Below are 56595 nucleotides of genomic sequence, written 5' to 3'. Positions count from 1 at the left end.
CCGGCCTGTTGAGCCACGGAGCCCATCTGCTCATTTTAACAATGGGGGGCTTGAAAAAGGGGGCGGCGCCTCTGCTTAGCGAACAAGCACCTTATGTCGATCCGCTTCCTCAGGCGTTGATTTTAACAGCCATCGTTATCAGCTTTGGTGTCACTGCGTTTTTCCTGGTACTTGCCTACCGGGCGTACCAGGAATTAGGAACCGACAATACGGACCGTTTGAGAGGAAAAGAAGGAAATGAGTAATCTGCTAATTTTGCCTATATTGATCCCGTTGCTAACGGGAATTTCCCTTATATTTTTCAGAAAGAACATAGCAGCAAACCGGGGAATTTCATTGGCCGGATCACTGTTTACCGTTGCGGCTTCTGTGGTGCTCGTTGACAAGGTGTTTCACGAGGGCATCCAGACGTTGAATGTAAGCAATTGGGAAGCGCCTTTCGGGATTACACTCGTATCCGACACCCTATCCGCGCTTTTAGTGCTTTCGACAAGCATCATTGCTTTTGCCTGCGTGCTCTATTCATTTTGGTCGATAGGTGAGGAGCTGGAAAGATTTTATTACTACCCCGTTCTTCAATTCCTGATTGTGGGGGTAAACGGGGCTTTTACAACCGGCGATATTTTTAACCTGTTCGTATTCTTTGAAGTTATGCTGATGTCTTCCTATGTGCTGCTCGTCCTGGGAGGCACAAAAATCCAGCTGCGTGAATCAATTAAATACATCCTTGTAAATGTCATTTCATCGGCACTGTTTGTCATTACGGTAGCATATTTGTATTCAGTTGTCGGGACCCTTAATATGGCACATATATCGGTAAGGATCAGCCAAATCGGACAGCCTGGAATCATAACAGTCATTGCTGTTTTATTTTTAATTGTCTTTGGCATCAAGGGAGCGATTTTTCCGTTATATTTCTGGCTGCCCGGGTCATATTATGCCCCTTCTGCGCCGGTAATGGCCCTGTTTGGCGCATTGCTTACAAAAGTCGGGGTCTATTCAATTATGCGGACTTACACTTTATTTTTCTATCACGATACCGGGTATACATTCGGATTGCTCCAGATTCTCGCGGTCCTTACGATTGTTGCCGGAATCATTGGAGCAGTAGCTTATTGGGACATCAAAAACATTATTATCTACAATGTCATCATTGCTATCGGAGTCATCGCCTTTGGAGTATCAGTTTCCACCGAAGAATCGTTATCAGGTTCGATTTTTTATTTAATACATGACATGATTATAAAAGCAGCCTTATTTATGCTGATAGGAATCATGATTAAAATAACAGGCACAAGCAATCTCCGTAAAATCAGCGGATTGCTCAGGAATTACCCCGGCCTGGGCTGGACGTTTTTCATTGCGGCGCTCGCGCTTGCCGGAATTCCTCCATTAAGCGGTTTCCCCGGCAAACTCCTGATTGTCCGTTCCGGATTCGCCAGCGGGGACTACTGGGGGGCGGGGATAGTTTTGATGTCCAGTTTGTTTGTCCTGTTCTCGGTAATGAAAATTTTCATTAATGGGTTCTGGGGTCCGGTGCGGGCATACGAGCACAAAGAAGCACCTGTTAAATGGCTGCTCATTTCCCCAGTGCTTTTGGTTACTTTGGCTGTAATGTACGGTTTGGGAACGGAAGCGGTTTATCCGTTCATTTCCAAGGCAGCCGAAACGTTGACCAATCCGGAAATTTATATCAATGCAGTTTTAAAGGAGTAGTGGGCCATGGCTTTCCAAATATTATTAAACTTCATTCTTGCGTTTATATGGATGTTTCTCCAAGGCTCCTACGACCCGGCTGCGTTTTTCGTCGGATATTTGCTGGGCCTGCTCATCATTTATACATTCAGGCGCTTTTTTAAATCAAGGTTTTATGTTCACCGCGTTACCGCTGTGCTGAATTTATTGTATATCTTTATGAGGGAACTGGTCTTATCGAATATCGCGGTCCTGAAACTCATTTTGAAGCCGCAACTCGATATCAAGCCCGGCATTTTTGCGCTCCCGACAGACCTTACCGAAGATTGGGAAATAACGATACTCGCAAATTTAATTACATTGACTCCTGGTACACTTGTAGTGGATGTTTCAGCTGATAATAAAATTCTCTATGTTCATGCCATGGACATCGACGATGCGGAGCAATCCATTAAAAGCATCAAGGATTCATTTGAGGTGGCAATTATGGAGGTGAGCAGGTGATGTTTGAAACGATTATTACGATTTCGCTTTTCTTCATATCCCTCTCGATGCTTGGGTTGATCTACCGAGTCATAAAAGGGCCATCTGTTCCTGACAGGGTAGTCGCCCTTGATTCAATCGGCATTAATCTCATCTCCATCATCGCACTTGTATCGATCCTGCTCAAAACAAGCGCGTTTTTGGATATCATTCTTTTGCTCGGAATCCTCGCTTTCATAGGAACGGTGGCCTTTTCAAAATATCTGGAAAAGGGGGTTATCATAGAAAATGATCGAGATAGTTAGAGTAATTGTTGGATGCTGTGTTGTAACTGGAGCTTTGTTAAGCCTTGTAACAGCGTTTGGGTTAATCAGGCTTCCTGATGTCTATACCCGGAACCATGCAGCTTCCAAAAGTGCCACAATGGGAGTCATGCTTGTGCTGCTCGGTGCTTTTCTTTATTTTTATACAGAGGAAGGGTACGCCGACGCAAGACTTATTCTTGCGATTTCCTTTATCTTCCTGACGTCTCCTGTTGCCGGCCATCTGATAAGCAGGGCCGCCTACAATTCAGGAGTAAAGCTGTGGGGCCATAGCGTACAGGATGACTTAAGAGAACATCGGCTTGTTCAAAACAGTAAAGAACACTTGCCTGCTTGCGAACCCCGCGAGGCGGACACAAAGTCGCAGCCTTAGTTTTCCTGACCGCTTTTTGTTTTGCAAGGTTGTACCAATGCAGTTTACATATCTTTGAAATTCATTTTTTCCATAACCTCCTGGCAGATGCAGGCGTATAGTTAAGCTGTGACTGAGGTTTTTCCATGAAAGTGGGCCGGGATTATCTCCGTTTAGCTTCACAGAAAACCTGGCTGTCAAAAAAAGCAGCTGCAACAGCTGCTTTTAGCTTTTCCTTTTGATGACGGCCATCGTGCACCTTGATACACAGATAAGCTTACCCTCTTCATCGGAAATCTTTATATCCCAAACCATGGTTGTTCTGCCCTGGTGCAGCACTGTGCCAACTGCGGTAACGACACCATCCTTCTTGGCACGGATGTGGTTCGCATTGATTTCAAGGCCGACGACGGCCTCGGTGTCTTTGTCGACCAATTCAAAAGCACCGACGCTTGCCACCGTTTCAGCCAGCGCAACAGAAGCACCGCCGTGGAGCAATCCAAAAGGCTGCCTCGTTCTGTTGTCAACCGGCATCGTAGCGGTTACCTTTCCTTTTTGCAGCTCCGTAATTTCAATCCCGAGCGCACCTATCAATGTATTATTTACATCCATTTGATATCCTCCCCTATTGAATATAGATATTGTTCTTACTGCAGGCTGCGCCATATCATCAACCGTCGAACACTTTCACCTTTTCCCGTTTCTTTCGGATTATTTTAATGGCAATGAAACCTGCAATTCCAGTAAGTATAGCCATTAAAAACAATTCCTTGCCGTATTTTTCTATTGCTCCTATATTGTCTCCGAATAAATATCCCAATGTAAAGACAATGGCCAGCCATACTAAAGCGCCTGAATAAGCAAACACGGCAAAGGTTTTGAAAGAGAGCCTGCTGAAACCGTACAAAAGCGGCAGAAAATTTCTCACTCCAGGGATAAAGTAGCTTAATGACAGTGAAAAGGCGTGGTGTTTTTCCATCAGCTTCAATGAAGACTCAATCGTATGGGCAAATCGTTTCCGCCTCTGTAAAACTTTTAACAGGCGCCTGCCCAGCAGCCGGCCGAGTATGTACGACGTAGTCACGGCGGCGGTGATTCCCGCGTAAGTAACGAAGAAAGCGATAAACGGATTCATGGCTTTCATGGACGAGGCAAGGCCCACTGTCATAATGATCATTTCATTTGGAATCGGAACGCCAAAAATCCCGAACCACAGCCATAAAAACAGTCCGATATAACCGTTGTCTTCAATGACATTTAAAATGATATCCAAGTCCACCGCCATTCCTCCCTTCGTTATCATTTGGAAGGCGTATTTAATAAGTATATTTCTGTATGAGTTCTATGTTTCCTTCCCTTTGCCCTCTTTTTTTAGATTTTAATCATTGAAAATACTTCGGTAGCCCTACACGAGTCGAAACTTAAGATATAGTGCCTCATGAGCTCCGCATCAAGGCCAAATTAAATTTCGCCAGCATAAAAAAACAGCCCGAGCGAGCTGTTTTTTGTGTATATTTTCTATTAATACGGGTATCCGTAGCCATAACCATAAGGCCCAAAACCGCCATATGGCGGATAGTATGGATACTGATAGAATGGGCGCGGATAAAACAAAGCACTGCCCACCAAGCCCCCGAGCAATCCTCCAATAAACGGCGCGCCCCAGAAGAACCGGCTGCCCCCATAATATGGCCTTCTCAAATTATTCATTCGGGTTTCCTCCTTTCCCTGCCTACACTACTAATATGCGGAAACCCATGATTATGAGTGGGGTTTTCACCCAGCCAAGCCACACCGGACATAGAAAATTCCCCCGTGGCACACCCTTACAAACGTTCTTCCAGATCGGGTTATGCCAACGCTTATGAAGACTCGTACGGCCTCAACCGCATGCCTTTCAAATGTGCTGCCATACCGGATTGAGCCTGGATTGAGCGAAGCTAATGCATATTTGTACGGCAAATAACCACTTGCCGTACAAACTTTCCATCACATCTGGCCTAAGCCAATGCCTGGTTTAAATCAGCGATAAGGTTTGCCCCGTTTTCATGGCCGACCGCCAGGCGGATCAACCCCGGGCTGATATGTTCCTTCTGAAGTTTTTTCACATTGTTCCCATAGTTCGGAGACCAGACAAGGCTTTCAGCTGAGCCCCATGAAACGCCGATCTGAAAAACCTCCAGTTTACTGATCACCTGCTTGATTCCCTCATACGCCGCATTTTTTAATTCGAAGCTCATCAATCCTGAATATCCTCTCAGCTGTGCTTTGCCCAGCTCATAATCAGGATGTGACGGCAGGCCCGGGTAATGGACGGCGCTGACAGAGGGATGTGACTGAAGGAATTGGGCAACTTTCATTGCGTTCTCTTGATGGACTCTCATTCTTGCCGGCAAGGTCTTGATGCCTGCAATCAATTTCGAAGCCTCAGATGGCGGCATAATTCCGCCGTGAAGCAAATATTCCTCCGCAAACAACTTTTCCATTATTGATTTACTGGTAATGACTACCCCTCCCATCAAATCACTATGGCCGCCCAGGTATTTGGAGGCGGAATGGACTACAATATCAATGCCCATTGTTAGCGGTTTTTGATATAGAGGGGTTGCCCATGTATTGTCTACGATTGTCCTGATACCATGTTGTCCGGCTATTTTGGAAATCCCCTTCAAATTGAGCAGTCTCAGATTCAGGTAGGATGGAGTTTCTGCAAAGATAGCCGTTGTTTTGGCCGTTATCGCTTTTTCAATCTCTTCCAGGTTAGTGGAATAGATGATTGAATATTCAACCCCAAATTTCTGCAAATAGGATAGCAGCTTAAGTGTTGTAGGATAAATATGCCCCACGCATAAAACATGGTCCCCGGTAGTGGTACTGTTCATGAGCGCTGCACTTATCGCTGCCATCCCTGATGCAAAACAAGTACATTGATCCCCCTGTTCCAATGCTGCCAATTTCTTTTCCGCGGCGGCCACGGTCGGGTTTTTTCCCCGGCGGTAAACATAATTGTGCTGCTGGTCCGCCTCAGCCCGCGCCAAACCCTCGAAGTCGGGATACACAAACAATGTATTATTATATACAGGCGGAAACAAGGCTCCACCAAAACGATGAGGTTCATCAGCGTAATGAATGCATATGTCTTCATCTCTGGAAAAAGAATCGTAGCACACCTCGGGCCCTCCATATAAAATATTGCCTACGGAGGCACAATGATAGTGCTTTAAAACTCTGTAAGCCATATAGCTATTATTCACTGTTAGAAGGGGGCCTTATCCTAATAATTTGCCGGTTCAAACCTTTCTACCAGCAATGCAAGGGTACGCACCATTACCCCGGTAGCACCTGAAGGGCCAAGGTCGGACTCTTTTTTGGACGTGGCGGTGCCGGCGATATCGAGATGCACCCATGGAGTGCCTTCCGCAAATTCTCCAATAAAAGCTCCTGCCATGATGGCATGGCCTTCGCGGCCAGGTGAATTATTTAAATCAGCAATCTTGCTGCTGCGCACCCGCTCCTTGTCTTTTTCGAACAGCGGCAGGCGCCAAATCGGTTCCCCAGCTTCATTGGAGGCTTCCAGCACCTGTTCAAACAGTGCTTCATCATTGGTCATTGCACCTGTTGTTTCCGTACCGAGTGCGACAATGACACCACCAGTCAGTGTAGCTACGTCAACAAGATAGTCAGCTCCGTGATGCTTTGCATATGTGACAGCATCAGCCAGAACAAGCCGGCCTTCGGCATCCGTATTCAGCACTTCTATCGTTTTGCCGCTCATGGATGTAATCACATCATCCGGCTTAAAGGCAGAGCCGCTGATCATGTTATCAGTTGAAGGAATGACCGCGACGACGTTTTGCTCAGGCTTCAGCTCACCGATGATTTCCATCGCACCAAGGACGGCTGCTGCACCACCCATATCGGTTTTCATGCCGACAATGCCGTCCTTCGTTTTGATGGAATAGCCGCCTGTATCGAAGGTTATGCCCTTGCCTACAAGACCGATGACGTCAGTCCACTCCTCTTTGCCCTGATATTTTAATACGATCATTCTCGGCGGCTCGGCTGATCCCTGGTTCACCGCAAGGAACGCACCCATTCCAAGCTTCTGGATGTCTTCCTTCTCGAGGATTTCTGCTTCAAACCCGTACTTGTCAGCCAAATTTGTCGCGTATTCAGCCATATCGGAGGCTTTTAACATATTTCCCGGAAGATTGACGAGAGTCCGGGCCGAATTCGTCCCAGTGCCATATGCATATCCGACTGCAAGGGCCGTTTGAATATCATTTTGTTCTGGCTGGCTGCTGTACACTGTGACATCATCCAGTGTTGTTTCTGGTTCATTTGATTTTTGTTTATAGCCTTCGAATTCATATGTAGAAAGCGCCAACGCTTCACTTAGCGCATGGGCAGCATCCAGGGAACTCACGTTGCCTCCTGTAAATGTATCAAGATGAACAGCGACTTCCGGCAATTTATCCTGGCTGACCGTTTTGAACAGCCGCCCGAACGCTTCTCTTAACAGCTCAAAGGAAAAATCTTTCTCTTTCCCAAGCCCGACAAAATATAGCCTTTTTGCCCCTGTATTTCCGAACGTGTATATTTTTGAGATTGTTTTTGGTTTTGTCGCGATATCACCGCTCTTAACCATATGAGCGAGATGTCCTTCAAATATGCTGTCTGCTTCCCCAAGAACACCTTTAAAGCCTGCAGTCCTGTTAAAAATTCCGATTACAAGACACTCATGTTTGTTGTTGAAATTAAAAGCTTCGTTTACATTAAACAAATGATCCACCTCCGAAAATATAAATACATTATAGCCTTAATCCGAATTTAGTTCGAATCCCTAATCATCTTCCAGATACAAAAATAATTCGGGCAGAGGGGGCAACGTTTGAACACTGCCGAACGGGACCCGGTCCACATCCTCTGGAATAATGAGGAGGCATTGCTCTATAAATGGATAGACTTTTTCAACGTCCAGCCCCCAATGCTTCGGACGGTAGTCCTGCAGGTATTCGTGGGCGGCCCTCATCATTGAGCGAGCCCCTTTCACATTCCCGTATCCGTAGTGATACAGGGAAACGGTCATTTGCAACAGCCCTTTTAAAAAATAGTTGCTTTTGTCGGTCATCCACATCTCCTCGAGCAGGTCATGGCATGTGTAATAGTCACCTTCGTTGAATTTTATATAGAACTCGTAGTATTCTATTGGAAAATCCTGCACTGCGATTCACCCCTGTAAAACTAAACCGGATATCTTTAATCTTAGCAAAGTACGATAATTCCTGTAACGATTCTAGTTTCCCAGGGTATTACTTATGGAATGGATCTCCATTTTATGCAAACAAATTGATAAGAGCTGAGGCACAAAGCCGATTGAAGTTTTTTGGGGACTTTTAGCGGCATTCTTCTAGTATTAGCCCTTTACTATTTAAATACAGAAAATAGGTGTGACGATGAGAGTTATATCATTATGCCCAAGCAATACAGAGGTTCTTACCTATCTCGGGGTGGCCGAGTGGCTTGTCGGAGTGGACGATTATTCAGACTGGCCTGATTCCATCAACGGCCTCCCCAGGCTCGGGCCAGACCTGTCAATTGATATGGACCGTGTCGAAAAATTGAAGCCTGACCTTGTCCTCGCATCTTTAAGTGTTCCAGGCATGGAAAAGAATGTAGATGCTTTAGTTGGGCGGGGGATACCCCATATTGTGTTAAATCCCCAGTCATTGGAAGACATTGCAGAGGATCTGGTTTTAACAGCACGAGCGCTGAATATCCAGGAGAAAGGTTTGGAGGCAGAGAAGCTTTTTCGATCGAGGCTTGCTTCAATAAAACAAAAAAGCCTTGCAGCGGGAAAACCGCCTTCCCTTTACTGGGAATGGTGGCCAAAGCCTATTTTTACACCGGGACAGATCAACTGGCTGACAGAAATATCAGAAGCCGCTGGAGCCAGAAACATTTTTGACGATGTCGAACTGGCCAGTGTGCAGACAGACTGGGATGATGTGGTGAGCCGCAAGCCTGATATGATATGCCTTGCCTGGGTGGGTGTGAGGCAGGATAAAATCAATATAGAGTTGGTAAAAAAAAGGCCTGCCTTTGAAAAGCTTGGCCTGGATGATGGACGGATAGTGGTCCTCGAGGAAGAGCTCTACTGCCGGCCGTCACCCCGGCTGCTCGATGGGCTGGAAAAGCTGTCGCGCCTGGTCCGGAGCCGCTTTCACATGTAGCATTTTATACAACGTAAAAGGCAAATCCAAGTTGGGATTTGCCTTTTAATTTATGAAGCTAAGATTTTTTTTGGCCTATGTACTGCTGGCGGAACACCCGCATGGATTTGTTTTCGTTCAGGGCTTGCAGCCTTTGTTCAGTCAGAGTGCCGTCACCCTCCTCGATTACATAAACCTCAAGGGTTTTCTTGCCCCACTGCTCGTACACATCCTTAACAGTATCGTAATAAAGGTCAACTTTATTCCCTTTGATGGCCCCGCCTTTATCCGCTACGACTCCAAACCCATAGTCCGGAATCCACAAAACCGTTCCGATCGGGAATATGTTTAGATCGGCAGCTACCGTTGAATATAAGTCTCTTTTTACTTTTACTCCTGAGTATGTAATCCCGTATTCCGGGTGGCCTGGTGATTTACCAGTTGATTCAACACCAGCTGTATAGCCTGTTGCAACGATTGTTTTCTTCGGATACTTCGAGAAATTGATCGTTTCTTCCAGTTTTGGCGGTGGACCTGCCACCTCTTCACTCGAAGATATCTCGGTTTTAAACACGGGCATTTTTTTCAAAATCTTAAACGCGAGTCCAATAGATTTCTTGTTATGTTCAAAAATTGAGTCAACGCTGTTTTCAGCCTGTTCCCCGGCCGCAGAAGAAGCGATTGTTTTTGCTTCTACGCCAGAAATGGTCTGATAGGTGGTCAAAAGTGCGGTGACAAAAAGAACCGCCATGATTGAGCGCCTCACCATTACAGATAAAAATTTCATGTAATTTTCACTCCTCCCAAAGCTATTCATTTCCCTTGTTAAGAAAAAATATTCATAAAGGAGCGGAAAATAAGGCATAAGGCCCATTCGACACTGGGAGGAAGACATCACTCTGGCAGTCCAAGAGTGTCACCATTCTATGAAAGTTTGCAGAAATGAACGTGGAGAAAATGCAAAGAGCGGGTTCTCTCTTTAAGAACCCGCTCTTCTTTCAATTGTGGCAAAAAAATAAAACCTTCGGCATGAAGGTTTAAAACATTTGATATCCTTTTTTCCGTAGAAGTTTAATAACAAGTCCGGCAACAATTGCACCCGCCATTCCGCTGCCGAGTATAAGGATATCAGCGACGGCAAGCCTGGAGAAACCGTGGCTGAGCTCGGAAAAAGCATGGCTGCTGTTTGTAAAATATTCCGTAAGCCTGACCTTGTCAACGATAAAAATCGTCACAAGCGGATAAATGACAGCCATAATCCATGACATCCTCAACAGCATGTTCAACAAAAAGCCGATACCAAAGAATAAGACAAAAAATAAGAGCATTGAAATAATTAACTCAGCAATAGAAAGCATGAAAATTCCCCCTGTATCACATCAATTCCTAGTGTACTGAATGTACATGGGGGAGTCAATTAGCAGAAATGCGGCACCCATGGGTTAAAAAATAAAAAACTCCGCCATCCGCGAAGTTTTTAGTGATTTTTCTGCTTGCCTGAGCCGCCGCAGCATGAACAAGTTTCCGAACCGCCCAATAATAATTGAAAATAACCTTTTCCTGAGCAATATGGACATTCTTTCGTTTCAATCGTCTTTGTTGTCATCATATACCCTCTCCCTAAAAGAATTGAATGTTCTGATAATATAGCAGAAAGGCTTATCGAAAGGAAAGTCCGAAATTCTGCGAAAAAAGGCCTATGTAAACGGATACACAGTACAAATTCTCCGTTAATCTTTATCATTCTTTAAATTTCAGAAAATTATAAAAATAGTTTATATATGGTGTATTGAAATTGGTCCCCGGGATTGATCCCATTGATCTCCGGCTTTACAGGCGAATCGGTTAATTGGAGCAAATACTGCAGCATGACTGAGGCTTTTTTCTCTTTAACTAAAGTATTTGGATGCATGAATTTTGCCTCGAAAAGTTCATTTTCCTGTACAGTGATAATCTGTTTTTCCAAAGGCTCCAGCTGAAATAAAATCATATTATCGCTAATTTCACCCTTGATCACTCCTGTTCTCAAACCGATCATGCCTTTAACGATGCTTTGTACTCCTGTTTCCTCAAACACTTCCCTGACTGCTGCCTGATCCGCCGTTTCCCCTGGATCTACAAAACCTGCCGGCAGTGACCAGTAGCCTTTTAGCCCGCCATATTTTTTCTTCACGACCAGCCATTGGCCATCAGGGGACATAACTAGCCCGGCAACGCCCACCCACACATTTTCGCGCTTTTTCATATAGACCCACCTATATTCTTTTTCTGTTCATTTTATCAGAATTGCAGAATAAGAGTCGAAAACAGCCTATTCGATTCTATATGAAAAGGCTGCCGGGTCATCCCGACAGCCGGTTCAGGCATGAGAGAGCTTGTTTATTAAAAGAAGTTGAATTTTCCTTTTTTAAGGACAAGAGATGGGCCGCCAATCAAGAACAGCGCACGGTTATCAATCATTTTTTTCATGAATGATGCTTTAGTGCCGGTCATTTTCTTGCCAAACGCGACACCGATAGCATCGTCCTCACCGAGGGAACAAACCGTTCCTTTAATATCAGGAGTGAATGTTTCAAGCTCTTGTTTACCACGGATAAGGGCTGCGACATTTCTTGCACAAACTTCTCCCTGCTGCATCGCAATTTGGGCTGTTGGAGGATATGGACGGTTAATTTCTTCATTAATAATTAATGAGCTGTCGCCAATGATAAAAATATCCTCATGTCCTGGAGCCCTGAGGTCAGGCTGGACTTTTACACGGCCCCTCATTGCTTCAAAGCCAGATTTTTCTATGATGGAACTTCCGCGTACCCCGGCTGCCCACACCACTGTGCCTGACTTGATTTCTTCAACAGTATCTTCGCCTTTTGCAACAATAATTCCATCTGGTGTACATTCCTTGATCGCGGTGCCGATCCGAAATTCGACGCCTTTCTTTTCCAACTGGGAAACCGCATAGCTGACAAGCTCAGGATCGAATCCAGGCAATACCATTGGAGCAGCTTCGACACAAACGATTTTCACCTTATGGAAATCGATATCATATTCACGGCATAGCTCCGGAACACGGTTAGTCAGTTCGCCAAGGAATTCAATACCTGTAAAACCTGCACCACCAACTACAATGGTGAGCCTGTCTTCCTTTTTGTCGGCTTCCGTGTTATACGTTGCGAATTGGTATTCAATATGCTCGCGCAGCTGCCTTGCAGAGTTAATGTTGGCAATCGCGAACGCATACTCTTTCAAGCCTTTTATCCCGAAAGTTTCCGGTTCAGCACCGAGGGCAACTACAAGGAAATCATAAGTCAGGTCGCCATTTTCGAGGATGACCCTTTTCTCGTCTGTTTTGATTTCTTCCACAGTTCCCTGCACGAATTCGATTTTGTGGCGGTCAATGACATCACGGATATCATACCTTACACGGTCATGGTGAAGCGTACCTGCCGATGCTTCATGCAGCCATGTAGTTTCATAGTGGTAATCGTGTTTATTGACAAGCGTAATATCAGCTTCGTTCACTCCAACTAATTTTTGAAGTCTTGTTGCTGTGACTAAACCGCCGTACCCGGCTCCTAATATAACGATCTTCGGCTTTCTCAAAACGATCACTTCCACCTTTTCAGAAATATTTTGTTGTCTTTGGCTGTTTTTATATTGGCCTCATAATAAATGATATTTTAGACGAAAAGAAAAGTTTGTGATGTTATTCACTAAAAAAGTCAAAAAAATGTGCCGAAATTGTCACAAAATCTTAACAATATTCCTATCTAACATGATATTCTTTTTCCGATTCTTTTTCAAGCCAAATAATTTTGATAGAAAAGTTTATGAATTTTCCGGTAATTTACCTTGTTTACCCTAAAAAAATTCCGGATCCCTTCAATGAAACAGAAAATCCTTTTCCACCATTAATCTTCCCAGTATAATTGTGAGTTATTTCGATGTTTTATGGTATTATAAAAATTGGAGTAATTTTTACTACATGGTTAGGGGGATACCGGGTTGAAGGAAGATCAAAAGGTTTATGACATTACAATCATTGGCGGGGGACCAACTGGATTGTTTACTGCTTTTTATGGCGGCATGAGACAGGCGTCTGTCAAGATAATAGAAAGCCTTCCGCAATTAGGCGGACAGTTATCAGCACTTTACCCTGAAAAATACATATATGATGTGGCCGGCTTCCCGAAGGTCCGGGCTCAGGAGCTGGTTAACAATCTCAAGGAGCAAATGGCTAAATTTGATCCGACAGTCGTCCTTGAACAATCCGTCGAAAAATTGGAGAAGCAGGAAGACGGTTCATTCAAACTGACGACTGACAAAGAGGTCCATTTTTCAAAAACGATCATCATCACTGCCGGCAACGGAGCGTTCCAGCCGCGCCGAATCGAGCTTGAAAATGGTTCACAATATGAAGGGAAAAATCTTCATTATTTTATAGATGATTTAAACCAGTTCGCTGGCAAGAAGGTTGTCGTTTTTGGCGGCGGGGATTCAGCAGTAGACTGGACACTGATGCTCGAACCGATCGCTGAAAAAGTAACCATCGTCCACAGGCGCGATAAATTCCGGGCACATGAACATAGTGTGGAAAATCTGTTTAGCTCGAAGGCTCAAGTGAAAACACCATTTGTCCCGGCTGAACTGATCGGCGACGGAAACGCGATCAGCCAGGTAGTCCTAAAAGCGGCCAATGGTGATGAGACAGAAACCCTTGATGTTGATGCAGTCATCGTCAACTACGGATTCGTGTCGTCCCTTGGCCCGATAAAGGAATGGGGACTCGAGATTCAGAAAAATTCCATCGTTGTCAACTCGAAAATGGAAACAAACATCCCAGGGATCTATGCTGCCGGAGACATTTGCACTTATGATGGCAAGGTAAAATTGATTGCATGCGGATTCGGTGAAGCGCCAACTGCTGTGAACAACGCCAAAGCATACATGGATCCAAAAGCGAAGATCCAGCCTCTTCACAGCTCGTCGATGTTCAGCTAAATATGAGCAAGCAAAAAGCAAGGTCATTGACCTTGCTTTTTAGCATTCTTCCGGTTTGCCGGCGTTGACCGCCGTGCGGAAAGATGAACCGCAGCCGCAGGAAGCGATTGCGTTCGGGTTGTCTATGGTGAAGCCCCCGCCCATCATAGATTGTTTAAAGTCTATTTTGGTTCCTTTTAGAATAAGGGCACTTTCCTTATCAACAAGGACCTTGATGCCATGCTGTTCGAATTGGCTGTCGCCTTCTTCCTGCTCCTGGGCGAACCCCATACCATAAGACAGGCCGCTGCAGCCGCCGCCTTTCACTGCCACCCGCAGGAAAGATCCTTCCTCATCGTTTTGCTTCATCATATCTTTAACCTGCAGAGCTGCCGCTTCTGTCAGGATAACTGTATCTTCCATTACCATTACCTCCCACATATCAATTCGATACTACCTATAGTATATACAGAGTTTTTCCAATGCTCAACCAATCGAGCTTAATTTAATGTATTCACTCCGCACTCCCCCCGGCGTTGAGGCTTGCATATCTGCGAGTGTGGCAGCCAATGCCCCTGATTCATTTTAGTGAACGTAAACACATCTCCTCATCAATTTTCTCTTACCAGAAAATTAGGCATTAAGATATAATGGATGTAAGTGAGCAACAGGACTTTTAGGAGATGACCATCATGGCTGAAATCGAATTGCTTTACGATAAAAAGTATAGCTGCATCATGTGTGGGAAGTACTTCACCACGAAAAAAATCCGTTCTCGGTTTGTGAAGGTGACCGGTTATGATACTGATTTTTGCCCGTCATATTCCAACCCCGCGGCAGACCCAAATCTTTATTACATAAATGTATGCCCTGGCTGCGGTTATTCGTTCACCGATGATTTTAGCGGGTACTTCCCGCCCGGGACAAAGGATTCAATTAATGATAAGGTGTGCGGCCATTGGGTCCCGCAGGATTTCAATTCAGAGCGCAGCATTGCGGACGCAATCAAGACATATAAGCTTGGCGTATACTGCGCTACCCTGAAAAATGAAAAGCATATCGTTACCGCTGGACTATATATGAGGCTTGCCTGGCTTTACCGTTCAAAAAAAGACACAACCCAGGAACAGCGTTTTCTAAAGCTAGCCCTGAAGGAGTATGTAGACTCCTATAGTGCCGATGATTTTAAAGGGACGCAAGTATCTGAAGTACGGCTGTACTATTTAATCGGTGAGTTGCATATCAGGACTTTCAACATGTCGGAAGCCCAGCGTTATTTTTCTAAAGTCATTGAAAAACAAAAGCAGTCGCTTGAACCAAAAATCATCCAAATGGCAAAGGACCGCTGGCAGGAAGTGAGAGACCAGCAGGCATTGGGTAGCCAGTTGTAAGCGATCATGCCGGCTGTCGGGAATAAAGAAAAGAGCGGGATCAAATTACAGACATTCTGTAACTTGGCCCCGCTCCCATTGTATTTAAAACATAGGATTTTCATCCAGATATTTATAGATTTCCTCAACCAGTTTTTCGGGTGTATCAGCAGAAACCGGCTCTCCGTTTACGAGAGCATATAAGGAACGGGCACATTTGCCACAGTAACCGAGACATCCGTATTCAATAATGTCCAGATTCGGATCCTTTTCAAGCCGCTCCAGAGCACTTTGCGAGCCGCTTGCAAGATTGCTTATACAGAATTCAATAATCGGCTTGAACATTTCCTTCACCTCTCTACTAATTGTTTATCGTACCTTTTTTTACCGGCAGCGTCAATGTTCGCTGCCAGCCTTCACCGTCCTATATAATTGTTGTTATTTTGTCACAATTTCGATATAATTTTTATGATAATTAGATTGGTTTATAGCATAATTTATTATTTTTAAATAATTTTTATATATGAGTGGAAACGGTTAACTTCCATAGCACCATGTGAACCGAGCATATGAGCAGATATAAAGAGGGGAATTTGCATGAAAAATCTCGTTATTCTTGGCGGCGGTTATGGCGGAATGAGAATCCTCCAGCGCCTTCTGCCAAATGAATTGCCTGAAGATGTAAAGATTACGCTGATAGACCGTGTTCCATATCATTGCTTAAAAACAGAATATTATGCCCTGGCTGCAGGCACGGTTTCCGACAAGGATGTCCGGGCTTCCTTTCCCGAGCATCCCCGGCTTCAAGTAAAGTACGCTGAAGTGAAGGGCATCAGCCTGGAAGATAACAAAGTCCTTCTTTCCAATGACGAAACAGTGGATTTCGACGACCTAGTAATCGGCCTTGGCTGTGAGGATAAATACCACAATGTACCTGGTGCTGAAGAATTCACTCACAGCATCCAGACAATTGAAAAATCACGCAGTACCTATCAGGCGCTGATCAGCCTTGCACCGGGTTCTACGGTGGCAATTGTCGGCGCAGGCTTAAGTGGTGTTGAACTAGCGAGCGAGTTGAGTGAAAGCCGGAAAGATTTAAACATCAAATTATTCGACCGGGGAAACCATATATTGTCAGATTTCTCAGAGCGGCTCAGTACTTATGTGGAAAATTGGTTTGATACCCATGAGGTCGAAATTGTGAACAATGCAAATATCACCCGTGTTGAAGAAAATCTGCTGTACAACCATGGTGAGCCGATTCCATGTGATGCAATCGTGTGGACGGCAGGTATCCAGGCCAATAAGATCGTCCGTGACCTTGATGTCGAAAAAGACAAAATGGGCCGGGTCGCCTTGACTCCCCAGCACCATATCCCTCGCCATGAGAATGTTTTTGTCGTCGGGGATTGTGCGAGCCTTCCCCATGCCCCCAGCGCCCAGCTGGCCGAGGGCCAGGCTGAACAAATCGTGGAAGTACTATTAAAGCGCTGGAACGGTGAAGAACTGCCCGAATCCTTCCCGCCGATCAAATTGAAAGGCGTGCTCGGTTCCCTGGGCAAAAAACAAGGCTTCGGGTTCGTCGCCGACAGGGCCATCACCGGTCGGGTCGCAAGGCTGTTGAAATCGGGGATATTGTGGATGTATAAGTATCATAGGGGATAAAATGCACCAATTAATATTAAAAACAAAAAGCATTCCAGATAAGATTGGAATGCTTTTTGTTAGCAAACTGAGTTAAGCGAAAATCCGGGTGATTTAAGCGAAAAATCAAACCAATTAAGCAATTAGTGACGTGAATTAAGCGAAAACAATGGTGAATTAAGCGAAAAGTGGTTTAAATTAAGCGATGTGATTTTTTCCCTGACCCCGCAACTAAATCTCGCGGTAATTCCGCTTGGTAAGCATACTTCTCCAAATTTCAAGGTTATACAGCTCGGTAGCATGTTTCTCCAATTCTCAAGGTTATACAGCTCGCTAGCATGTTTCTCCAAATCTCAAGCTTATACAGTTCGGTAGCATGTTTCTCAAGGTTATACAGCTCGCTAGCCATGTTTCTCCAATTCTCAAGGTTATACAGCTTGGTAGCCATACTTCTCCATTTCTGCAAAAATGGTTTTTAAGCGCGGGTTCCCTTCCCCCACTACTCTGTCTTCCAGCAGGACCACAGGATAGAACATGTCTTCTTCTATGACTCTCCTGGCAAAGCTTTGTCTATGTTCATCATTTGGAGGATTATAGATATCAACATAGGAAATTTTAAATGGCTGGCCTGCAAACTTCCGGCTGATCGCGGCTTCCAGCCAGTCGTATGTTTCTTTTGAAGAGGGAAGATTGACACAGCTTGGACAGAGCTGATCTGCCCCATAAACGATAATTTCAACCTCTTTTCTCCCCATGCACGCTACCCCCAATGGCATTTTCTTTATATTGTACTATAAGGAATGGGGCCTGCATAAGAAAAACTGTTGTTTAGTGGTTTTTCGGATTGAACAATAGATTTTTCGATGCGATGTGATTATAATAAATATTATGAAAGGAGTCGATTAACATGACAGAACTGGAAATGCAAGAACAAGTTCAGGAAGTATTAGATAAATTGCGCCCCTTCCTTCTTCGTGATGGCGGAGACTGCGAATTGGTTGATGTAGAAGACGGCGTTGTAAAACTTCGTTTGCTTGGCGCTTGCGGAAGCTGCCCGAGCTCGACGATTACATTAAAAGCCGGAATCGAACGTGCCCTTTTAGAAGAAGTTCCCGGTATTGTCGAGGTAGAACAAGTATTTTAATCTACTATTGAATAATAAAAGCGGTTTTGCCATTTCGGCAGAACCGCTTTTTTTTGTTTATGCTTCCTGGTTCTCTTTGTACATGACGTCCTGGCTGTCCTTTAATATTGCACCGGAACTTACATGGCTCCCCTTCCGGTCAATGGCCAGGTTCAATACTTGCGTATCCGGAAAGTTTTTTTGAAGTGATGCTGCGAGATATTCACCTTTCCCTACCTCGGCAAGGCAGATGATTGAGGGACCGGCGCCGCTCAACGCTGTACCGAACGCCCCAAAAGCAACGGCTTGTTTTTCAATGCTGTCTATATAAGGGACAAGGCTTCTGCGGTACGGCTGATGGAAAAGGTCGTGGCTCATCATTCTTCCTGCGAGCGCCCAGTTGCCACTCAACACTGCAGCAAGAAACTGGTTTGCAACAGCACTGCCCTGGACAGCTCTTTGAAATTCCAGCAGCCGTGGCAGCACCTCCCGAGAGGTTTCTGTCAGCAGCTCAGAAGCTGGGATCACCACGGCCGCTTCCAGCTCAAGATGGTTGAACGCAGTAATTTCTACATCTCCATTTATCTCACAGCCTACAATAAGCCCTCCGAACAGGGCGGCCCCTACATTGTCTGGGTGTCCCTCTATTCGTGATGAAATTGATAGTTTCTCATTCTTGTCCAATCCAAGCTGGCAGAAATGGTCGGCAAGCTCCACTCCCGCTACAATCGCAGCCGCACTTGAGCCGAGGCCCCGTGCGAGCGGAATCTCACTGTCCACCACAAGCCTCAGCGGCGGCATTTCCTTTTTATAAATGGCAGCTGTCCTGATCGCAATCTGGCAAATAAAGTGGCGTTCATCTTGAGGGAATTTTTGCAGTTCTTTGGCAAGGGCATGGACTTCCCAACTGCTGCTTGTCTCTGCTTCCACCGTCAGGTACAGCTTCAGGGCCAGCCCGACAGAATCAAAGCCAGGCCCCAGGTTGGCCGAGCTAGCCGGCACCTTCACACGCAGGCTGCGGACGGTCATTGATGGACAACCCCGCGGATATGGCCAATCACAGCACTTTCGTCATTCGGCAGCAGCACCGGTTTAGCTTCACTGCAGTCAATCGCTGTGGCGGGATCCTTCAGCCCGTTACCTGTTAACACTGCTGCCACTTTCGTACCTGGCGGAATTTCACCTGCTTTAATGAGTTTGTATATCCCGGCAAGACTGGCACAGGATGCAGGCTCGGCAAATATCCCTTCCGTTTTTGCCAGCTTCCTGTATGCCGCCAGGATTTCCTCATCAGAAACCTCCCCGATTTTGCCGCCTGATTCATCTGCTGCCCTCACAGCGAGATCCCAGCTGGCAGGATTGCCAATCCGGATGGCTGTTGCGATCGTTTCAGGATTCTCGAACACCCGGTTGTGGACGATGGCGGCTGCGCCTTCCGCTTCAAAGCCAATCATCCTCGGAAGCCCGGTTCCCCTTTTTTCGTTATATTCTTTAAACCCTTTCCAATAAGCACTGATATTTCCGGCATTCCCAACCGGGATCGCCAGGATGTCAGGGGCAGAGCCAAGCTGGTCGCAAATTTCGAATGCAGCTGTTTTTTGCCCTTCAAGCCGGTACGGGTTCACGGAATTGACAAGCGTGACCGGCTCTGTTTCGCTGATGGCCCTGACCATTTTCAGCGCCTGGTCAAAATTGCCCTCAATGGAGATGACTTCAGCCCCGTACATAACCGCCTGGGCCAGTTTCCCCATCGCGATTTTGCCTTCGGGTATGACAATGATGCAGCGGATTCCTGCCCGGGCGGCATAGGCCGCTGCAGCTGCTGAAGTATTGCCGGTTGAGGCACAGATGATCGTGCTGCTCCCAGACTCAACTGCTTTCGCCACGGCCATTACCATCCCTCTGTCCTTGAAAGAACCTGTTGGGTTGGTCCCTTCTGTTTTAACATAGAGTGCAATACCCCATTCCTCGGAAAGCCGTTTAAGGTGGATCAATGGAGTATTTCCCTCATGCAGGGTAAGCATTGGTGTTTTATCTGTAACAGGTAGAAATTCTTTATATTCTTCTAGCAGGCCATTCCATTTCACTGCCTTACACTTCCTTCCACACGGTACGAACTCTTGATTTGATTGACTGCTTCCATATCCCGCAGCTCCATTAATATATCTTCATAGTCTTTGAGAGAAGAGTGGTGTGTAACCAGAACGATTTCCGCCAGTCCCTGTTCTTTTACAGGCAGCTGCAAAATCTTTTCGAAACTTACGCTGTGTGCCGAAAAAATTGAGGTGATTTCAGCGAACACTCCTACTTGGTCTTTAACGAGAAGACGCAAAAAATATTTGGAGTAAACTTCCTCAGGCTGCTTCAGTTTCTTTTCGTACTGGGGGGTGACTGCGCTGCTGCCATTCACCCCGAGCCGGAGGTTCTTCACAACGCCGACAAGGTCGGATACAACCGCGGTCGCCGTCGGAAGGCTGCCGGCACCGGGACCGTAAAACATTGTTTCGCCAACCGCTTCTCCATAAACGTACACTGCATTATATTCATTATTGACCGAGGCAAGTGGATGGGCATCGGGGAGCAGGGCCGGCTGCACGCTTACCTCCACCTTATCACCGGAACGGTCGGCAATCCCGATGAGTTTCATCGTATAGCCAAGCTGTTTTCCATAACGCAAGTCTTCCTCCGTTATTGCTGTAATCCCTTTGACATTGACATCATCAAGATCGATTTTCATTGAAAATCCGAGTGTCGCCAGAATCGCCATCTTCCTCGCTGCATCCAGCCCTTCGACATCCGCGGCAGGATCCGCTTCAGCATAGCCAAGCTCCTGGGCTTCTTTTAAAACGGATGCATAGGCGAGACCCTCATTGCTCATCTTCGTTAAAATAAAATTGGTTGTTCCATTGACAATCCCCATCATTTTCGTGATCCGGTCTGACGCGAGGCCGTCGACAAGGCTTCTTAAAATGGGGATCCCCCCTGCCACGCTTGCCTCATAGAATAAATCACAGCCATTTTCTGAAGCCGCGGTCAACAGCTCTGAGCCGTATAAAGCCATTAAATCCTTGTTGGCTGTGACCACATTCTTTTTATTGTTCAAAGCTTTGAGCAAGTATCCTCTCGTTTTCTCGACCCCGCCCATCACTTCAATAACAACATCAATCTCCGGATCATCCAGGATATCATCAGGATTGGACGTCAACGAACCGGGATCCACTTTGACGCATCTTTCTTTTGCTGGCTCCTGGACCAGAATTTTTTTGATGTTTACCGGGCATCCCACCTGGTGGATCAATTTATCCTGATGGTTTTCCACAATTTTTACGACACCCGATCCGACTGTTCCCAGTCCAAGCAATCCGATAGCGATGGCTTTCATTTCGTTCTCCCCTCTACACTTGTTCTCTCTGAATGAACATTTGTATTTATATAGTAGACATTATACGAGTGCAAATCACTAATTACAAGGGATAAATAATTTCAAAATACCAATGTAACCGTTTACTTCATTAAAAACGCTGCATTCTTTTTGTGAAAAATTTTTATCGCTAATGCACTTGCCTGGCAATCCAATCCACTGACGGTATTTTAAGGTACCTGGCGGGCGCTTCTGCGAGTTGAAAAAATCGCCCTAAAAACTGCTCATGCTCCCCCGTCTGTTTTAAAAATTTCTCCAGTTTGTCCTGCAAATAGTTTTTTTGCTGTTCAGATGTGGTCATATAATAATTTTCAACACATTCAAAGAAATGAAGCGGGAAAAGGAGCCTGGCATACAGCAGCCGCCATGAAAAAGAAGACAGCTGGCTGATGGCCTGGTATTCCATCATGAACTGCCTGATCTCAAGCTGGCTTGTCTGGATATTGTAAAAGTAGCGTTCCCTGATCCACTCAGCAATGTCCCGGCCTGCATGATCATAGACCCAGTCAAAAGGGTTTCTTACGGCATAGCTTGTGCCCCATGCCTCTGTTGAAAACCGCTCATGGCAGACTGTTCCATGGTCCACCTCCTGCGGCTCATCATCCATTTCCGTGTCAACGAGATATTGGATCGCATTCTCCGAAAGCCCCATATAATATGGAAAGGATTCCAGGAACATACGCTCGAATTCATTTTCGGGCTCGATAAACAGCTTTCCATTCCACACACTCTCCATTTGGTCCAGCCGCATCTCCCAATACTGTTTCCATTGCCCAACACGGCTGACATGCTCCACACGGAAGGGAATATTGCGCCCCCGTGCATGGAACTTTGCCAGTTTGCGGCCGATTCTGTTGTGCTGAGGGGTTTTAAGCCCATTCCCCGCCATAAGGCAATAGCTGTTTTTTTCCCACTTACAAACGATATTCCCTTCCTTTGTCAGTAAAAACTTCGCCGCTTCCCTGTCACCCCTGTTCTGCAGGTGCTGGGCCATCCTGTTAAGCTCGTTTATTTCCTGCTCCTTTCGCCCGGTCACGTCCATAATCAAATAAAGGTTGTTGTTTGACTTAAAACCACGGAATTTCCCGAACGTGATCTCGGTTTCAGGCTGGATGCCGTAATTATTTTTAAGCATTTTTTGGAACATAGGTACCACCCCATTTTTTTGCATATGTAACTAATATATGTGTCTGGCTGAAGAAACTTGTTTTCGTTTGGTTATGAACAGCTGGCGGCCGGGGAAAGATTAAAGGAGGAATTAAGTGCAACTCTCACGATTTTGATTATGCAGAATAATTTATTTACTAGGATGTTATTTGAAAAAGAAAGGTGACGTTGATGGAACCCAAAAAAAGAGCAATCCACATGACAGAAGAAACTGCGCGGAAATGGCTTCATGAAAGAGGCGTAGAAATAGAACATATTGCTGAGCTTGTCTATTATTTGCAGGAAAAATACCACACTGACCTGAAGATGGAGGACTGTTTGGAGAATGTCGAACGGGTCCTTGCCAAAAGGGAAGTCCAAAATGCGATATTGACAGGGATACAGCTTGATATACTCGCGGAGGAGGGCAAACTTGGCGAACCTCTGCAATCTATCATTGCCACTGATGAAAGCCTGTACGGCATCGATGAAATATTGGCTTTTTCAATTGTTAACATTTATGGTTCCATTGGGTTCACCAATTATGGATATATCGACAAGCAAAAACCAGGCATCCTTGAAAAGTTGAACGATAAATCGACCGGAAAATGCAATACATTCCTCGATGACCTGGTCGGCGCCATCGCAGCGGCCGCTTCAAGCCGCCTTGCCCACAGGGCTGCTAATACCGAATAATGCTGCCCTTCCGGAAGATTATGCAAGACCCTGACAGCATTGCGCGGCGTTTTTTTCGAACCGCTGCTATGAAAAAGGACTGGCCGGAATTACTGCTGGCCAGTCCTTTTCATTTACAGAACTTCCCACTGATCAAGCGTATCGACAGTGTATGTAGGTATTTGTTCGTATCCCGCCAAAAGCTCTTTTGTCGTCACTCCGGTATGGACCAGGAGAGTATCCATGCCGGCATTTATTCCGGCGAGAATGTCTGTATCATAATAATCCCCAACCATCAATGTGTCTTCCTTATCTGTGCCGAGCACTTTTAAAGCCTGCTCCATAATGACGGATTCAGGTTTTCCGATGAAAATGGGTTGAGTCTGGGTGGACACAGCGATGACAGAGGTTAATGAACCATTCCCTGGCAGCAACCCCCTCTCGGTAGGTATGGCAATGTCACCATTAGTGGATATAAATGTGGCTCCATTACGTACCGCAAGGCAGCCGACAGCCAGTTTTTCATAAGTGATGCCGCGGTCAATGCCGGACACGACAAATTCCGCATCCTCCCCCGTGAACTTAAAACCCTTTTCAGCCAGCGCTGTCCGGATCCCCTCTTCCCCAATCACATAAACAGAAGCATCTGTTTTTCGTTCATAAATATAGTTGGCGGTTGCCTGGCTGGTCGTGAACACTTGATCCTCCGTGGCCGGGATGTCAAAGCCGCGCAGCTTTTCAGCAACCTGGGCCGGTGTACGAGAAGAATTGTTGGTCACAAATAAATAAGGAATCCCTTTATCAATCAGCTTGTGTACAAAATCTGAGGCCTGTTCAATTTTTTCAGTCCCGCGGTACATGGTTCCATCCAAATCGATTAAATATCCTTTATATTTTTTCATGTTGATCACTCCTCATGATATGTTGCCCGTTTCTTCATTTTATTAGAATGATGGTGTAAAAACAGAAAGAGACCCGTTCGCGGCCTCTCGGGAAAATCTATTGTTTAAAGGCTGAAACAGGGCCCAATTCATTCGTCAAATAACTCCGCACTTTTGGAGAAAACTGTTTCAGCAATGCCAGTTCATCCGTAAATGCCTGAATTAGTGCCTGGTGATCCACTTCCGTATACATCTGGACAAGGGATTTACGGAATTGGATCAGTTTCTTGAGACTTGAGCCCAGTTCCGGCGTAACGACCTTCTCATCTGTTAAAATCTCAACAATATCTTCATAGCTTCCAGGGTCGCGCATTATGAAACCATCTATCATCGCGTTTCCCGCATCCAGCACAGCTTCTATTATTGTATGGGCAAGCCGTTCCAATGCGGCTTTCTCCAATAAAGTATCCCATTTTTGCTGCCCCTCAAAAAAAGAAATCTGCCTGTCCAAGAAATCAAGCGTCGTTTCGATCATTTGGCGATCTACAAAGTACACTGTCGGTCCCTCCATTATTGCCTGAACTGCTAGCGGTTATTGAACATAAGGTGCCTGAATTGCATTCCATGCTATTTTACTACCCATGTTACGTAGACGCCATCCGCTTCTGAAGCATCCCGGGACGGGCGTAAAAATATCCCTGGGCCAAATCGACATTATTCCTTGAAAGGACGGAGGCTTCTTCCGCACTTTCAATCCCTTCGGCCACGACCAGTGACCCTGCTTCTCTCGCAATCAATATCAAGCCTTTGAGCATCGATTCCTTTACCGAATTTTTATCAATATTTTGAATGACAGACCGGTCAATCTTAATAATATCCGGCATAATTTCACTGATTGTATTCAGGCTTGCATAGCCTGCCCCGGTATCATCGACGGCAATTTTAAATCCCATGGCCCTGAGTACCTTAATATTATAAACAAAATTGTCGATTCCTTCGATTGAATCTCTTTCAGTCACTTCAATCGTAATTTGTCCCGGGAATATGCCCTTATACATGGCAAGTATTTTTTTCAGATCCCGCAGGAAGTGTTTGCTGCCAAGTGTGACAGGAGTGAAATTAATAAAAATATCATGGCTGCAACCGGTCAGTTTGATCTGCTGAAAGGTTTTCTCCAGAACAATCATTTCAAGCTCATAAAGATGGCCGGTTTGCCTTGCAACAGAAAATAAGTGAAGCGGACTTTCAAGGGCCGATCCTTCTGGCCCGCGGGTCAGCATCTCCCAGGCCCGTATTTGTTTAGTTGCAACATCAATGATGGGCTGGGCGAGAAGCCGGATGTTTCTCTCTGATACAATTCCCGTTAAAGTAAAAACCATTTGGTTAAAATCGGAGTCTGCCCTTTTTTCAGCGATTGCAAACGCCTGCCGGTGCGCCTTGGCCACCGCCTCGTGTACTGAATGGTGTTTTTTGTCAACAAATATGTAGCCTGTTTCAAAAACCGGCACGATTTCAGGGTATTCTTTATAAAGACGGCTCTCGGTTTCACGAATAATTTTTTTGATTATGGCATCAATGTCGGATAGACAATGGCGGGTATGGTCAATCCTGATGACCAGGTTCAGAGTGTCACAATAAAAGTCATGGAGGACAATAATATCATTGTGATCAATCTCATTTTGCACTGCTTCCCTGAAATGCCTTTTTAAGAGACTGAGGCAGGCCTGATAATTTTCCCCTAGCTGCTCGGCCAGCTCACGGCTATTTTTTAAAGTATAAGCAATGACAGCGGCTTCACAGCCGGCTTTAAAGCTCTTTTTCACTCCGGCAACAATCGGGTTGCGTATGATGAACTGCGGAGGATAATATCGTATTAACGGGTGAGGCAAAAATAGCTTACCCCATCCAAGCCAGTTTTTCATCATCCCGGTAAACCGACGGGCCATAGGTTTCATTCCTCTCGAGGAGCAGCTTAGATATTTGTTCTATTATTGTACCATAGTTTAGCAAATCAGAGATTTTTTCCTAGTAAAAATTAGTAATTTTTGTGGACATTCAAGGATTTCAGGATCAATTCTGATAAAATAATATAGGACTGAAGCTGACGGAAAATAGATCGCATGCTGGACCGGCATCTTAATAAGAAGACTAATCTTGAGGTAGCTTCCACAATAGAGTTGAAGTCAGGAGGAATAATCATGGCAGACCGATTTTTTTTATATGATGATACAGAGGAAACAAAAACCCGTTTTGTAAGCTTTATGGGGGAAAACCAGCGCTTTGACCTGGCGATTGTCCAAACAAGCAGGCATTACGGAAAACAGCTGGTTCTTGATCTTCAGGGCAGCCGTTTTGCCATTATTGGCCAGGATGATTTACAAGAGGAAGGCTATCTGGAGTATGCCTTTCAATTGAACGAGGAAGATGCGGCTGAACTGCGTGAATTCCTGATGGAGGTCGTTTAAGATTCCGATGCTCTATAAAATACAAGAGGACCGTATCGGTCCTCTCGATTATTTTTTCACCTTTTTAACGACGAAATAGGCACAGCCAAAATTGCAATACTCATAAAGATATTCGCTGAGGGTGCTTATTTTCGTATCGAAGGTCGCTTTTTGGTTCTGGTCATCAAAAAATCCCCTGAGCCGCAGCTGACCGTAACCCCAGTCCCCGACAATGTAGTCATACCTTGTCATGATCTCACTGTATCGTGCGCGGAAAGCGTCCTCGTTAAAACCATTCCGCTGTTCCTCGACCAATTCATAGCAAATATTATTGATGCAGACCATACTATCACCTCTTTTTACAAACACTGTTGTTTTAAATTATAACTTATTCTCCATCAATTTCTAAGAAAAAATCACTTCTAATTACCTAACAAAAGCGAGGAAATCTAGGAATCATTAAATCAAAAAAGTCCAGCCGTTGCATTGCTGAACTTTAAATGGTCATGATCATAAAGCTTCCTTTGCTTCCTGTTCTCCCAATAACTGCTTTTGCCTTGCAGCAGAATTGACTTGTTCATCTGCATGGTAGGAAGATCTGACAAGCGGGCCTGCCTCGCAGTGGCTGAATCCTTTTGAAAGGGCAATCTCCTTCAGTTCTTTGAATTCCTCGGGATGATAATATTTGACGACTTTTAAATGTTTCTTCGTTGGCTGGAGGTATTGGCCGATTGTAATGATATCAACCTGGTTGGCGCGGAGGTCGTCCATTGCGTCGACTATCTCCTCTTTTGTTTCCCCCAGCCCTATCATGATGCTGGATTTTGTCGGCACGTTTGGCTGAATTTCCTTCGCGCGGCGGAGGAATTCAAGAGAACGCTCGTATGTAGCCCTGGCCCTCACCCTGGGGGTAAGCCTTTTAACTGTTTCTATGTTATGGTTTAAAATGTCAGGCTTGGCTTCCATGAGTGTTTGCAGGTTTTCATAGACGCCTCCCATATCAGATGGCAGCACTTCTATCGTGGTGAACGGGTTTTTCCTGCGGATCGCCCGGACGGTTTCAGCAAACACAGCAGAACCGCCGTCTTTTAGGTCATCCCGGGCAACAGCTGTCACCACTACATGTTTTAAATTCATTAAGCTGACAGAATCTGCTACCCGCTCCGGCTCTTTCCAGTCAAGCTCATTCGGTAAACCGGTTTTGACGGCACAAAAGCGGCATGCCCTGGTACAAACATCACCGAGGATCATAAAAGTGGCAGTCCTTCTCACAGCCCAGCATTCGTGAATATTCGGGCATTTTGCTTCTTCACACACAGTATGTAAATTTTTTTCGCGCATCATCTTTTTTAATCCGGTGTAATTCTCATTGGTGTTCAGCTTTATTTTCAGCCATTCCGGCTTTCTCATGATTTCCTCTTTGCTGCTCATGTTTTTTCACTCCTGAAAAAATCAAATTTTGTCCAGGATTTTTGTTTGGCCCGGACATGTTCTGTTGTCACTTTAACATAATGAAATACTCAGAACAAGCCGGACAGCTTCTGATTACAATTATTTGGTATTTATTTATTTCCTGCTTTCTCACAAACTAACATGGACAAAATCGATGAAGGGAGGAGTCCTGTGAGAGTTCTTCTTATAGCCATTCTTCTGTCCATTCCATGCTTCATACCTTTGCATAAAGCCTGCGCCGCAGACGAAGATGCCTACCCAAAAAGAATGGAATTGTACAGACAGGTTGAAGCTGTCACTCATATCCCGTGGTATTACATGGCTGCTATTGACCAATATGAAAGAAATGTCCGGCAGGCGAGACGGGATTTGCCAAAGCCTGAAGGACTGTCGGGAATATACTTTAAGCCTGAGGAATGGGCCGGTTTGCTCAATCCCAATCCATCAGACCAAAACCCTTCCTCCATTCAGTTTTTTGATGGCATGGGCTTTGACGGCAATGGAGATGGGAAGGCAAATCCAAACGATGATGAGGATGTCCTTCATGCCTTTGCACAGTACCTGCTTGCTTACGGTACCGATCATGACAACATAAAAATCGGGCTTTGGGATTACTACAAAAGAGACAAAACTGTGGGCATCATCACCGGTAAAGCAAAGATTTACAGGCACTTCGGACGCCTTGACCTTGATGAACACGCATTCCCTATGCCCTTAAGGAGCAATCATAGCTACAGAAATACATGGGGAGATGCCCGGGGCTGGGGAGGGCGCCGGATCCACGAAGGCACTGATATTTTCGCGGCGTACGGTGTCCCAGTAAGGGCCACAGGGTATGGAATCGTTGAGATGAAGGGGTGGAACAGGTACGGCGGCTGGCGTGTCGGCATCCGGGATATCAACAATAACTATCATTATTATGCCCATCTCAGCGGGTTCGCCAAAGACTTGAAAGTCGGGCAAATAGTTGAACCCGGAATGGTAATCGGAGGGGTTGGAAGCTCGGGTTACGGCCCTCCCGGAACTTCCGGAAAGTTTCCGCCGCATCTGCATTATGGCATATATAAAGACAACGGTAAAACCGAGTGGTCGTTTGACCCGTACTCACACTTGAGATTATGGGAACGGCAGGATCGGCAGAAAGCCAGGAAATAAGAAAAGCGCAAGCGCCTTGTCCAGCCCCGACAGGCATAAGACGCATCACGGAGGATAATCCTGATTTCCGTAGTGAGGTGGCTTATGACCCGAGGGGCTAGGCGCTGGAGCTGGACACTGGTCTAACTAAAAATTTTATACATTCTTATGTTTAAATAGAAAAAAAGCGGCAGGTCCATCCAATGTGTCCCTGCCGCTTTCTTTGTTTATAGGCTTTATTCTCCAGGTAGCTGGATCGATGGAGCAGAATCGCCCGCGCCGTTATAATACAACGGAACCTCTCCTTCAAACACGATCGCCCCTAATGGAATCTCGTCTTTTATCGTTGTAATGCCGGTAGCAAACGGGATAATGATTTGGACATTCACTTCGAGTTCTATCCATGCCTCAACTGATATATTATTGACTCCAGGGTCATCAGTTTTCAATTTTACATCAGCATCGACCTCGCCGATGGCAGTGAATTTAATTGGTATTTCCGGACCCAGATTCCCGAGCAGGACATTGTTCGTTGCCTGTCCGAGCGGTACATAGAACACAATGCCGTCACCTTCAATCATTTCTTCGGTTTCAAAATCAACCGAATGCTCCAATTCTAAAGCTTCCAGTTGTCCTCTTTCTGCCTTCACTAAATTCTTTTGTACGAGCTTCGTTACTTCTGCCCGAACCTGGTTAACCTTTTGCGCGTTCAACTTAACTGATGTGCGCCCCTGCTGATTTGTCTGAATTTCAAGAACATCGTTAATATCCATATTGGAAATCTCATCATTATCGATTGCGCTGTTGATCACAAGCGTCGCGATATTCCCTGTCTGGGATTTTGCATAGCTCATCAGCGTCGGTTTAATTCCTTCATTAATAATCCATAATCCTGCCGCAGTTGAGAATAGAAAAAAAACAAAAGTCAGCAGCAATACATAGCGAAAAGGCAGCGGACCCCTCCGCGGCATCCGGCCGCGAAATTTTGCCAACAAAAATCCCCCCTTTACAAGCTATATTATGCCGTGAAGGGGGGAACTAGGCTATAAAATAAAATTAGTTTCAGCTTTCCTCTGAAAAGTTGTGTCACAACCGGTGATCATTAAAGAAAGGGCCGTATTTAAATCAATTTCATATGGCGCTACCTTTTCGCCCTGTTCTTCCAAAATCCTGATAACCGGCCGTTCGCTCATGTCCTTGTTCTGTGCTGACACGACGCCTTTTCTTCCATCATTCAATTCGACTGTCAAGCCAACCGGGTAAATCACCACTGCCCTTCGAAACGCGTCAACAACATTATGCTCAAACTGGTGTCCAGCCCCGGCAAACAGAATTTCCAGCCCTTCATGCGGCAGCATTGCTGGCCGGTACACCCGGTTCGAAGTGACTGCATCAAACACATCCGCAACTCCCAGGATCTTGCCGAAGTCATGGATTTCATTGCCTATAAGGCCGCGCGGGTAGCCGGATCCATCGATTCTCTCATGATGCTGGTACGCACAATGTGCCACCAGCAGAGGCACGGTCTGGATCTGCCTCAGCAGATCGAAGCCATCTTCAGCATGCTTCTGTACGGCGGCAAACTGATCCCCTGTCAGCTTTCCGGGCTTGGACAGGATTTCATAAGGTATAAGCATTTTTCCCACGTCATGAAGAATCGCCCCAAGGCCGAGTGTTTCGAGGTCTTTTGGCGGAAGCCTCATTTCCATCCCGATCGCCAAGGCATACATCGTCACGTTAAGAGAATGGGAGAAAATGTAGTTATCGTGAATATAAACATCCGACAGCAACGTGAGCAATTCCTTGCTGCTGTTTATTTCGTCCAATAACTGCCGGATCAATTGTTTAAAATTGCGGGCGGCATTTTCTAATGTAACTGAACTGGAAACGAGTTTATCAGAGTGTACTTGCTTAAAAGAAGATTCAATTTCGGCAACAGCCCTCTTCCTCAACGAATCTGAAATTGAATTTTTTATTATGATATCTTCAGTCTCATCATCCAGTATATAAATATAATTAATGCCAAAAGCAAGTAGCCGTGCAATGATACTTCCGTTCAACACGGCCCCTTTATTAAGCAGGACCTGCCCTTTGTCATTGAATATTATTTTGCCAAGCCTTGTTCCCGCTTCCACGGAAGCCGTTGCAACCAATCTCATTGTTCTCTCCTGCTTTTTTTAAAATTTATTTTGCAAGAAAATATTACATAATGCGACATATTTTTCAATTTTATTATATCACAGGACAAAAAATGAGGAACAATTAAAAAAGACGTTACACTTAGCATCGAGATCCAGCGATTAACAGTTCATTCACGTTAAATACAAAAAAACAGCAGCCTGGGCTGCTTTCAATTTTTTAAATCATTTTCATCAATGCTTCCGAGCCTGCCATCCCTTTAAATATGCCTCTGTTTTGAGCCTCGCAGGTGACAGACTCCAGCGGGGCATGAAGCAGTTCGTCAATCGTTTTGACACCGACAGCCCTGCCTGCGATCACTTTCCGGTCCTTCAGTTTTTCATTTAATAAAGCAACATCCAGAGCCCCGCACATGATATATCCTTTTTCACTTGTAATGACAAGCAAGTTTGTCTTTGGCAGCCTTACAGTTATGCTCAAAAATGTATGGCCGTTAAGCTGAAGCGGCGACATTTCGATCATTGGCCATCACTCCTTCCATTACAATTTATGTCATGAAAGGAGAAATCGTGATATTTTTTAACCTTCCCCGAATTCCTGTAGGATTTTCCACTTGAGTACATCCCGCAAAAATTCCGGGAACCAATAATGTTTCTTTTTGGCCCGGAAAATTTCAGGGAAAAAGCGCCCAAACGTAAACATGTCAGGTATTGCCAGTTTATACCTCTTTTCAATATCAAGAGGAGCGCCCATAATATTGATTCCCTCAGCTGCGGGAAGCTCCCGTTTGAATTCGATGCCGTCATATATCATCTTGCCCATGACGGTTCCCCTGAAGCCGAGCCCTTTTATTTGCATATGGGGCCATTTTTCGTCGCGGGATTGAAGGAGGACCTCCTTTAATTCGGCTCCCGTCAGTTCCACTGTGCAGGGGTTGATTGGATGAGGGCAGATTGAAAGCAAATCGAAATGTGTGACTGTCCCTGCCGGGAGACCATCCAGCAGCAATCCTGCGTTCACCAGTGCACAATCTGCATCGCACCATTGCTTAAGCCCTTGGCATAGCAGTCCGGTCAGGCGTGAATCTTTGAAATGGTCCGCCGGGAGAGCTATCGGCAGATTAATTACCGAATCTTCAAGCAATGATTTACCGGCAGAGTATAGCCGGTCAATCTGCTCCTTTTCATCCATGGGAGCGGGCAGATCATTCACGTCATATAATATGGCCTTCTTGCCAGCTAGTTTCTTTGTTCCTGTATCAATTGCCAGTGTTATGTGCCCGGCAAATAATCCATGTTTCCCAGCAGCTGCAAGGAGGCAGTTGCCAATCTCCTTCCCTTCATGAAGGAGATGATGTGTATGGCCTCCGAGGATGACGTCGATTTCCGGAAAGTGCCTTGCAATTGCCTCATCGTCATGAATCCCAAGATGGGACAGCAGGATAATGATATCCGTTTTTCCCCTTAGTTCCTTAAGGACGTTTTTCAGCTCATTAAACGGTTCTGTTAATTTCCATCCCAGCAATTCATAAAAGTGCTCGAAAAAAACTGTGAGCCCGATTACGCCAATTCGAGTGCCCGTCCTGGTTATGTACATTGCAGAAGGAATTGCCCATTCCGGCCTCTTTCCGTCTTGCCGGTACAGATTAGCTGCCAGCACTTTGAAGTTTGCCTTCTCATACATGATGTCCAGGTCTTCGTATGAAAGTGTAATCCCCTCATTATTGCCGATGGTGACAGCATCATAGCCTGCTTCATTAAGCAGCCGGCAATTCCCTTTGCCTCTTGTCGCATCCGAAAAAGGGTGCCACCTGTCCATGTGGTCCCCGATATCAAATACCAGAACCTCATCACCTGCTTGTTCGTGCCATTTTCTTCGTTCTGTCAGTAAACTTGATATTGTGGGCCAATGTTCAAAATGGCTGTGCAAATCATTCGTATGGTAAATATGGAGAATCTCCATTTTCCTCAATCCTCTTTCACTACCTCAAGTCTGTTTGCCGCTATGCTAAAATAAATCCAGCTGCCTCGGTGCAAGACCGGAGTAATCGATATCCAGAATTCCCAGCATCTGCTGGGCGTTATCTGCTGCGTCTCCGCCTGAATTATTATTGAAAACAGCAAAAACATGTTCACATTGCTCTTCAAGTTTTTTTAAGTTAACAGCCCACTCCTGCAGTTCCTCCCGGTTATACCGGTAAAGATAGCGGACTTCACGCCAATTCTGGCCCCCGCCTTGCTTATTCCACCCATGTGTGTTCCGGCCGTGGAAACGGACAAGGACCTTATCCTCAGTTGTCGCTTGCAGCACAGTCGGTACAGACCCAACGCCTGCCTGTGGTTCGTCACAAATACTGTGAATCCATTTTTCCCGTTTCATGAATTCCACAGTCTTTTCCTTCATTTCACCGGCAAACCACGACTGGTTCCTGAATTCAAGCGCACATGGCAAATCCCCCATCTGATCCCGGCACCAGCGGAGATATTCGACGTTTTCTCGTTGGCAATCAAACCATGGCGGGAATTGAAATAATGCCATTGCCAGCTTGTTGGCCTCAATATACGGTGCCAGCGAATCTTTAAAGGCAGAGAACATTTCAGCTTTGTCGTTAAAAGGAATTTCACCGCGCTGGTGTCCGGTCATCCCCTGGTATGCCTTCACTATAAATTGAAACGATTCCGGTGTCTCCCCGATCCATTTGGAGGAATTCCGCTTTGGCTGAATCGCATAAAAAGAGGCATCTACCTCAACCGTGGGAAAAAAGCTGGCATACTCCTTCAATTTGTCGCGCGGGGCTACCTTGCTCCCATGCAGGCTGTCATGGTCTCCCCAGCCAGTCAAACCAATGGTGATCATCCGTCCACCTCCATACCACAATCTTAGCATACGCGTACTGATAAGGACTGTTTAAAATAATTCCCCAAAATGAGTTTAATCAAAACATGCAGAAAAAATCCGCCTGCTCATAGCAGACGGATTTTTGTTGCAGCTATTAACCGATACTGCCTTCCATCTCGAACTTGATCAGGCGGTTCATTTCGACTGCGTATTCCATTGGCAGTTCTTTCGTGAATGGCTCGATAAAGCCCATGACGATCATTTCGGTCGCTTCTTCCTCGGAAATTCCGCGGCTCATCAAGTAGAAGAGCTGTTCTTCGGAAACCTTGGACACTTTTGCTTCGTGCTCAAGTGAAATGTTGTCGTTCAGAATTTCATTATACGGAATAGTATCTGAAGTAGATTTGTTATCCATGATTAACGTATCGCACTCGATATTGGAACGGGCGCCGTCCGCTTTGCGTCCAAAATGCACGATGCCGCGGTACGTTACCTTGCCGCCCTGCTTGGAGATCGATTTGGACACAATCGTGGACGATGTGTTTGGCGCCAGGTGCATCATTTTTGCTCCTGCATCCTGGTGCTGCCCTTTGCCTGCAATCGCAATGGACAGGGTCATGCCCCGCGCTCCTTCGCCTTTCAGAATGACGGCAGGATACTTCATTGTCAGCTTGGAACCAATATTTCCGTCAATCCATTCCATTGTGGCGTTTTCTTCACAAACAGCACGCTTCGTTACGAGGTTGTAAACATTGTTCGCCCAGTTTTGGATTGTCGTGTAACGGCAATAAGCGCCTTTTTTAATGATGATTTCAACGACTGCACTGTGGAGTGAGTTAGTTGTGTACACTGGTGCTGTACAGCCTTCAACATAGTGGACATGTGCGCCTTCATCAACGATGATCAGTGTACGCTCAAACTGTCCCATGTTTTCAGAGTTGATTCGGAAATATGCCTGCAGTGGAGTTTCAACTTTTACCCCTTTAGGGACATAGATGAAAGATCCTCCGGACCATACTGCCGAGTTTAAAGCTGCAAACTTGTTATCAGTCGGCGGGATTACCTTCGCCCAATGTTCGCGGAAAATATCCTCGTTTTCCTTAAGGGCTGAATCGGTATCTTTAAACACGATGCCCTGTGCTTCAAGATCTTCCTGCATGTTATGATAAACAACCTCGGATTCATATTGGGCAGATACCCCGGCCAAATACTTTTGTTCAGCTTCGGGAATGCCCAGTTTATCAAAGGTTTGCTTGATTTCTTCAGGCACTTCATCCCAAGACCGTTCTGTTTTTTCAGAAGGCTTTACATAGTACGTAATCTCGTCAAAGTTTAAAGAAGCAAGGTCTCCGCCCCATTGCGGCATAGGCATGCTGTAAAAATGCTCGAGGGACTTCAGGCGGAAGTCCAGCATCCATTGCGGCTCTTGTTTCATCTTTGATATTTCTTCTACGATTTCACGGGTTAAACCGCGTTTAGACCGGAAGATGGAAACGTCTCTATCGGCAAAGCCATATTTATAATCACCGATTTCAGGCATTTTTTTAGCCATCGTCGTATTCCTCCATTCATTTAGCGGGGAACGAATGACTCATTCCTGCTTTTATAATTGTTCCACAAGTTATAGCAGCGATTTCCGTGGGGAATTGTTCCATATCAATTCTTTTCTGTGCTTAAGCCTTTCTCCATTGCTTTCCAGGCTAAAGTGGCACATTTGATTCTCGCCGGGAATTTTGACACTCCCTGAAGTGCTTCAATATCACCTAAATCAAGGCCGTCTTCATATTCTTTACCCTGCATCATGTCTGAAAACACCTTTGACAGCTTTAAAGCATCCTCAATGCTGTTTCCCTTGATTGCCTGGGTCATCATTGAGGCTGATGACATTGAAATGGAACAGCCTTCGCCCTCAAAGCGGGCATCGGCAACCTTTCCGTCTTCTACTTTCATCGTTAACTGGATCCTGTCCCCGCAGGTTGGATTATTCATATTGATGGTCAGGCTTCCATCCTCTAAAACACCTTTATTTCTCGGGTTTTTATAATGGTCCATAATCACCTGGCGGTAAAGGGTATCCAAATTATTAAAAGACATCGCTGAAATACTCCTTTGTTTTGACAAGCCCTTCAACAAGCTTGTCAATATCCTCTTCCGTGTTGTACAGATAGAAGCTGGCGCGCGCTGTTGCTGACACCTTCAGCCATTTCATCAGCACCTGGGCGCAATGGTGTCCGGCACGGACGGCGATGCCTTCAGCGTCAAGGACGGTCGCGACGTCATGCGGATGGACATCAGCCAGATTGAAGGTGATTACGCCGGCACGTTTTGCAGCATCCTTTGGACCGTAAATCGTTGCACCTTCAATTTCAGACATTCTTTGCATTGCGTATGCTGCCAGTTTATGCTCATGGGCCTCAATGTTCTCCAAGCCGACTTCCTGTAAAAAGTCGATGGCGGCACCAAGTCCGATTGCTCCTGCAATAATCGGAGTACCACCTTCAAACTTCCAGGGAAGCTCCTTCCAGGTGGAATCGTACAAGTCAACAAAATCAATCATTTCACCGCCGAACTCCACCGGTTCCATGTTTTCAAGCAGCTGTTTTTTGCCATATAACACACCGATGCCGGTCGGTCCGCACATCTTATGTCCTGAAAAGGCAAAGAAATCACAGCCAAGCTCCTGGACATCGACTTTCAGATGCGGTGCTGCCTGGGCCCCGTCAACAACCATGACAGCGCCATTTTCATGGGCAATCCTGGCGATTTCTTTTATTGGGTTAATTACGCCCAGTACATTTGAAACGTAAACAACCGAAACAATTTTTGTGTTTGGCGTAATTGTTTTTTGCACATCTTCAACAGAGATGGATCCATCGTCCTGAAGCGGCAAATATTTGAGTGTGGCTCCAGTTTGTTTGGCAAGCTGCTGCCACGGGATGAGGTTGCTGTGATGCTCCATATAGGAAATCACGATTTCATCACCGGCAGCGAGGTTTGCCCTCCCATAGCTATTTGCCACAATGTTCAGGGCAGTAGTTGTACCCCTGGTGAAAATGATTTCTTCAATCGATTTCGCATTAATGAATTTCCTGACCTTTTCGCGGGCACCTTCGTACCCGTCAGTGGCCTTTGTTCCGAGTGTATGGACACCCCGGTGAACATTAGAATTGTATTCACGGTAATATTTCTCCAGGACATCGATCACTTGGACCGGCTTTTGTGAAGTTGCCGCGCTGTCCAGATAGACAAGGGGTTTTCCATTGACTTCCTGATGGAGAATCGGAAACAACTCACGGATCTCAAGCGCGTTCATTACCGTACTTTCCTTTCGATAACTTCCACCAGCTGCTTTTTAACGCCTTCGATCGGAAGTTCGTTTACGACTGGTGCAAGGAAGCCGTGTATAACAAGGCGTTCTGCTTCTGCTTTAGGTATGCCGCGGCTCATTAAATAATACAGCTGGATCGGGTCAACACGCCCGACTGATGCGGCATGGCCTGCTGTTACATCATCTTCGTCGATCAAAAGAATCGGGTTCGCGTCCCCGCGGGCCTTCTCGCTTAACATCAGCACCCTTGATTCCTGTTCAGCGTTGGATTTGCTTGCTCCGTGCTCGATTTTGCCAATGCCATTAAAAATGGATGTTGCGCTGTCTTTCGAGACACCATGCTTTAAAATATACCCTTCGGAATGCTTTCCAAAGTGGATAACCTTCGTGGTGAAGTTCTGGATCTGGTCTCCCCGGCTGATGACTACAGTTTTTGTATCGCCAAAAGAACCATCGCCCACAAGATGTGTCACATTTTCTGAAATAGTATTTCCATCATTCATCAGACCGAGCGCCCACTCAATGCGCGCATCCCGGCCGGCAACGCCGCGGCGGTTAACATAGGTTGTGATTCCCTTGGCAAGATTATCAACCGCGCCATACTGTACCTTTGCGTTGGCGTTCGCAACGACTTCTGTCACAATGTTGGACAGGCTGTCAGCAGAACCCACAGTTGAAAGATAATTTTCAACATAAGTGACCGAGCTATTATCTTCAGCCACAACAAGTACATGGTTGAACAGGTTTGCCTCTCTGTCATCGTGGACAAAAATGGATTGGATCGGCTCTGTTATCTCGGTATTTTTCGGGACATAAAGGAAAGCCCCACCATTTACAAAAGCTGCGTGGAGTGCAGTCAGCCGGTGTTCATCCGCTTTTACCGCAGTCATGAAATACTTTTTCAGCAAGTCTCCATGTTCGCGTGCGGCTGTAAAGATATCGGTGAACACAACACCCTTGTCCTGTAAGTCTTTGGACAATGACAAATAGGCAGGCTTGTTGTTGCGCTGAATATATAAGTTCTTGCTTGATTCAGCATCAATGAGAGCCTTCACTTCTTCAGGCAGTTCATCAAGTGTTGCAAACGCCTCGCTTTTCACGAGCAATTTTTCAAATTGTGTAAAATTCCATTTATCTATTTTCGTTTTGTCCGGCCTTGGCATAGGAAGAGTTTCGGCTTTTGCAAGCGATTGGGCCCGAAAATCAGTCAGCCATTCCGGTTCACCCATTTCCTTTGAAAAGGAAGTAACATACTCCTGGCCAAACGGCAATTTCGTTTCTGTAGTCATTGCGATCCCCCTAATGCTTACGCTTCTTGCCCGACTGTTTCGTCTTCAATTCCAAGCTCTTTTTTAATCCAGTCATATCCTTCAGCTTCCAGGCGCTGGGCAAGCTCAGGACCGCCGGATTTTACGATGCGCCCCTGCATCATCACATGGACAAAGTCAGGAGTGATATAGTTTAACAGGCGCTGATAGTGAGTGATGATCAGACATCCGAACTCTTCCCCGCGCATCTCATTGATGCCTTTGGAAACAACTTTCAATGCGTCAATATCAAGCCCTGAATCAATTTCGTCAAGGATGGCGATTTTTGGTTCAATCATCATCAGCTGAAGAATTTCATTGCGCTTCTTTTCACCGCCTGAAAATCCTTCATTTAAATAACGCTGGGCCATATCCTGGTCCATTTCAAGCAGATCCATTTTCTGATCCATTTGGCGGATGAATTTCATCAAAGAAATTTCATTTCCTTCGTCCCGGCGACTGTTTATCGCTGAGCGCAAGAAATCGGCATTCGTTACACCGTTGATCTCACTTGGGTATTGCATGGCAAGGAACAAGCCTGCACGTGCCCGCTCGTCTACTTCCATTTCCAGTACGTCCTCGCTGTCAAGAGTAATGGAGCCACTTGTTACTTCATACTTTGGATGCCCCATGATAGCAGATGACAAAGTGGATTTTCCGGTTCCGTTAGGACCCATGATCGCATGGATCTCTCCGCCTTTTACTTCAAGGTCGACGCCCTTCAGTATTTCTTTGCCTTCAATCTCAACATGAAGGTCCTTAATTGATAATACAGATCCTGCCATAATATTTACCTCCATCAATAAAAGAAGATTTATTCCGTTAAAATCACGGTAATTTATCTATTCTCATTTTATTCTCATTACAATCTTATAACAAATTAAATTTGTTAGCAACTCTAAAACAATGGGATAAGTTTTCGTAAAATAACTCCGTATCCATAGCAAGAATAACGATAAAATCCTTGTTATATCTTTTCCAGCGATGAATGAATCATGTATATAGACTGGCGCTGGGCTAGGTAATTTTTATTGGGGTTGGGATAACACAAAGGAACCAGTGCTCACTTGACACTGGTCCCCGCATCCTGCAACTATATAACATTTCTTATGAATGTATTTTCCGATCGAGGTCTGCGATCAGCCTCTGGCTTTGCAAATAATCCTTTTCTCGTCTTTGTTCAACTTTCATCCTTACCTCATGCTTCTGGCAGTAAACTTCATATCCAACACGGTGTGCACAGTGCATGGCTTTTTCCATTTCCGAGGTATAATTCAGGTGAAGTGGACTGATAATGAATCATCCTTTCAGTTTGCCGCTGGCTACGGCTTTTGATAGTGCAATGTTAACACTCACCCTTTACCCCCCGCAAAGCTGAAAAAACCGCCAATTTATGGATATAAAGCCATACAAATACATCACCCCTGGAATCCTTGGCGATTCTCAAAATTCCTTTCAAATGCTCAGGAATGTTATCACTGGGTCATCTGGTTCAATTCCTGCAGCGCTTCCTGGACAAGAGTCACTGCCTGGCTCATGGCGGCACCTCCGCCAAAAGCAGCTGTTACGCCCACAGCTTCAAGGATTTGTTCCTCGGTTGCCCCATGGTCAAGGCAGCCTTTCAAATGGTAAATAATGCAGTACTCATCCTGGGAATACAGGGAGATTCCAAGGGCAATCAGCTGTTTGTCCCGCTGCGAAAGCGCCCCTTCCTTAAAGCAGGCTTCCGTAAACGCATTATAATGTTCGGCAAGGTCTGGCATTCTTTGCGTGAACATCCCCAATCCCATTTTATAATCACGAAGGGCTGCTTCAGTTGAATTGCGAGGTTCATATTGGTGTTCCATTAAAACACACTCCATTTCAATTTTTTCATGGTTAGTATGTTTGAATCGCTGCAGATATATTCTCATGCTTGACAGAGCGGTCTGAATTTGTACAATTTTGCGATGGAGGCCTAAACCGGTAACCACATCGACGGTATAAATAAGAAAAACCGGACAAAAACCGCCGGGTTACTTTGCGTTCACAGAACATCCGAAATTGTGAATTCTTTCCTATGTACTCCTTTATAAATACTCCAAGGTATATTTTTCCGCCACATTTGTCGCATAAAACCATTGCCGGTGTCATTGCCTCCCCCGTCAGACACTCCTAGAATAGCGAATCAGCCCACTGCTACCTGTTTGTGTCACGTAGAACCCGGCTAGGTATCCGAACTAGCCTGCCACTAGCTTTTTACGTCGCCTAGAACCTGGCTACACCACCGAAAGAGCTCTCCTCAACCTGGTTGCGTCACATAGAACCCGGCTAGTTGACCAAAAGAACTCTCCTCAACATGTGTGTCACCCAGAATCCGGGTAGATGACCGAACTAGCACACCTCAACCTGTTTGCGTCACCTAGAATCCGGCTAGATGACGAATCAGCCTTCCTGGTCAAAATAGCGTTACTTAGGAACGGATTATACCCTGATGGTTTGTCAACGAATAGATCCCAATCATGGATTTCATCGAAAAGATACGTTTTATAATGTTTGGCATGTAAAATAACGATTCCACAGAAACGGGTACTGTGGAATGACGAAAATTTAAAAAAACAGCCTGAGTTTGTCTCGTACACCAACTCAGGCTGTCCATGCAAGTTCACAGTATGATAGTCAGTGGCCTGACAGCATTATTGTACTGATAAAACTGCACCTTGATATTTTTCTTCGATGAATTTTTGAATTTCTTCAGATTTAAGAACTTCAACTAGCGTTTTCAGCTCTTCACGGTCTTTATCATCGGAGCGTACTACGACCAGGTTCGCTGGAACAACGTCACTGCCTTCGAATGCGACTCCGTCTTCTTTGATGTTGATTCCGCCTTCTAACGCATAATTGGTATTGATAGCAACGGCGTCACCTTCACCGTTTTCAAAGGATGAAGCCAATAGTCTTGCTTCAATCAAGGTTGAGAAATCCAGGTCCTTCGGATTTTCAACAATGTCCTCCACTCGTGCATTGGCGCCCACACCTTCCTTAAGCTTGATTACGCCTTCTTTCTCAAAGATAGGCAGAATACGGCCGTGGTCGCTGAATGAATCACTCATGATGATTTTTGCACCTTTTGGAAGATCCTTCAGGCTATCATATTTTTTAGAGTAAATCCCGATTGGTTCCTGGTGGATTTCACCGATGCTGACAAAGTCAAAATCTTTGTTTTCTTCCATCTGAAGCTTAAGGTAGCCTGGAGTCTGGAAATAGTTAGCATCAAGCTCTTTATCCTTTAACGCGACATTTGGAAGGACGTAATCTGTAAAAACTTTAACCTCAAGATCAATTCCTTTTTCTTTCAACAACGGTTTTGCTTCTTCAAGAACTTCGGCATGCGGTACAGCTGATGCGCCAACTACCAATTTTTTGCTGTCTGAACCTTCATTTGAAGCTTTTTCACTCTTCTCCCCGCCGCCGCATGCAGCGAGTGTCAATGCCAATAAAGCAACTACAATAAAACCAAAAGCCTTTTTTATCATTTTCTCTTTCTCCTCCGGTTACCGTTTGTCGGTTTTGTTTGTAAAATAATCTCCAATTACTTGGATAATAAATACCAGAATTAATATAGCGATTGTCGCAACCAAGGTTACAAATGGGTTGTTGCGCTGGAAGCCTTCAAGATAAGCAAAATGGCCAAGCCCCCCAGCTCCTATCACCCCAGCCATTGCAGTAAAGCTTACTAGCGAAATCGCTGTGACCGTAATGCCTGAAATTAATGCCGGCAGGGATTCAGGTATCAACACTTTAAAAATGATATGGCTGTGTGTGGCCCCCATCGATTGCGATGCCTCGATGACTCCCTTGTCAATTTCCCTTAGTGCTATTTGGACCATCCGCGCATAAAATGGAGCGGCCCCAATGATGAGCGCCGGCAATGCAGCATTTGCCCCGAGCATGGTGCCCAGCATTAATTTTGTGAATGGAATCAGCAACACAATCAAAATGATGAAAGGAATGGACCGGAATATATTAACAAAACCGGCGACCACCAAGTTGACCGGCCTGTTTTCCCATAGATTGCCTTTGTCAGTCAAAAAAAGCAACAAGCCAAGCAACAGCCCCAAAATGAAGGTGGCAAGCACAGAAATAGATGTCATATAAATCGTTTCACGAGTTGCCGCAATTAACTGGTCCCATTTAACCATTGATGTATAGTCAGCCATTGTTGATCACCTCCACTCCAAGCTGCTGGGAGTGAAGAAAATCAACCGCCCTTGATATTTCCTCTTTACTTCCATCCAGATGTATAAACAACGTTCCATATGAACCATTTTGTGTCTGGGAGATTTTCCCCTGTAAAATATTGACAGTAATATCGAAATTGCGAATTAAATTACTGATCAAGGGCTGTTCTGCCGCTTCGCCGACAAAGGTCAATTGGACGACTTTTCCTTGCGGATATTGCTCAAGCAAATGATGTATCGTTTCCTTCGTCTCTTCTGGTTCGGTTACCTGCTGCACGAACCGCTTCGTGATCGGCTGCTCCGGATTTTTGAACACGTGAAGGACCGGGCCGGTTTCCACGATGCTGCCGCCTTCCATCACCGCAACCCTGTGACAGATCTTCCTGATTACATGCATTTCGTGGGTGATCAGGACTATTGTCAGCCCAAGGCGCTTGTTGATGTCAACGAGCAGGTCAAGTATGGAATCTGTCGTTTGCGGGTCAAGTGCAGAAGTTGCTTCATCACATAATAGAACCTTTGGATTGTTCGCCAGTGCCCGGGCAATCCCGACACGCTGCTTTTGTCCGCCACTTAATTGCGAAGGATATGCATCCTCGCGCCCCTCAAGGCCGACAAGGTTGACTAGTTCTTTAACCCGTTTAAGCCTCTCTAGTTTGGGAACGCCGGCAATCTCAAGTGGAAACGCGATATTCTCGAGCACTGTCCTTGACCACAACAGGTTGAAATGCTGGAAGATCATGCTGATTTCCTGGCGCGCCTTCCTGAGCTCTCCTCCCCGAATTTTCGAAACTTCCCGGCCAGCAACCGTGATTGTACCCTCTGTCGGGATTTCGAGCCCATTCAGCATGCGGATCAGTGTACTTTTCCCGGCACCGCTGTATCCGATCACACCAAAGATTTCCCCTTCTTGTGTCTCCAGGTTCACTTGATCGACCGCTTTGACCTGTCCGTTTTTAGAAGGAAAGATCTTTTTTACGTTTTTAATAGAGATCAATTATCGTTCACCTCTTTCACTCCGTTTAACACCATTTCCAACTGCTTTATATTTCTAACACTCCCTGGCTGGAGTATCATTTTGCCTGCATTTTACAACACTGTTGAAAAACAGCATTATAAAAGCCTTTCTGCAACTGAGCAGAAAGGCTTGATTAATTTCGTCCTTTCTCTCATCTCCCAAAGCATGCGCTTTGTGTGAATTGGCACCATTTCAGCAAAGTAATGTTCACTGACGGTTGCCGGGCTTCATTGGGCACTTCCCTCCACCACTCTTAATAAGAGTAACTATCAAAATATTAAATTGTAAGAAGCAGTTTTCATAAATGTGATTTTAGCACGGAGTAAAAAAAGGTGTCAACTATATTCTCTGAATTGGCAGCTTACTGTTTTTACCTTTCTGTTTAAAGGTCCAGGCCATTTATACCCTGGCAGTTGCTGACGGGACCCCAGTTGCTGTTTGGATCGCTTCGTCAAGCGTCTCTATCAAATCTTCCACATTCTCGATGCCGACGGATATGCGTATCAGGTCTTCCGGGACACCTGCCGATTTCAGCCCCTCCGAATCAAGCTGCTGGTGGGTCGTGCTCGCTGGATGGATGATCAGGCTTTTTGCGTCGCCGACATTGGCAACATGTGACCAGAGCTTGATGGAATTGATAAGCTTGGCCCCGGCTTCCCGTCCGCCTTCAATGCCAAACACGACAACCGCTCCGGCACCTTTGCCCAAATATTTGTCTGCAAGGGCCTTGTCAGGATGGGAGTCATGGCCTGGATAAGAAACCCATGTAACAGCAGGGTGTGCTTCAAGGTATTCTACGATCTTTCTCGTATTCGCAATATGCTCCTTCATCCGGACATGAAGTGTTTCCAGTCCGAGATTGAACTGAAAAGCATTCTGCGGGCTTAAAGCAGGCCCAAGGTCTCTTAAAAGCTGGACCCGTGCTTTTACAATATAGGCTGCAGCCCCAAGTGCTTCACTGTACACTATATTGTGATAACTTGCATCCGGTTCTGTAAAGCCAGGGAATTTAGGAGAATTCCAGTCAAACTTCCCGCCATCGACAATGATTCCCCCGAGTGTCGTGCCATTGCCGAGCAGCCATTTTGTAGCAGAATGGATGACAATGTCAGCGCCATGTTCAATCGGGCGGCATAAGTAAGGTGTCGCGAATGTATTGTCGATGATTAACGGGATTCCCGCTTCATGGGCAATTTCCGCTATCTTTTCGATATCAAGCACCCTTAAGCTCGGATTTCCGATTGTCTCTGCAAAAATTGCCTTAGTCTTGTCGGTGATGGCGGCACGGAAGTTTTCCGGGTCTTCCTGGTCGACCAATTTAACGTTGATTCCGTATTTTGGCAGAGTTACAGCAAAAAGATTGTACGTCCCGCCATACAGGTTCGAAGCAGCTACGATTTCATCCCCTGCGTGCGCGATGTTTAGGATGGCAGTGGTGATTGCCGCCATGCCGCTGGACAAAGCAAGTGCCCCGATCCCGCCTTCAAGAAGCGCGACTCTTTCTTCAAAAACGGTGACAGTTGGATTATGAATCCTTGTGTAGATGTAGCCCGGTTCCTTGAGGGCAAATAGGTTGGCCGCGTGCTCGGTGTCTTTGAATTGGTACGCATTGCTCATGTATATTGGCACTGCCCTTGCGCCAGTGGCTGGATCCGGTGACAGTCCACCGTGGATCCCCAACGTTTCTAACCGGTAATTTTGCTGTTTTTCTGCCATCTTTCATCTCTCCTTGTTTTATGTTTATTTTATTAAGAGGAACTAAAAAACCTCTTCATAAGAAGAGGGTGGATTATCGTCTCTCCTTATCTCTCAGAGCATTCACTCTGATGGAATTAGCACCGTGTTCATTAACCGGTTGCCGGGCTTCATCGGGCCAGTCCCTCCGCCTCTCTTGATAAGAATATTCAGATTTCAAATATTAATGCGATGATAACATAGCAATATTTAATGAGTCAATTATTTTCTTAACTTTCAGATTAACCATTGTGGATTGGAGGCCGTGCCAGGTAAATTAAAGACTCAAGTGTAAGGAGGATCCTGAAGGGGCATGTGGTTTTCAGTTTTTGTCCGGCGACTGCATCACGAAGTTTCAGCCTTCCTTCAAGCACTGAACAAAAAGCTTCTTCCTGCCCGCAAATAGTGAACAAAGAAGTTTCGTCCACGGGTGCGATATTAAAATCAACTTTATTATTATGAAAGCCAATCCGGTATTCCCCTTTCTCTGTCTGCAGGGCCAAAATGATGTGGAGTTTTTTGACAAGTTGAAACATATGACCTTTTGACTCCACTTGACCGGCGAAAACTTGTAGTTTTTCTTCCACTCCAATCCCCTCCCCTCCTAGCATAATTCACCATGAAAGCTCCTGAATCCTCTTATATTATTTCGACAACAAATTTCATAGCCCGGGAAATATGTCAGCATTTCCTTGTTTGTATCGGTTGCCTTTTTTGGCAAAACAAAAAGCGGCACAAAGGCCGCGTAATCTCAATAAATGCATTGTTTAAATTTTTCATGCAAAAACGGGACAGAACGAAAGGCATAAACCTTTTCCACCAGCTGCCCTTCTCTCAGTATGATGAGGCATGGCACGCTTTCCACCGCAAATTGTTCTGCGATCTGGGGCAGGAAATTTAAATTCGATTTGCCAGCGGCCATCTCGGGCAATAACTGCTCAACAATGTCCAGCATTTTGGACGCCATCTTGCATGTGCCGCAAAAGGGAGTATAAAAGTAGATCATACCTGTTCCTTTTTCATTTAGAAATTCATTGATTTCTGTTTCTGACCATTCGTTCATTTATAAAACTTCATCCTTTTTCCAAAAACTCGGCATGCACATCTATATTTGCACCGATTAAAACGGTCGCCAGATGTTTCTCAGGGGCGGTTGCAACTTCCCTGTACATTTTATCTATATATAGATGGTTCGCTTCAGGAAATTCTCTCTTAAATTGCTTTCTGAGCTTTTCCCCGGATTCATCTGCATCAACCAGGATATACACATCCTTGCTGCACAGTGTATCAACCAGCTCATCAAGCCTCGAAAGACTGATCGTGCCGTTGGTGCAAATAATTTCTACCGGCTCCTTCAGCACACTTTGCACTTTCCTTTTGTCAGATGAACCCTCGACAATAATGACTTTCTCAATCTCATCCACCATACCTATTACCACCCACTACGACAGAAATCTTTACGTTTTACCATATTAAAAAAATAATAAATTGGTTTGTGCTCTTCACATGCCGATAAATCTATTCTTGCCTGTTTTACAGAATAATGCAAAAAACATGCTTGATAAAAGTAACCGCCGATTATGCATCATACTGCCAGCTTCAAGGTCGCACCTCTATAGTCGAATTTGGTGGTAAAAATGCAAAGCATATATATAAAGAAAACTAGCCGATTGGCGAGCCCCGAAGGGCGAAGACAGAGACGTAGTTGCAAATTATACCTAGTTTCCACCTGCGCCGAGCTTGCTTCTTGCTGCCAATTTATACTTTCCTAACGTATGAAAAAAGCGCCCTGAACGATCAAGGCGCCGGATTGTTAGTCCTCGTTTACCATTTGCTCATATTGCTCAGCGGTCATCAGCTTGTCCGCTTCACTCAAATCAGATGGCTCGATGACAATCATCCATGCTTTTTCATAAGGTGATTCATTTACAAATTCAGGGCTGTCGTTTAAGTCTTCGTTAACCTCAACTACCTTGCCACTGATTGGGGCATACAATTCGGAAACGGTTTTTACAGATTCAACACTTCCAAATGGCTCGTTCGCAGTGATTTCATCGCCTACTTCAGGAAGCTCCACGAAGACAATATCTCCTAATTCCGATTGAGCAAAGTCAGTAATTCCAATCCTGACTTTGTCCCCTTCTGTTTTCACCCATTCATGTTCTTCAGAATAGCGTAATTCTTTTGGTGTATTCATGACAAATTCCTCCACAATTTATAAATTTCGATATAAATATCGATTGTTCACTTACTTGTCATGCCCAGGTTTTTTCGTATTCCTCTTCTTTGAACCCAACTGTCACCTTGTTTCCGTCGGTCAACAGAGGACGTTTTATCAACATCCCGTCGGAGGAAAGAAGGTCAAGCAGTTCTGGCTCGGATGCTGTTTTTACTATTTCTTTTATGCCCAGCTCCCGATATTTTTGGCCGCTTGTGTTAAAGAACTTTTTAATGTCCAGACCGCTGTTTTTATAAAGCTCTTCCAATTCGGAGCGGGAAGGAGGGTTTTCCACAATATGTATTTCTTTGTACTCAATCCCATGGCTATCCAGCCATTTTTTCGCGTTGCGGCATGTTCCGCATTTGGGGTACCAATAAAAAGTCAATGCCATTTTTCCACCATCCAATGTTATCATATCCTAAATATTTTGCTCTTTAAACGGATAGTATCATATTTAAGCTAAATATTTCTAACTTTGAGCGCCTAATTCAGCAAAAAATATATGCTGACTCGACTTCAATGGCGGAAATCTTTTCTATTATGTCATAAGTAACAGCCGGCTAACCAGAAAACATGAATTCCCGTCGTCATTTTTGCTGAAGTGTGATGAAATTGAAATAGGCTCCCCTCTGTTTTTGAAGGGAGCCTGCTGAACACTTGTTAGACAATAAAACGTTCTGCGTCAATCAATTTGTCAGCTGCTTCACGCTTTTTTGCAATCACATTGATTGGTGTGTGGCGCGTAAATTTACGGAGTGCGGAAAACAACATTCTCAATGTGTCGCCTTCTTCAGCAGCAACAAGAGTTTCTTTTGCATCCTGTTCGACTTTATTGAAGGATTCCTGGCAGAATATTTGCGTATAAAGAAGTTTTTGCTGGCTCTTTTCAAGTCCGTTTTTAGCAATCGCTTTTTCTGTGCGCAATACGGCTGATTCCATAGCATAAGCATGTGAAATGATGTCAGCAATATTCACCAATATCTCCTGTTCTTTTTCCAATGCTTTGCCGAATTTCTGGGCGGCGAGGCCAAGTGCCAATAAACCAATCTTCTTGGCGTTGTTTACAAGATGTTTTTCCTGTGCCAGCGGCTCGTCTCCCGGCTCTTCAGGCATGAGCATCATCAGTTCTTCCTGCAGGGCCTGTGCTTTTTGAAACAGTGGCAGTTCGCCCTTCAGTGCTTTACGGACATATGTTCCTGGCACGAGGAGGCGGTTAATTTCATTTGTGCCCTCGAAAATACGGTTTATGCGGGAATCGCGGTAGGCCCGCTCAATTTCATACTCCTGCATGAAGCCGTAGCCCCCGTGGATCTGGACTCCTTCATCAACGACATGATCAAGCGTCTCAGATCCGAAAACTTTATTCAATGAGCATTCAATCGCATACTCGGCAATCGAGTCAGCAACGGCTTTACCATTGTTGATTTCTTCTTCTGTCAGCCTGCTCATTCTGTCTTCAAACAAGCCGACTGTGCGGTATACCGAGCTTTCGGCTGCATAGATCTCAGACGCAAGCGTGGCGAGCTTTTCTTTTGTCAAATTGAACTGGGAAATTGGTGTCTTAAACTGCTGGCGCTGATTGGCGTATTTAACCGTAAGCTCAAACGCCTGCTTCGCTCCTCCGACAGTTCCTACACCAAGCTTATACCGGCCAATGTTTAAAATATTGAATGCGATGACGTGGCCCTTTCCGGCTTCACCCAAAAGGTTTTCCACTGGAACCTGGGCATCTTCAAGGATCAGGGTGCGTGTCGAAGAGCTCTTGATTCCCATCTTCTTTTCTTCTGCACCTGTAGAAACTCCCGGGAACTCACGCTCTACGATAAAGGCACTGAACTGCTCGCCGTCGATTTTCGCATATACGACAAAAACATCTGCAAAGCCGGCATTAGTAATCCATTGTTTCTCACCGTTCAGCAAATAATGAGTTCCTTCAGCATTTAATCTTGCAGTCGTCCGCGCACCGAGGGCGTCGGATCCCGAACCTGGCTCAGTCAGGGCATAGGCTGCAATCTTTTCACCAGTCGCGAGGGAAGGGAGGTATTTTTGCTTTTGCTCTTCATTTCCGAACAGCACAATTGGAAGCGAACCGATCCCGACATGGGCACCATGCGTAATCGAGAAACCGCCTGCTTTTGAGAATTTTTCAGAAATGAGTGCCGAACTTACTTTATCAAGGCTCAGGCCCCCGTATTCTTCAGGCACATCCGCCCCAAGCAGTCCGAGTTCACCTGCTTTTTTCAACAGTTTTACGGATCGGTCGAACTCATGGTTTTCCAGATGCTCGACCTGTGGGAGCACTTCGTTTTCAACAAAATCTTCTGCCGTTTTTGCGATCATTTTTTGCTCATCGGTATAATCTTCAGGTGTAAAAACCTGTTCATATGCTACATCCTCAATTAAGAAGCTTCCGCCTTTTACGAGATTCCCAGTTTGATTCGCCATTCTTTTATTCCTCCTGTCTGATGTAGGGGAGCAAGGCTGCTCCCCCGGTTTAGTTAAATGGTCCAACTCATGTGTTAAAGCAGTTCGAATACTCCGGCAGCACCCATGCCGCCGCCAATGCACATTGTCACGACGCCAAATTGCTCATTGCGGCGCTTCATTTCATGAAGCAGCGTCAAAGTGAGCTTCGCCCCAGTACAGCCAAGCGGATGGCCAAGAGCTATCGCCCCGCCATTTACGTTCACTTTGGCTTCGTCCAGCCCAAGCTCGCGTATGACCTGAAGGGACTGGGATGCAAACGCCTCATTTAATTCAAATAAACCAATGTCAGAAACTTCAAGTCCGGCTAATTTCAGCGCCCGTGGAATCGCTACGATAGGACCGATTCCCATAACCTCGGGCGGCACTCCGCCAAGTGCGAATGACCTGAACTTTGCCATCGGCTGCAGCCCAAGCGACTCCGCTTTTTCACGGTCCATGACCATCACGGCAGCTGCCCCGTCGCTTGTTTGCGATGAGTTCCCCGCGGTGACCGACCCACTGACAGAGAATGCAGGCCGGAGCTTTGCAAGAACCTCATTGCTCGTATCGGCGCGGACACCTTCGTCCTGTGTGAACTGGACTTTCTTTTCTATTAATTTATTATCCTTTCCAACAGACCTTAGAGTGACATCAACCGGAACGATTTCGTCGTCAAATTTGCCCTCCTGGATTGCCTTGGCAGCTCTCTGGTGGCTCCTTACAGCGAAGGTGTCCTGGTCTTCACGGGAAACCCCATAACTCTTGGCAACCTGTTCGGCGGTATGTCCCATGCTCATGTAATATTCCGGGGCTGTTTCAGCAAGTTTCGCATTCGGACGTACCACATGGCCCATCATAGGCACAAGGCTCATCGACTCTGCGCCGCCTGCTATCGCCGTATCTGAATGGCCAAGCATGATCCTTTCGGCCGCATAGGCAATCGCCTGGAGTCCGGATGAACAGTAACGGTTAATCGTGATTGCCGGCACCTCATGCGACAAGCCCGCCAGTGCACCGATATTCCGGGCAAGATTTAACCCCTGCTCTGCTTCAGGCATGGCACAGCCAATAATCAGGTCATCAATATTCCCTTCATAGTTGCCAGCCCGTTTTAGTGTTTCTTTTACTACGAGAGCCCCGAGGTCATCCGGGCGGACGGAAGCCAGGGTACCTTTTTTTGCTTTTCCAACCGGTGTACGTGCTCCGGCAACAATCACAGCTTCTCTCAATCTCAATCCCTCTCTTTCATATTAAGAGTAAAAATATATCAGTCGGAAAATTTACGGTAGTCTGTAATTCATTTTAATTGCGAAGCGGTTTGCCTTTTACCAGCATGTGCTGCATGCGTTGCTGCGACTTCGGTTCGGCCACCAGGCTTAAGAACGCTTCCCGTTCAAGGTCGAGAAGATACTGCTCATCAACCTCGGTACCATACGGGACCTTTCCTCCTGCAATGACATAGGCGAGCTTCTTGGCAATTTTCAAGTCATGCTCGGAAATATATCCTGACAGATGCATCGTTTGTGCCCCCAGCAGAAGCGTTGCATATCCAGTTTCGCCGACTACAGGCACTTTTTTGCGGACAGGGGCTTTATATCCTTTTTCATATAGTGAGAGGACAGCCTGCTTGGCATCATACAGCAGGTGATCCCCGTTCACGCTCACCCCGTCAAACTGATTCAGGAAATTGTTGTCGCGGGCTTCTTCACCGGATGTAGAAACCTTTGCCATCGCAATTGTCTCAAACACTTTGTTCGCAACCTTTTGCAGGTCGAACTCAACACCTTTTGGCAGGCCTTCAAGATGCTTGATATACAGTTCCTTGTTTCCGCCGCCGCCCGGAATGAGCCCGACCCCTACTTCGACAAGACCCATATAGGTTTCCATCGACGCCTGGATATGTGCGGCAGGCAGGGTTACTTCCGCGCCCCCGCCGAGAGTCATTCCGAACGGTGCGACTACTACTGGCTTTGAGCTGTATTTTATTTTCATCGCAGCCTGCTGGAAGTGGCGGACCACCATGTCAAGGTCATAAATATTGTCATCCTGGGCTTCCATCAGGATCATTGCAAGGTTTGCGCCAACACAGAAATTTTTACCCTGGTTGCCGATTACTAGCCCTTTGAAATTTTTTTCTACTTCATCAACAGAGAAATTGATCATTTGTATAATGTCCATGCCGATTGCGTTATTTGGCGAATGGAATTCGAGCAGGGCTACGCCATCGCCAAGGTCGATCAGGCTTGCGCCGCTATTCTTCTTGATAACACCTTTTTGTTTTTTCAAGAGCTTCAGGTTGATTACTTTTGGATTTTCTTCAAGCGGCACGTATCCTCCGTTGTGGTAATACGAAATCTTGCCTGCCTCTTCCTTGTAGAAGGACGTGTTGCCTTTTCCAAGCATTTCTTTCACCCAGGCCGGAACCTCAGTGCCTTCCTCTTCCATTCTCTTCACTGATTTTTCCAGTCCAAGGGCATCCCATGCCTCGAACGGTCCCATTTCCCATCCAAAGCCCCATTTCATCGCGCGGTCAATCGCAACAACATCATCGGCAATCGTCCCCAGCAGCTCCGCCGAATAAACGAGAACCGGGCTAAAAATGTTCCATAGCAACTCACCGGCACGGTCATTTGAAAAAATGAGCGCTTTCATTTTATTTGCTGTGCCTTTTTCCTGCTTGCTCATTTCTGTAGCAGCGGTTTTCAGCTTTTTACGCGGGCCGTATTCAAGTGTATTTGGGTCAAGTTCCAAAATCTCTTTGCCTTGCTTGAGGAAGAACCCCTGCCCCGACTTGCTGCCGAGCCATCCCTTATCCAGCATTTGTTTCATGAAATCAGGTACTTCAAACACTTCTTTTTCCTTGCCTTCCACCTGCTCGTAGACGTTGTTTGCAACATGGGCGAATGTATCAAGCCCGACAACGTCCAGTGTCCTGAATGTTGCGCTTTTAGGCCGTCCTATCAAGGGGCCTGTCACCGAGTCAACCTCACCTACACTGTACCCGCCCTTTAGCATTTCCCTGACGGTAATGAGAAGCCCATAAGTACCGATCCGGTTCGCGATAAAGTTTGGAGTATCCTTAGCTTCGACAACACCTTTTCCAAGCTTGTCTTCACCGATTTTTTTGATGAACGACAGCACATCCGGGTCTGTTTCCCTGGTTGGGACAACTTCAAGCAATTTCAGGTAACGGGGCGGATTAAAGAAGTGTGTGCCGAGAAAATGCTTCCTGAAGTCTTCAGAGCGGCCTTCAGCCATCGCTTCCACTGATATCCCTGACGTGTTGGAGCTGACTATGCTTCCCTGTTTCCGGTGCTTGTCAACGTTTTCAAAAACCCTTTTCTTGATATCAAGATTTTCCACAACGACCTCAATGATCCAGTCAACATCCTTCAGCCGCTCCATGTCATCTTCAAAATTGCCTGCCTCAATCAGGGCAAGATTCTTTTTTGATGTGAGTGGTGCCGGTTTTTGCTTGAGAAGCTTTTGAAGGGCTCCTGCGCTGATCCGGTTCCGGACCTGCTTATCTTCAAGGGTCAAGCCTTTCGATTTTTCGTCTTCCGTTAATTCACGAGGTACAATGTCCAACAACAAGGTTGGTATTCCGATGTTTGCCAGATGTGCAGCTATGCCGGAGCCCATCACGCCGGAGCCTAACACAGCCGCTTTTTGGATTTGTCGGATCAAATCTGTCTCCCCCTTTGACAATTTTTTGAATGAATACTCATTCATTTTTGTGCCAAAAAAATATGTGTTTTGAATGAGCTTTGTTAATTATTACTATAAAATATTTAAAAAATTTGCGCAATAATTAGGTGCGGAAAAATGAAAATTTTTTGAACTTTATAATAGAACTTGAAATACCGGTGAATGGTTAACCTATGCCAAGGAGGTGAAGAAAATGGCAAGGGTCAAGAAAAACCCGTCGAAACGAGGTGTGAGTGCAGCCAGTGTGAAAGGGAACGCCGGCCCCACGGTTGAACGAGACGGCGGAGGCAAAGTGAACAGCCAGAATAACCAGTTTAAAAAGTGAAAACAGACATCTTGCGAAAATCTACAGCAACCGGGTGCCTATCAATAAAAAAACAAGCCAGGCTGCTCGGCTGATACTGACCAGCCTGACTTGTTTATTACTTTTTAAACATTCCTTTTACAACGAACGCAACGTTGGCGGGACGCTCGGCGAGGCGGCGCATGAAGTAGCCATACCAGTCAGTTCCATATGGGACATAGACGCGCATTGTATATCCTTCTTTGACCAGTTCAACCTGCCGTTCAGGCCTGATTCCGTAAAGCATCTGGAATTCGAACTGGGTGTTCGGGATGCCATGTTGTTTAACGAACTGCTTCGTATGATCGATAATGGCATCATCATGGGTTGCCACCGCAGTATAGTTGCCATTCATGAGATGCATTTCGATGATTTTCTTAAAGTTCTCATCCACGTCCTTCTTTTCCGGAAACGCCACTTCAGGCGATTCTTTGTATGCACCTTTCACAAGCCTGAGGTTTGGAGAATAATCATTTAAATCATTGATATCCCCGACTGTCCGATAAAGATAAGCCTGGATTACCGTACCGACATTGTCGTATTCTGCTCTTAGTGTTTTGAAAATATCAATTGTTTTCTGGCAGCGTGAATAATCCTCCATGTCGATTGTAACAAAGACATTATTTTCTTTTGCCGCGTCAAGAATCCTGCGCATGTTCCGCATGACGACTTCCTCGGAAATATCAAGCCCCATTGAGGTCATTTTCAATGATAGCTGGGAATTAAGTTGCTCTCTTCCAATCGCTTTGATCGCGTCGATGGAGTTATCTGCCATCTCGTTTGCTTCTTTTTCGTTATCGACAAACTCTCCGAGATAATCGATTGTGACAACCAGGCCTTTGCTGTTTAAATCCTTGATGACACCTACCGCCTGCCCAATAGTCTCACCGGCTACAAACCTTGCTGCGCCAAAGCGAAGACCGTATTTTTTCGCCATCCTGGTCAAAAATTTATTCTTCGATAAAAAAAGAAAAAAATCCTTCATCAATTTCTCCATAACGGCCCCCCGAAAACGATTACATTCTCTCTGTAAAAAAAATTCATATTTTGATAGAAATCTTAAAATCATTTTATCATTTTTTAAAATTTTTGAATATCATTTTTCTAGTAAAACAATCGAAATTTGTCGAAACCAATGCCCACGCGGGAGCTGTCCACAAAAAAACCCACCCCTAATTGATAGAAATGGTTTTTGCAGTCATTTTCCGGCATCAGAGTTTTTCCGGTTTAATTGATTCAGTTCGCGTACTTCAGCAATTACTTTAACAATCTTTTCCTTGGCATCAGGATATTCCGAGTTCCAGTGCCTGGCAAGCGGGGGCATCGATTTGGCAATGTGATTATAGATAATCCATGCTTTCACCTTATTGACTCTGTCGGGATCAGAATTTCCGACAAGCAATTCTGTGTATTTTTCCAGCAGCCCATCCAGCTGCGCATAAAATTGATTGTCCATTTTTTAACCCTCCTTCATTAATGGCAGGCAAGATCTGGGGCAAGTTTTGCAATACGTTTGTTTCTCGCCGAGCTGATACGAAAAGCAGCATGTCTTCCGGATCCTTACAAATTCTTTGTGTGCCTCAACATAAACTTCCTTGCTATTAAATTTTTTCAGTGGATTGCTGTTGTAATTTCCAAACAGCTTCCCTGGCGCGCTGTTGACAATATAGTCAAAGTCATCCGCAATCTGCGAATCGTCCTTGTCAGCAAGAATCGTCCTGTAGAGCCAAAACATATACACCGCAATATTTTCCCATAAAATAAGCTTTGAAATTTTGGCAGTCTTCGAAAGAGAATCAAGCACGGGCAGGATCGTCTCTTTAAATAGGTGCTCTAATGCCGCATCCCTCCACTTTTCCCGGTCCATGTCCGCAACCGGCTCGGCTTCGAGACTTCCAACGGAATACTCCGGCAGCCACTGTCCTTGATCCTTTCGATGCG

General features: G+C 45.5%; 63 protein-coding genes and 2 riboswitches (2 of these 65 running past the window's edge). Of the genes, 14 read left to right on the top strand and 49 right to left on the bottom strand.

What is annotated here, in order from left to right; translation table 11 throughout:
- The 5 genes in view from CVD19_RS20495 to mnhG are tightly spaced (at most 47 nt apart) and all read left to right on the top strand, a layout consistent with a single transcriptional unit that may run on beyond the window.
- Positions 1 to 245 carry the 3' portion of a Na(+)/H(+) antiporter subunit C gene (locus tag CVD19_RS20495; protein ID WP_101585045.1) on the top strand. It extends 94 nt beyond the left edge of the window, so 245 of the gene's 339 nt are visible here — the last part of the coding sequence; the start codon falls outside the window, past its left edge; it ends in the stop codon at positions 243 to 245.
- Positions 238 to 1716 (top strand): Na+/H+ antiporter subunit D, encoded by a 1479-nt coding sequence (locus CVD19_RS20490; protein ID WP_101585044.1) that lies wholly within the window; start codon positions 238 to 240, stop codon positions 1714 to 1716. The genes CVD19_RS20495 and CVD19_RS20490 overlap by 8 nt, the downstream gene beginning before the upstream one ends.
- 6 nt (positions 1717 to 1722) lie before the next feature.
- Positions 1723 to 2199, top strand: coding sequence for a Na+/H+ antiporter subunit E (locus tag CVD19_RS20485; RefSeq protein ID WP_101585043.1), 477 nt, complete (start codon positions 1723 to 1725; stop codon positions 2197 to 2199).
- Between the two features lie 47 nt (positions 2200 to 2246).
- Positions 2247 to 2483, top strand: a complete 237-nt coding sequence (locus CVD19_RS20480) for a Na(+)/H(+) antiporter subunit F1 (protein WP_374702912.1) — start codon at positions 2247 to 2249, stop codon at positions 2481 to 2483.
- On the top strand, positions 2467 to 2874 hold the full coding sequence (mnhG, locus tag CVD19_RS20475) for a monovalent cation/H(+) antiporter subunit G (RefSeq protein ID WP_101585041.1): 408 nt from the start codon (positions 2467 to 2469) through the stop codon (positions 2872 to 2874). The genes CVD19_RS20480 and mnhG overlap by 17 nt, the downstream gene beginning before the upstream one ends.
- Positions 2875 to 3078: 204 nt before the next feature.
- Here the strand turns inward: mnhG and CVD19_RS20470 are convergent, their stop codons facing one another.
- From CVD19_RS20470 to CVD19_RS20445, 6 genes are all read right to left on the bottom strand, one after another.
- A complete protein-coding gene (locus CVD19_RS20470; protein WP_101585040.1) occupies positions 3079 to 3465 on the bottom strand; it encodes a hotdog fold thioesterase in 387 nt (128 codons plus the stop codon).
- A 58-nt stretch (positions 3466 to 3523) separates the two neighbouring features.
- Positions 3524 to 4132 carry a DedA family protein gene (locus tag CVD19_RS20465; RefSeq protein ID WP_101585039.1) on the bottom strand — a complete coding sequence of 203 codons (609 nt, stop codon included), beginning with the start codon at positions 4130 to 4132 and terminating at the stop codon, positions 3524 to 3526.
- A gap of 242 nt (positions 4133 to 4374) precedes the next feature.
- Positions 4375 to 4563 carry a hypothetical protein gene (locus CVD19_RS20460; protein WP_101585038.1) on the bottom strand — a complete coding sequence of 63 codons (189 nt, stop codon included), beginning with the start codon at positions 4561 to 4563 and terminating at the stop codon, positions 4375 to 4377.
- 290 nt (positions 4564 to 4853) lie between these two features.
- Entirely contained in the window at positions 4854 to 6023 is a 1170-nt protein-coding gene (locus CVD19_RS20455; RefSeq protein ID WP_257985218.1) for a trans-sulfuration enzyme family protein, read from the bottom strand.
- A 104-nt stretch (positions 6024 to 6127) separates the two neighbouring features.
- Positions 6128 to 7636 (bottom strand): leucyl aminopeptidase, encoded by a 1509-nt coding sequence (locus CVD19_RS20450; RefSeq protein WP_101585036.1) that lies wholly within the window; start codon positions 7634 to 7636, stop codon positions 6128 to 6130.
- Between the two features lie 60 nt (positions 7637 to 7696).
- Positions 7697 to 8077 carry a DUF309 domain-containing protein gene (locus CVD19_RS20445; protein ID WP_101585035.1) on the bottom strand — a complete coding sequence of 127 codons (381 nt, stop codon included), beginning with the start codon at positions 8075 to 8077 and terminating at the stop codon, positions 7697 to 7699.
- A 232-nt stretch (positions 8078 to 8309) separates the two neighbouring features.
- Here CVD19_RS20445 and CVD19_RS20440 point away from each other — a divergent pair, with 232 nt between their 5' ends.
- Positions 8310 to 9086 (top strand): cobalamin-binding protein, encoded by a 777-nt coding sequence (locus CVD19_RS20440; protein ID WP_101585034.1) that lies wholly within the window; start codon positions 8310 to 8312, stop codon positions 9084 to 9086.
- A gap of 58 nt (positions 9087 to 9144) precedes the next feature.
- Here the strand turns inward: CVD19_RS20440 and CVD19_RS20435 are convergent, their stop codons facing one another.
- The 5 genes from CVD19_RS20435 to CVD19_RS20420 all read right to left on the bottom strand — a co-directional run bounded on the left by CVD19_RS20435 (position 9145) and on the right by CVD19_RS20420 (position 12674).
- Positions 9145 to 9852 (bottom strand): 3D domain-containing protein, encoded by a 708-nt coding sequence (locus CVD19_RS20435; RefSeq protein WP_101585033.1) that lies wholly within the window; start codon positions 9850 to 9852, stop codon positions 9145 to 9147.
- A gap of 250 nt (positions 9853 to 10102) precedes the next feature.
- Positions 10103 to 10423 (bottom strand): YuiB family protein, encoded by a 321-nt coding sequence (locus CVD19_RS20430; protein WP_101585032.1) that lies wholly within the window; start codon positions 10421 to 10423, stop codon positions 10103 to 10105.
- Positions 10424 to 10542: 119 nt separating this feature from the next.
- The gene (locus tag CVD19_RS24985; RefSeq protein ID WP_180953723.1) at positions 10543 to 10671 is read right to left on the bottom strand and encodes a YuiA family protein; all 129 of its coding nucleotides are present in this window, start codon (positions 10669 to 10671) and stop codon (positions 10543 to 10545) included.
- Positions 10672 to 10827: 156 nt separating this feature from the next.
- Entirely contained in the window at positions 10828 to 11310 is a 483-nt protein-coding gene (locus CVD19_RS20425; protein ID WP_101585031.1) for an NUDIX domain-containing protein, read from the bottom strand.
- Positions 11311 to 11447: 137 nt separating this feature from the next.
- Positions 11448 to 12674, bottom strand: coding sequence for an NAD(P)/FAD-dependent oxidoreductase (locus CVD19_RS20420; protein ID WP_180953719.1), 1227 nt, complete (start codon positions 12672 to 12674; stop codon positions 11448 to 11450).
- Positions 12675 to 13067: 393 nt separating this feature from the next.
- Between CVD19_RS20420 and CVD19_RS20415 the strand changes: the two genes are divergently transcribed.
- Positions 13068 to 14063 carry an NAD(P)/FAD-dependent oxidoreductase gene (locus tag CVD19_RS20415; protein WP_101585029.1) on the top strand — a complete coding sequence of 332 codons (996 nt, stop codon included), beginning with the start codon at positions 13068 to 13070 and terminating at the stop codon, positions 14061 to 14063.
- A gap of 39 nt (positions 14064 to 14102) precedes the next feature.
- On the opposite strand, the gene CVD19_RS20410 is transcribed toward CVD19_RS20415, so the two are convergent.
- A complete protein-coding gene (locus CVD19_RS20410; RefSeq protein WP_101585028.1) occupies positions 14103 to 14465 on the bottom strand; it encodes a HesB/IscA family protein in 363 nt (120 codons plus the stop codon).
- Between the two features lie 269 nt (positions 14466 to 14734).
- Here CVD19_RS20410 and CVD19_RS20405 point away from each other — a divergent pair, with 269 nt between their 5' ends.
- Positions 14735 to 15433 (top strand): DUF2225 domain-containing protein, encoded by a 699-nt coding sequence (locus CVD19_RS20405; RefSeq protein ID WP_101585027.1) that lies wholly within the window; start codon positions 14735 to 14737, stop codon positions 15431 to 15433.
- 84 nt (positions 15434 to 15517) lie between these two features.
- Here CVD19_RS20405 and CVD19_RS20400 read toward each other — a convergent pair whose 3' ends face one another.
- The gene (locus CVD19_RS20400) at positions 15518 to 15757 is read right to left on the bottom strand and encodes a YuzB family protein (protein ID WP_101585026.1); all 240 of its coding nucleotides are present in this window, start codon (positions 15755 to 15757) and stop codon (positions 15518 to 15520) included.
- A 252-nt stretch (positions 15758 to 16009) separates the two neighbouring features.
- Between CVD19_RS20400 and CVD19_RS20395 the strand changes: the two genes are divergently transcribed.
- The gene (locus CVD19_RS20395) at positions 16010 to 17077 is read left to right on the top strand and encodes an NAD(P)/FAD-dependent oxidoreductase (protein ID WP_101585025.1); all 1068 of its coding nucleotides are present in this window, start codon (positions 16010 to 16012) and stop codon (positions 17075 to 17077) included.
- A 407-nt stretch (positions 17078 to 17484) separates the two neighbouring features.
- Here the strand turns inward: CVD19_RS20395 and CVD19_RS20390 are convergent, their stop codons facing one another.
- Complete coding sequence (locus tag CVD19_RS20390) at positions 17485 to 17811, bottom strand: YuzD family protein (protein WP_101585024.1); 327 nt, start codon at positions 17809 to 17811, stop codon at positions 17485 to 17487.
- A 152-nt stretch (positions 17812 to 17963) separates the two neighbouring features.
- On the opposite strand from CVD19_RS20390, the gene CVD19_RS20385 reads away from it, so the two are divergent.
- Entirely contained in the window at positions 17964 to 18200 is a 237-nt protein-coding gene (locus CVD19_RS20385; protein WP_101585023.1) for a NifU family protein, read from the top strand.
- A 57-nt stretch (positions 18201 to 18257) separates the two neighbouring features.
- Here CVD19_RS20385 and thrB read toward each other — a convergent pair whose 3' ends face one another.
- From thrB to yutH, 4 genes are all read right to left on the bottom strand, one after another.
- The gene (thrB, locus tag CVD19_RS20380) at positions 18258 to 19208 is read right to left on the bottom strand and encodes a homoserine kinase (RefSeq protein WP_101585022.1); all 951 of its coding nucleotides are present in this window, start codon (positions 19206 to 19208) and stop codon (positions 18258 to 18260) included.
- Entirely contained in the window at positions 19205 to 20266 is a 1062-nt protein-coding gene (gene thrC, locus CVD19_RS20375) for a threonine synthase (RefSeq protein ID WP_101585021.1), read from the bottom strand. Before thrC ends, thrB begins: the two co-directional genes overlap by 4 nt.
- Positions 20263 to 21561 (bottom strand): homoserine dehydrogenase, encoded by a 1299-nt coding sequence (locus tag CVD19_RS20370; RefSeq protein WP_101585020.1) that lies wholly within the window; start codon positions 21559 to 21561, stop codon positions 20263 to 20265. Before CVD19_RS20370 ends, thrC begins: the two co-directional genes overlap by 4 nt.
- A 169-nt stretch (positions 21562 to 21730) precedes the next feature.
- A complete protein-coding gene (yutH, locus tag CVD19_RS20365; protein WP_101585019.1) occupies positions 21731 to 22747 on the bottom strand; it encodes a spore coat putative kinase YutH in 1017 nt (338 codons plus the stop codon).
- 191 nt (positions 22748 to 22938) lie between these two features.
- Between yutH and CVD19_RS20360 the strand changes: the two genes are divergently transcribed.
- Positions 22939 to 23442 carry a phosphatidylglycerophosphatase A family protein gene (locus CVD19_RS20360; protein WP_101585018.1) on the top strand — a complete coding sequence of 168 codons (504 nt, stop codon included), beginning with the start codon at positions 22939 to 22941 and terminating at the stop codon, positions 23440 to 23442.
- A 113-nt stretch (positions 23443 to 23555) separates the two neighbouring features.
- On the opposite strand, the gene CVD19_RS20355 is transcribed toward CVD19_RS20360, so the two are convergent.
- The 3 genes from CVD19_RS20355 to CVD19_RS20345 form a co-directional block, all read right to left on the bottom strand.
- A complete protein-coding gene (locus CVD19_RS20355) occupies positions 23556 to 24323 on the bottom strand; it encodes a TIGR01457 family HAD-type hydrolase (RefSeq protein ID WP_101585017.1) in 768 nt (255 codons plus the stop codon).
- Positions 24324 to 24420: 97 nt separating this feature from the next.
- Complete coding sequence (locus CVD19_RS20350; protein WP_101585016.1) at positions 24421 to 24858, bottom strand: DUF86 domain-containing protein; 438 nt, start codon at positions 24856 to 24858, stop codon at positions 24421 to 24423.
- Between the two features lie 88 nt (positions 24859 to 24946).
- Positions 24947 to 26248 carry an EAL domain-containing protein gene (locus CVD19_RS20345; RefSeq protein ID WP_101585015.1) on the bottom strand — a complete coding sequence of 434 codons (1302 nt, stop codon included), beginning with the start codon at positions 26246 to 26248 and terminating at the stop codon, positions 24947 to 24949.
- Positions 26249 to 26500: 252 nt separating this feature from the next.
- Here CVD19_RS20345 and CVD19_RS20340 point away from each other — a divergent pair, with 252 nt between their 5' ends.
- Positions 26501 to 26767, top strand: a complete 267-nt coding sequence (locus CVD19_RS20340) for a DUF3055 domain-containing protein (protein WP_101585014.1) — start codon at positions 26501 to 26503, stop codon at positions 26765 to 26767.
- A 48-nt stretch (positions 26768 to 26815) separates the two neighbouring features.
- Here the strand turns inward: CVD19_RS20340 and CVD19_RS20335 are convergent, their stop codons facing one another.
- On the bottom strand, positions 26816 to 27091 hold the full coding sequence (locus CVD19_RS20335; RefSeq protein WP_101585013.1) for a YutD family protein: 276 nt from the start codon (positions 27089 to 27091) through the stop codon (positions 26816 to 26818).
- 165 nt (positions 27092 to 27256) lie between these two features.
- A complete protein-coding gene (lipA, locus tag CVD19_RS20330) occupies positions 27257 to 28177 on the bottom strand; it encodes a lipoyl synthase (protein WP_101585012.1) in 921 nt (306 codons plus the stop codon).
- 162 nt (positions 28178 to 28339) lie between these two features.
- On the opposite strand from lipA, the gene CVD19_RS20325 reads away from it, so the two are divergent.
- Positions 28340 to 29353, top strand: coding sequence for a M23 family metallopeptidase (locus CVD19_RS20325; protein ID WP_101585011.1), 1014 nt, complete (start codon positions 28340 to 28342; stop codon positions 29351 to 29353).
- A gap of 215 nt (positions 29354 to 29568) precedes the next feature.
- Here CVD19_RS20325 and yunB read toward each other — a convergent pair whose 3' ends face one another.
- From yunB to CVD19_RS20210, 23 genes are all read right to left on the bottom strand, one after another.
- Positions 29569 to 30324, bottom strand: a complete 756-nt coding sequence (gene yunB, locus CVD19_RS20320) for a sporulation protein YunB (RefSeq protein WP_101585010.1) — start codon at positions 30322 to 30324, stop codon at positions 29569 to 29571.
- 51 nt (positions 30325 to 30375) lie between these two features.
- Entirely contained in the window at positions 30376 to 31491 is a 1116-nt protein-coding gene (locus tag CVD19_RS20315; protein ID WP_101585009.1) for an HD-GYP domain-containing protein, read from the bottom strand.
- 199 nt (positions 31492 to 31690) lie between these two features.
- A complete protein-coding gene (locus tag CVD19_RS20310) occupies positions 31691 to 31993 on the bottom strand; it encodes a YunC family protein (RefSeq protein ID WP_101585008.1) in 303 nt (100 codons plus the stop codon).
- A 57-nt stretch (positions 31994 to 32050) separates the two neighbouring features.
- Positions 32051 to 33433, bottom strand: coding sequence for a bifunctional metallophosphatase/5'-nucleotidase (locus CVD19_RS20305; protein WP_101585007.1), 1383 nt, complete (start codon positions 33431 to 33433; stop codon positions 32051 to 32053).
- Positions 33434 to 33478: 45 nt separating this feature from the next.
- Positions 33479 to 34327, bottom strand: a complete 849-nt coding sequence (locus CVD19_RS20300; protein WP_101585006.1) for a DUF72 domain-containing protein — start codon at positions 34325 to 34327, stop codon at positions 33479 to 33481.
- Between the two features lie 136 nt (positions 34328 to 34463).
- The gene (sufB, locus tag CVD19_RS20295) at positions 34464 to 35861 is read right to left on the bottom strand and encodes a Fe-S cluster assembly protein SufB (RefSeq protein ID WP_101585005.1); all 1398 of its coding nucleotides are present in this window, start codon (positions 35859 to 35861) and stop codon (positions 34464 to 34466) included.
- A 104-nt stretch (positions 35862 to 35965) separates the two neighbouring features.
- On the bottom strand, positions 35966 to 36403 hold the full coding sequence (gene sufU / locus CVD19_RS20290; RefSeq protein WP_101585004.1) for a Fe-S cluster assembly sulfur transfer protein SufU: 438 nt from the start codon (positions 36401 to 36403) through the stop codon (positions 35966 to 35968).
- Entirely contained in the window at positions 36393 to 37622 is a 1230-nt protein-coding gene (locus CVD19_RS20285; RefSeq protein WP_101585003.1) for a cysteine desulfurase, read from the bottom strand. Before CVD19_RS20285 ends, sufU begins: the two co-directional genes overlap by 11 nt.
- Entirely contained in the window at positions 37622 to 38926 is a 1305-nt protein-coding gene (gene sufD / locus CVD19_RS20280; RefSeq protein WP_101585002.1) for a Fe-S cluster assembly protein SufD, read from the bottom strand. The genes CVD19_RS20285 and sufD overlap by 1 nt, the downstream gene beginning before the upstream one ends.
- A gap of 17 nt (positions 38927 to 38943) precedes the next feature.
- Complete coding sequence (sufC, locus tag CVD19_RS20275) at positions 38944 to 39729, bottom strand: Fe-S cluster assembly ATPase SufC (protein ID WP_101585001.1); 786 nt, start codon at positions 39727 to 39729, stop codon at positions 38944 to 38946.
- 690 nt (positions 39730 to 40419) lie between these two features.
- Positions 40420 to 40791, bottom strand: a complete 372-nt coding sequence (locus CVD19_RS20270; RefSeq protein WP_101585000.1) for a carboxymuconolactone decarboxylase family protein — start codon at positions 40789 to 40791, stop codon at positions 40420 to 40422.
- 828 nt (positions 40792 to 41619) lie between these two features.
- Complete coding sequence (locus tag CVD19_RS20265) at positions 41620 to 42456, bottom strand: MetQ/NlpA family ABC transporter substrate-binding protein (protein WP_374702911.1); 837 nt, start codon at positions 42454 to 42456, stop codon at positions 41620 to 41622.
- 21 nt (positions 42457 to 42477) lie between these two features.
- A complete protein-coding gene (locus CVD19_RS20260) occupies positions 42478 to 43143 on the bottom strand; it encodes a methionine ABC transporter permease (protein ID WP_101584998.1) in 666 nt (221 codons plus the stop codon).
- On the bottom strand, positions 43136 to 44161 hold the full coding sequence (locus CVD19_RS20255) for a methionine ABC transporter ATP-binding protein (RefSeq protein ID WP_101584997.1): 1026 nt from the start codon (positions 44159 to 44161) through the stop codon (positions 43136 to 43138). Before CVD19_RS20255 ends, CVD19_RS20260 begins: the two co-directional genes overlap by 8 nt.
- A gap of 169 nt (positions 44162 to 44330) precedes the next feature.
- Positions 44331 to 44445: riboswitch (SAM riboswitch) on the bottom strand.
- 136 nt (positions 44446 to 44581) lie between these two features.
- Positions 44582 to 45898 (bottom strand): O-acetylhomoserine aminocarboxypropyltransferase/cysteine synthase family protein, encoded by a 1317-nt coding sequence (locus CVD19_RS20250; protein WP_101584996.1) that lies wholly within the window; start codon positions 45896 to 45898, stop codon positions 44582 to 44584.
- Between the two features lie 83 nt (positions 45899 to 45981).
- A riboswitch (SAM riboswitch) is annotated at positions 45982 to 46083 on the bottom strand.
- Between the two features lie 75 nt (positions 46084 to 46158).
- On the bottom strand, positions 46159 to 46503 hold the full coding sequence (locus CVD19_RS20245) for a hypothetical protein (RefSeq protein ID WP_101584995.1): 345 nt from the start codon (positions 46501 to 46503) through the stop codon (positions 46159 to 46161).
- A 164-nt stretch (positions 46504 to 46667) separates the two neighbouring features.
- A complete protein-coding gene (locus tag CVD19_RS20240) occupies positions 46668 to 46979 on the bottom strand; it encodes a thioredoxin family protein (protein WP_101584994.1) in 312 nt (103 codons plus the stop codon).
- Positions 46980 to 46989: 10 nt separating this feature from the next.
- Positions 46990 to 47343, bottom strand: a complete 354-nt coding sequence (locus tag CVD19_RS20235) for a toprim domain-containing protein (RefSeq protein WP_101584993.1) — start codon at positions 47341 to 47343, stop codon at positions 46990 to 46992.
- A gap of 386 nt (positions 47344 to 47729) precedes the next feature.
- Positions 47730 to 48113 (bottom strand): glycine cleavage system protein GcvH, encoded by a 384-nt coding sequence (gene gcvH / locus CVD19_RS20230; protein ID WP_101584992.1) that lies wholly within the window; start codon positions 48111 to 48113, stop codon positions 47730 to 47732.
- A 58-nt stretch (positions 48114 to 48171) separates the two neighbouring features.
- Entirely contained in the window at positions 48172 to 48528 is a 357-nt protein-coding gene (locus tag CVD19_RS20225) for an arsenate reductase family protein (RefSeq protein ID WP_101585089.1), read from the bottom strand.
- 269 nt (positions 48529 to 48797) lie between these two features.
- Positions 48798 to 50582: an acyl-CoA dehydrogenase family protein gene (locus CVD19_RS20220; RefSeq protein ID WP_101584991.1), complete on the bottom strand. Its 1785-nt coding sequence runs from the start codon at positions 50580 to 50582 to the stop codon at positions 48798 to 48800.
- A gap of 74 nt (positions 50583 to 50656) precedes the next feature.
- A complete protein-coding gene (locus CVD19_RS20215; protein ID WP_101584990.1) occupies positions 50657 to 51832 on the bottom strand; it encodes an acetyl-CoA C-acetyltransferase in 1176 nt (391 codons plus the stop codon).
- Positions 51833 to 51905: 73 nt separating this feature from the next.
- The gene (locus CVD19_RS20210) at positions 51906 to 54290 is read right to left on the bottom strand and encodes a 3-hydroxyacyl-CoA dehydrogenase/enoyl-CoA hydratase family protein (RefSeq protein ID WP_101584989.1); all 2385 of its coding nucleotides are present in this window, start codon (positions 54288 to 54290) and stop codon (positions 51906 to 51908) included.
- A gap of 214 nt (positions 54291 to 54504) precedes the next feature.
- On the opposite strand from CVD19_RS20210, the gene CVD19_RS20205 reads away from it, so the two are divergent.
- A complete protein-coding gene (locus tag CVD19_RS20205) occupies positions 54505 to 54636 on the top strand; it encodes a YuzL family protein (protein WP_101584988.1) in 132 nt (43 codons plus the stop codon).
- Between the two features lie 97 nt (positions 54637 to 54733).
- Here the strand turns inward: CVD19_RS20205 and CVD19_RS20200 are convergent, their stop codons facing one another.
- The 3 genes from CVD19_RS20200 to CVD19_RS20190 form a co-directional block, all read right to left on the bottom strand.
- Positions 54734 to 55651 (bottom strand): proline dehydrogenase family protein, encoded by a 918-nt coding sequence (locus tag CVD19_RS20200; protein ID WP_101584987.1) that lies wholly within the window; start codon positions 55649 to 55651, stop codon positions 54734 to 54736.
- 201 nt (positions 55652 to 55852) lie between these two features.
- Positions 55853 to 56110 carry a YusU family protein gene (locus CVD19_RS20195; protein ID WP_101584986.1) on the bottom strand — a complete coding sequence of 86 codons (258 nt, stop codon included), beginning with the start codon at positions 56108 to 56110 and terminating at the stop codon, positions 55853 to 55855.
- A gap of 3 nt (positions 56111 to 56113) precedes the next feature.
- Positions 56114 to 56595 carry the 3' portion of a (2Fe-2S)-binding protein gene (locus CVD19_RS20190; protein ID WP_180953718.1) on the bottom strand. Its footprint extends 283 nt past the window's final position, so only the last 482 of its 765 coding nucleotides appear in the window; its start codon lies beyond the right edge, outside the window — the gene reads right to left on this strand; it ends in the stop codon at positions 56114 to 56116.

The sequence above is a fragment of the Bacillus sp. T33-2 genome, from assembly GCF_002860205.1.
GTDB lineage: Bacteria > Bacillota > Bacilli > Bacillales > Cytobacillaceae > T33-2.
The sequence above is the reverse complement of the archived record's forward strand: the minus strand, read 5'-3'. Positions and strand labels throughout refer to the sequence as shown.

Coding starts and splice junctions, on each gene's coding strand:
- CVD19_RS20490 (WP_101585044.1), top strand. CDS start 238: ATGAGTAATCTGCTAATTTTGCCTATATTGATCCCGTTGCTAACGGGA.
- CVD19_RS20485 (WP_101585043.1), top strand. CDS start 1,723: ATGGCTTTCCAAATATTATTAAACTTCATTCTTGCGTTTATATGGATG.
- CVD19_RS20480 (WP_374702912.1), top strand. CDS start 2,247: ATGCTTGGGTTGATCTACCGAGTCATAAAAGGGCCATCTGTTCCTGAC.
- mnhG (WP_101585041.1), top strand. CDS start 2,467: ATGATCGAGATAGTTAGAGTAATTGTTGGATGCTGTGTTGTAACTGGA.
- CVD19_RS20470 (WP_101585040.1), bottom strand. CDS start 3,465: ATGGATGTAAATAATACATTGATAGGTGCGCTCGGGATTGAAATTACG.
- CVD19_RS20460 (WP_101585038.1), bottom strand. CDS start 4,563: ATGAATAATTTGAGAAGGCCATATTATGGGGGCAGCCGGTTCTTCTGG.
- CVD19_RS20440 (WP_101585034.1), top strand. CDS start 8,310: ATGAGAGTTATATCATTATGCCCAAGCAATACAGAGGTTCTTACCTAT.
- CVD19_RS20435 (WP_101585033.1), bottom strand. CDS start 9,852: ATGAAATTTTTATCTGTAATGGTGAGGCGCTCAATCATGGCGGTTCTT.
- CVD19_RS20430 (WP_101585032.1), bottom strand. CDS start 10,423: ATGCTTTCTATTGCTGAGTTAATTATTTCAATGCTCTTATTTTTTGTC.
- CVD19_RS24985 (WP_180953723.1), bottom strand. CDS start 10,671: ATGACAACAAAGACGATTGAAACGAAAGAATGTCCATATTGCTCAGGA.
- CVD19_RS20425 (WP_101585031.1), bottom strand. CDS start 11,310: ATGAAAAAGCGCGAAAATGTGTGGGTGGGCGTTGCCGGGCTAGTTATG.
- CVD19_RS20410 (WP_101585028.1), bottom strand. CDS start 14,465: ATGGAAGATACAGTTATCCTGACAGAAGCGGCAGCTCTGCAGGTTAAA.
- CVD19_RS20405 (WP_101585027.1), top strand. CDS start 14,735: ATGGCTGAAATCGAATTGCTTTACGATAAAAAGTATAGCTGCATCATG.
- CVD19_RS20400 (WP_101585026.1), bottom strand. CDS start 15,757: ATGTTCAAGCCGATTATTGAATTCTGTATAAGCAATCTTGCAAGCGGC.
- CVD19_RS20395 (WP_101585025.1), top strand. CDS start 16,010: ATGAAAAATCTCGTTATTCTTGGCGGCGGTTATGGCGGAATGAGAATC.
- CVD19_RS20390 (WP_101585024.1), bottom strand. CDS start 17,811: ATGGGGAGAAAAGAGGTTGAAATTATCGTTTATGGGGCAGATCAGCTC.
- CVD19_RS20385 (WP_101585023.1), top strand. CDS start 17,964: ATGACAGAACTGGAAATGCAAGAACAAGTTCAGGAAGTATTAGATAAA.
- thrB (WP_101585022.1), bottom strand. CDS start 19,208: ATGACCGTCCGCAGCCTGCGTGTGAAGGTGCCGGCTAGCTCGGCCAAC.
- CVD19_RS20370 (WP_101585020.1), bottom strand. CDS start 21,561: ATGAAAGCCATCGCTATCGGATTGCTTGGACTGGGAACAGTCGGATCG.
- yutH (WP_101585019.1), bottom strand. CDS start 22,747: ATGTTCCAAAAAATGCTTAAAAATAATTACGGCATCCAGCCTGAAACC.
- CVD19_RS20360 (WP_101585018.1), top strand. CDS start 22,939: ATGGAACCCAAAAAAAGAGCAATCCACATGACAGAAGAAACTGCGCGG.
- CVD19_RS20355 (WP_101585017.1), bottom strand. CDS start 24,323: ATGAAAAAATATAAAGGATATTTAATCGATTTGGATGGAACCATGTAC.
- CVD19_RS20345 (WP_101585015.1), bottom strand. CDS start 26,248: ATGGCCCGTCGGTTTACCGGGATGATGAAAAACTGGCTTGGATGGGGT.
- CVD19_RS20340 (WP_101585014.1), top strand. CDS start 26,501: ATGGCAGACCGATTTTTTTTATATGATGATACAGAGGAAACAAAAACC.
- CVD19_RS20335 (WP_101585013.1), bottom strand. CDS start 27,091: ATGGTCTGCATCAATAATATTTGCTATGAATTGGTCGAGGAACAGCGG.
- lipA (WP_101585012.1), bottom strand. CDS start 28,177: ATGAGCAGCAAAGAGGAAATCATGAGAAAGCCGGAATGGCTGAAAATA.
- CVD19_RS20325 (WP_101585011.1), top strand. CDS start 28,340: ATGGACAAAATCGATGAAGGGAGGAGTCCTGTGAGAGTTCTTCTTATA.
- CVD19_RS20315 (WP_101585009.1), bottom strand. CDS start 31,491: ATGAGATTGGTTGCAACGGCTTCCGTGGAAGCGGGAACAAGGCTTGGC.
- CVD19_RS20310 (WP_101585008.1), bottom strand. CDS start 31,993: ATGATCGAAATGTCGCCGCTTCAGCTTAACGGCCATACATTTTTGAGC.
- CVD19_RS20305 (WP_101585007.1), bottom strand. CDS start 33,433: ATGGAGATTCTCCATATTTACCATACGAATGATTTGCACAGCCATTTT.
- CVD19_RS20300 (WP_101585006.1), bottom strand. CDS start 34,327: ATGATCACCATTGGTTTGACTGGCTGGGGAGACCATGACAGCCTGCAT.
- sufB (WP_101585005.1), bottom strand. CDS start 35,861: ATGGCTAAAAAAATGCCTGAAATCGGTGATTATAAATATGGCTTTGCC.
- sufU (WP_101585004.1), bottom strand. CDS start 36,403: ATGTCTTTTAATAATTTGGATACCCTTTACCGCCAGGTGATTATGGAC.
- CVD19_RS20285 (WP_101585003.1), bottom strand. CDS start 37,622: ATGAACGCGCTTGAGATCCGTGAGTTGTTTCCGATTCTCCATCAGGAA.
- sufD (WP_101585002.1), bottom strand. CDS start 38,926: ATGACTACAGAAACGAAATTGCCGTTTGGCCAGGAGTATGTTACTTCC.
- sufC (WP_101585001.1), bottom strand. CDS start 39,729: ATGGCAGGATCTGTATTATCAATTAAGGACCTTCATGTTGAGATTGAA.
- CVD19_RS20270 (WP_101585000.1), bottom strand. CDS start 40,791: ATGGAACACCAATATGAACCTCGCAATTCAACTGAAGCAGCCCTTCGT.
- CVD19_RS20260 (WP_101584998.1), bottom strand. CDS start 43,143: ATGGCTGACTATACATCAATGGTTAAATGGGACCAGTTAATTGCGGCA.
- CVD19_RS20250 (WP_101584996.1), bottom strand. CDS start 45,898: ATGGCAGAAAAACAGCAAAATTACCGGTTAGAAACGTTGGGGATCCAC.
- CVD19_RS20240 (WP_101584994.1), bottom strand. CDS start 46,979: ATGAACGAATGGTCAGAAACAGAAATCAATGAATTTCTAAATGAAAAA.
- CVD19_RS20235 (WP_101584993.1), bottom strand. CDS start 47,343: ATGGTGGATGAGATTGAGAAAGTCATTATTGTCGAGGGTTCATCTGAC.
- gcvH (WP_101584992.1), bottom strand. CDS start 48,113: ATGAATACACCAAAAGAATTACGCTATTCTGAAGAACATGAATGGGTG.
- CVD19_RS20225 (WP_101585089.1), bottom strand. CDS start 48,528: ATGGCATTGACTTTTTATTGGTACCCCAAATGCGGAACATGCCGCAAC.
- CVD19_RS20220 (WP_101584991.1), bottom strand. CDS start 50,582: ATGGCGAATCAAACTGGGAATCTCGTAAAAGGCGGAAGCTTCTTAATT.
- CVD19_RS20205 (WP_101584988.1), top strand. CDS start 54,505: ATGGCAAGGGTCAAGAAAAACCCGTCGAAACGAGGTGTGAGTGCAGCC.
- CVD19_RS20200 (WP_101584987.1), bottom strand. CDS start 55,651: ATGGAGAAATTGATGAAGGATTTTTTTCTTTTTTTATCGAAGAATAAA.
- CVD19_RS20195 (WP_101584986.1), bottom strand. CDS start 56,110: ATGGACAATCAATTTTATGCGCAGCTGGATGGGCTGCTGGAAAAATAC.